Annotated in this window: 45 protein-coding genes (2 of these 45 running past the window's edge); 16 read left to right on the top strand and 29 right to left on the bottom strand. The window is 70.1% G+C overall.

What is annotated here, in order from left to right; translation table 11 throughout:
- The 17 genes from I3V78_RS11345 to I3V78_RS11265 form a co-directional block, all read right to left on the bottom strand.
- On the bottom strand, positions 1 to 772 hold the 5' end (the start) of the coding sequence (locus I3V78_RS11345; protein WP_239576390.1) for a POTRA domain-containing protein. Its footprint begins 2378 nt before the window's first position; only the first 772 of its 3150 coding nucleotides appear in the window; it begins with the start codon at positions 770 to 772; the stop codon falls past the left edge of the window.
- Between the two features lie 53 nt (positions 773 to 825).
- Positions 826 to 4728 carry a translocation/assembly module TamB domain-containing protein gene (locus I3V78_RS11340; protein ID WP_338023531.1) on the bottom strand — a complete coding sequence of 1301 codons (3903 nt, stop codon included), beginning with the start codon at positions 4726 to 4728 and terminating at the stop codon, positions 826 to 828.
- Between the two features lie 41 nt (positions 4729 to 4769).
- Entirely contained in the window at positions 4770 to 5702 is a 933-nt protein-coding gene (locus I3V78_RS11335; RefSeq protein WP_204487013.1) for an ExeA family protein, read from the bottom strand.
- Between the two features lie 24 nt (positions 5703 to 5726).
- Complete coding sequence (locus I3V78_RS11330; RefSeq protein WP_204487010.1) at positions 5727 to 8882, bottom strand: tetratricopeptide repeat protein; 3156 nt, start codon at positions 8880 to 8882, stop codon at positions 5727 to 5729.
- Positions 8883 to 9062: 180 nt separating this feature from the next.
- On the bottom strand, positions 9063 to 10448 hold the full coding sequence (gene accC / locus I3V78_RS11325; RefSeq protein ID WP_204487008.1) for an acetyl-CoA carboxylase biotin carboxylase subunit: 1386 nt from the start codon (positions 10446 to 10448) through the stop codon (positions 9063 to 9065).
- Positions 10449 to 10489: 41 nt separating this feature from the next.
- Complete coding sequence (accB, locus tag I3V78_RS11320) at positions 10490 to 11068, bottom strand: acetyl-CoA carboxylase biotin carboxyl carrier protein (RefSeq protein WP_204487005.1); 579 nt, start codon at positions 11066 to 11068, stop codon at positions 10490 to 10492.
- A gap of 34 nt (positions 11069 to 11102) precedes the next feature.
- Positions 11103 to 11684 carry an elongation factor P gene (efp, locus tag I3V78_RS11315; RefSeq protein WP_204487003.1) on the bottom strand — a complete coding sequence of 194 codons (582 nt, stop codon included), beginning with the start codon at positions 11682 to 11684 and terminating at the stop codon, positions 11103 to 11105.
- A 105-nt stretch (positions 11685 to 11789) separates the two neighbouring features.
- Positions 11790 to 12152, bottom strand: a complete 363-nt coding sequence (locus tag I3V78_RS11310) for a roadblock/LC7 domain-containing protein (RefSeq protein WP_204487001.1) — start codon at positions 12150 to 12152, stop codon at positions 11790 to 11792.
- A 48-nt stretch (positions 12153 to 12200) separates the two neighbouring features.
- Entirely contained in the window at positions 12201 to 12833 is a 633-nt protein-coding gene (locus I3V78_RS11305) for a hypothetical protein (RefSeq protein WP_204486999.1), read from the bottom strand.
- A 34-nt stretch (positions 12834 to 12867) separates the two neighbouring features.
- Entirely contained in the window at positions 12868 to 15582 is a 2715-nt protein-coding gene (locus I3V78_RS11300; protein WP_204486998.1) for a type IV pilus secretin PilQ, read from the bottom strand.
- Positions 15583 to 15649: 67 nt separating this feature from the next.
- Entirely contained in the window at positions 15650 to 16213 is a 564-nt protein-coding gene (locus I3V78_RS11295) for a pilus assembly protein PilP (protein WP_204486997.1), read from the bottom strand.
- A gap of 52 nt (positions 16214 to 16265) precedes the next feature.
- Positions 16266 to 16883, bottom strand: coding sequence for a type IV pilus inner membrane component PilO (locus I3V78_RS11290; protein ID WP_204486996.1), 618 nt, complete (start codon positions 16881 to 16883; stop codon positions 16266 to 16268).
- A 12-nt stretch (positions 16884 to 16895) separates the two neighbouring features.
- A complete protein-coding gene (locus tag I3V78_RS11285; protein ID WP_204486995.1) occupies positions 16896 to 17576 on the bottom strand; it encodes a PilN domain-containing protein in 681 nt (226 codons plus the stop codon).
- A gap of 39 nt (positions 17577 to 17615) precedes the next feature.
- A complete protein-coding gene (gene pilM / locus I3V78_RS11280; RefSeq protein WP_204486992.1) occupies positions 17616 to 18698 on the bottom strand; it encodes a type IV pilus assembly protein PilM in 1083 nt (360 codons plus the stop codon).
- 215 nt (positions 18699 to 18913) lie between these two features.
- Positions 18914 to 20341 carry a sigma-54-dependent transcriptional regulator gene (locus I3V78_RS11275; RefSeq protein ID WP_204486990.1) on the bottom strand — a complete coding sequence of 476 codons (1428 nt, stop codon included), beginning with the start codon at positions 20339 to 20341 and terminating at the stop codon, positions 18914 to 18916.
- A 60-nt stretch (positions 20342 to 20401) separates the two neighbouring features.
- Entirely contained in the window at positions 20402 to 21523 is a 1122-nt protein-coding gene (locus I3V78_RS11270; protein ID WP_204486988.1) for a sensor histidine kinase, read from the bottom strand.
- A gap of 16 nt (positions 21524 to 21539) precedes the next feature.
- Positions 21540 to 22430 carry a prepilin peptidase gene (locus I3V78_RS11265; RefSeq protein WP_204486986.1) on the bottom strand — a complete coding sequence of 297 codons (891 nt, stop codon included), beginning with the start codon at positions 22428 to 22430 and terminating at the stop codon, positions 21540 to 21542.
- A gap of 287 nt (positions 22431 to 22717) precedes the next feature.
- Here I3V78_RS11265 and I3V78_RS11260 point away from each other — a divergent pair, with 287 nt between their 5' ends.
- From I3V78_RS11260 to I3V78_RS11245, 4 genes are all read left to right on the top strand, one after another.
- The gene (locus I3V78_RS11260) at positions 22718 to 23365 is read left to right on the top strand and encodes a type IV pilin protein (protein WP_204486984.1); all 648 of its coding nucleotides are present in this window, start codon (positions 22718 to 22720) and stop codon (positions 23363 to 23365) included.
- A 116-nt stretch (positions 23366 to 23481) separates the two neighbouring features.
- Positions 23482 to 24390: a tetratricopeptide repeat protein gene (locus I3V78_RS11255; protein ID WP_204486982.1), complete on the top strand. Its 909-nt coding sequence runs from the start codon at positions 23482 to 23484 to the stop codon at positions 24388 to 24390.
- Positions 24390 to 25358, top strand: coding sequence for an ABC transporter ATP-binding protein (locus I3V78_RS11250; RefSeq protein WP_204486979.1), 969 nt, complete (start codon positions 24390 to 24392; stop codon positions 25356 to 25358). The genes I3V78_RS11255 and I3V78_RS11250 overlap by 1 nt, the downstream gene beginning before the upstream one ends.
- Positions 25358 to 26125, top strand: a complete 768-nt coding sequence (locus tag I3V78_RS11245) for an ABC transporter permease (protein WP_204486977.1) — start codon at positions 25358 to 25360, stop codon at positions 26123 to 26125. Before I3V78_RS11250 ends, I3V78_RS11245 begins: the two co-directional genes overlap by 1 nt.
- A gap of 25 nt (positions 26126 to 26150) precedes the next feature.
- On the opposite strand, the gene I3V78_RS11240 is transcribed toward I3V78_RS11245, so the two are convergent.
- The 6 genes from I3V78_RS11240 to I3V78_RS11215 form a co-directional block, all read right to left on the bottom strand.
- Positions 26151 to 27539 carry a sigma 54-interacting transcriptional regulator gene (locus I3V78_RS11240; RefSeq protein ID WP_204486975.1) on the bottom strand — a complete coding sequence of 463 codons (1389 nt, stop codon included), beginning with the start codon at positions 27537 to 27539 and terminating at the stop codon, positions 26151 to 26153.
- A gap of 21 nt (positions 27540 to 27560) precedes the next feature.
- Entirely contained in the window at positions 27561 to 29189 is a 1629-nt protein-coding gene (locus I3V78_RS11235) for a two-component system sensor histidine kinase NtrB (protein ID WP_476756487.1), read from the bottom strand.
- Positions 29176 to 30432, bottom strand: a complete 1257-nt coding sequence (pilC, locus tag I3V78_RS11230; protein ID WP_204486973.1) for a type IV pilus assembly protein PilC — start codon at positions 30430 to 30432, stop codon at positions 29176 to 29178. The genes I3V78_RS11235 and pilC overlap by 14 nt, the downstream gene beginning before the upstream one ends.
- 50 nt (positions 30433 to 30482) lie before the next feature.
- A complete protein-coding gene (locus I3V78_RS11225) occupies positions 30483 to 31592 on the bottom strand; it encodes a PilT/PilU family type 4a pilus ATPase (protein ID WP_204486971.1) in 1110 nt (369 codons plus the stop codon).
- Positions 31593 to 31641: 49 nt separating this feature from the next.
- Positions 31642 to 33345 carry a type IV-A pilus assembly ATPase PilB gene (gene pilB / locus I3V78_RS11220; protein ID WP_204486969.1) on the bottom strand — a complete coding sequence of 568 codons (1704 nt, stop codon included), beginning with the start codon at positions 33343 to 33345 and terminating at the stop codon, positions 31642 to 31644.
- 183 nt (positions 33346 to 33528) lie between these two features.
- On the bottom strand, positions 33529 to 34455 hold the full coding sequence (locus I3V78_RS11215; protein ID WP_204486967.1) for a bifunctional riboflavin kinase/FAD synthetase: 927 nt from the start codon (positions 34453 to 34455) through the stop codon (positions 33529 to 33531).
- Between the two features lie 94 nt (positions 34456 to 34549).
- Here I3V78_RS11215 and trmB point away from each other — a divergent pair, with 94 nt between their 5' ends.
- The 5 genes from trmB to I3V78_RS11190 all read left to right on the top strand — a co-directional run bounded on the left by trmB (position 34550) and on the right by I3V78_RS11190 (position 38509).
- Positions 34550 to 35170 carry a tRNA (guanine(46)-N(7))-methyltransferase TrmB gene (gene trmB, locus I3V78_RS11210; protein WP_204486965.1) on the top strand — a complete coding sequence of 207 codons (621 nt, stop codon included), beginning with the start codon at positions 34550 to 34552 and terminating at the stop codon, positions 35168 to 35170.
- A gap of 178 nt (positions 35171 to 35348) precedes the next feature.
- Entirely contained in the window at positions 35349 to 36413 is a 1065-nt protein-coding gene (locus tag I3V78_RS11205; protein ID WP_239576388.1) for a diguanylate cyclase, read from the top strand.
- 45 nt (positions 36414 to 36458) lie between these two features.
- Positions 36459 to 36875, top strand: coding sequence for a hypothetical protein (locus I3V78_RS11200; protein ID WP_204486959.1), 417 nt, complete (start codon positions 36459 to 36461; stop codon positions 36873 to 36875).
- Positions 36876 to 37199: 324 nt separating this feature from the next.
- Positions 37200 to 38111 (top strand): hypothetical protein, encoded by a 912-nt coding sequence (locus tag I3V78_RS11195; protein ID WP_338023529.1) that lies wholly within the window; start codon positions 37200 to 37202, stop codon positions 38109 to 38111.
- Positions 38108 to 38509 (top strand): cupredoxin domain-containing protein, encoded by a 402-nt coding sequence (locus I3V78_RS11190; RefSeq protein ID WP_204486957.1) that lies wholly within the window; start codon positions 38108 to 38110, stop codon positions 38507 to 38509. The genes I3V78_RS11195 and I3V78_RS11190 overlap by 4 nt, the downstream gene beginning before the upstream one ends.
- Here the strand turns inward: I3V78_RS11190 and I3V78_RS11185 are convergent.
- On the bottom strand, positions 38496 to 40064 hold the full coding sequence (locus I3V78_RS11185; protein ID WP_204486956.1) for a DUF4153 domain-containing protein: 1569 nt from the start codon (positions 40062 to 40064) through the stop codon (positions 38496 to 38498). The genes I3V78_RS11190 and I3V78_RS11185 overlap by 14 nt on opposite strands.
- 174 nt (positions 40065 to 40238) lie before the next feature.
- On the opposite strand from I3V78_RS11185, the gene I3V78_RS11180 reads away from it, so the two are divergent.
- Positions 40239 to 43190 carry a helicase C-terminal domain-containing protein gene (locus I3V78_RS11180; protein ID WP_204486955.1) on the top strand — a complete coding sequence of 984 codons (2952 nt, stop codon included), beginning with the start codon at positions 40239 to 40241 and terminating at the stop codon, positions 43188 to 43190.
- Positions 43191 to 43194: 4 nt separating this feature from the next.
- On the opposite strand, the gene I3V78_RS39145 is transcribed toward I3V78_RS11180, so the two are convergent.
- The 4 genes from I3V78_RS39145 to I3V78_RS11160 form a co-directional block, all read right to left on the bottom strand.
- Entirely contained in the window at positions 43195 to 43719 is a 525-nt protein-coding gene (locus tag I3V78_RS39145; RefSeq protein ID WP_239576387.1) for a hypothetical protein, read from the bottom strand.
- A 414-nt stretch (positions 43720 to 44133) separates the two neighbouring features.
- On the bottom strand, positions 44134 to 45081 hold the full coding sequence (locus tag I3V78_RS11170; RefSeq protein ID WP_204486953.1) for a pirin family protein: 948 nt from the start codon (positions 45079 to 45081) through the stop codon (positions 44134 to 44136).
- Positions 45082 to 45094: 13 nt separating this feature from the next.
- Entirely contained in the window at positions 45095 to 45841 is a 747-nt protein-coding gene (locus I3V78_RS11165) for a HEAT repeat domain-containing protein (protein WP_204486951.1), read from the bottom strand.
- A 67-nt stretch (positions 45842 to 45908) separates the two neighbouring features.
- Positions 45909 to 46652 carry a HEAT repeat domain-containing protein gene (locus I3V78_RS11160; RefSeq protein ID WP_204486948.1) on the bottom strand — a complete coding sequence of 248 codons (744 nt, stop codon included), beginning with the start codon at positions 46650 to 46652 and terminating at the stop codon, positions 45909 to 45911.
- 71 nt (positions 46653 to 46723) lie between these two features.
- Here I3V78_RS11160 and alaS point away from each other — a divergent pair, with 71 nt between their 5' ends.
- The 4 genes from alaS to I3V78_RS11140 all read left to right on the top strand — a co-directional run bounded on the left by alaS (position 46724) and on the right by I3V78_RS11140 (position 53047).
- Complete coding sequence (alaS, locus tag I3V78_RS11155) at positions 46724 to 49423, top strand: alanine--tRNA ligase (protein ID WP_204486946.1); 2700 nt, start codon at positions 46724 to 46726, stop codon at positions 49421 to 49423.
- The gene (locus I3V78_RS11150) at positions 49420 to 50067 is read left to right on the top strand and encodes a hypothetical protein (RefSeq protein ID WP_204486944.1); all 648 of its coding nucleotides are present in this window, start codon (positions 49420 to 49422) and stop codon (positions 50065 to 50067) included. Before alaS ends, I3V78_RS11150 begins: the two co-directional genes overlap by 4 nt.
- A gap of 53 nt (positions 50068 to 50120) precedes the next feature.
- A complete protein-coding gene (locus tag I3V78_RS11145) occupies positions 50121 to 52253 on the top strand; it encodes an Hsp70 family protein (RefSeq protein ID WP_204486942.1) in 2133 nt (710 codons plus the stop codon).
- Between the two features lie 155 nt (positions 52254 to 52408).
- Positions 52409 to 53047 carry an outer membrane beta-barrel protein gene (locus I3V78_RS11140; RefSeq protein WP_204486941.1) on the top strand — a complete coding sequence of 213 codons (639 nt, stop codon included), beginning with the start codon at positions 52409 to 52411 and terminating at the stop codon, positions 53045 to 53047.
- An 18-nt stretch (positions 53048 to 53065) separates the two neighbouring features.
- On the opposite strand, the gene I3V78_RS11135 is transcribed toward I3V78_RS11140, so the two are convergent.
- A complete protein-coding gene (locus I3V78_RS11135) occupies positions 53066 to 54403 on the bottom strand; it encodes a glutamate--cysteine ligase (protein WP_204486940.1) in 1338 nt (445 codons plus the stop codon).
- 57 nt (positions 54404 to 54460) lie between these two features.
- On the opposite strand from I3V78_RS11135, the gene I3V78_RS11130 reads away from it, so the two are divergent.
- Together I3V78_RS11130 and I3V78_RS11125 are read left to right on the top strand one after the other, a co-directional pair.
- On the top strand, positions 54461 to 55261 hold the full coding sequence (locus I3V78_RS11130; protein ID WP_204486939.1) for an EI24 domain-containing protein: 801 nt from the start codon (positions 54461 to 54463) through the stop codon (positions 55259 to 55261).
- 233 nt (positions 55262 to 55494) lie between these two features.
- Positions 55495 to 57671, top strand: the 5' portion of a protein-coding gene (locus I3V78_RS11125) for an MXAN_5808 family serine peptidase (RefSeq protein WP_204486938.1). It continues 1039 nt past the right edge of the window; only the first 2177 of its 3216 coding nucleotides appear in the window; it begins with the start codon at positions 55495 to 55497; the stop codon falls past the right edge of the window.

The following is a 57671-nucleotide window of genomic DNA, read 5'->3' as shown; positions in this document are numbered from 1 at the left end:
AGAAGCCCCGCTCGCGCAGCAGCGCCTGCAGGCGCACGAGGCCCGCGTCCAGACCGCCGCGGTCCAGCACCCCGCCCACCCGCAGGCCCAGGGTGTCGAGCAGCTCGGGAAGCGCGAGCCCTGGACTGCCCGTCACCGACACGGCGGCCACCTGGGTGGGCCGGCCCTCGAAGACGGTGAAGACGAGCGCCACGCCGCCCGGCGCGGACTCGCGCGTGAGCTGGATGCTCGCCTCGTTGTAGCCCTGCCGTCCGTAGGCGCGGGACAGGGCGGTCACGGCCGCGCCCAGCGCGTCCTCGTCGAGCCGCTGGCCCACGACGAGCCCCTCGGCGCGGAGCACCTCGAGCAGCGTGTCATCCCGGAGGATGACGTTGCCCTCCACCTCCACCTTGCGCACGACCTGGATGGGCGTGAGCTCGAACACCACGCGCACCCCGCCGGACTCGGGCACCGAGCGCACCACGATGTCGGCGAAGCGCTCGCTGGCCCACAGGCGCTCGACCGAGCGGCGCACCGCGCGCGCCGACAGGGGCTGGCCCGTGCGCACCGCCACCAGGTCCGCGAGCCCCTTGGCGTCCACGCCCTCCGGCAGGTGCAGCTCCACCGACGCCACCGTGGGGGCGTCCTCCCGCGGAAGCTCCTGCGCCGCCGCGGGCCCTGTCCCGAGCCACAGCGCGCACACGAGCACCCACCGGAGGACGAGCCGCAGGTGGGCGGGACTCCAGGAGGCGGCGGCGGGCCGGCGGCGAGGGGGTGGGCGGGGCGAGACCAAGGACGTCTTCCAATCCTAGGACGACCCATGAGGAACTTCGACACCAACTCGCGCTACTGCGATTCCCACCCCAGCTTGAGCTCGAGTCCGAGGTTGCCCAGGGTTCCCAGGGCCGTCTCGGGATGCTCGTTGTCCCACTGGAGCTGGGCGGAGAGCCGGTCGTCGAAGCGGTACTCGGCCCGGGCCCGGGTGCCGCGCCCGCTCACCGGCTGGCTCAGGCCAATCTTGAGCTGCTCGGTGAGGAACTTCGACTCCAGGCGAGCGGTGGGCTCGGCCTGCTGCGTGGCGTCGTTGTAGGTGGTGGAGATCTGCAAGGACATGTCCTTGAGGAAGGGGTTGTCGGGCAGGAAGCGCTTCACCTGCCGGTCCAACCCGGACATGTTGAAGAGCGCCTCGGCGGCCAGGCCCGCGCCGGCGGAGGCGACCGTGTCCCGGTCCGTGCTCATCACCCCCAGGGTGAGCAGCGAGACGATCTCGCCCTCGGGCAGGGCCGGCTCGGTGGAGAACACCACCTGGGGCGCGGCGGGTCGGCCGTAGGCGTGCAGCTTCACCTGGTACTCGCGCACCTGGGTCTGGGCACGCATCTCGAACACCGGATCGATGCTGTAGCGGTCCTGGAACTCCACCTGGCCGCGGCTGATGGTGAACTGGTTGTTGCGGAAGAAGACCTGGCTGTTGGCGTCGGTCTCCACGGTGCCGAGCACGCCGGGGCGGGCGTTGGTGCCCGTGAGGCGCACCGCGCCGAGCAGCCGGGCCCGGGCCAGGTTGTTGTCCACGGCGACGTCGCTCAGGTTGAGCCCCACGTCCAGGGTGAGGTACTCGCGGGGCCGCTCCGCCGTGGGCGAGGGCAGCACGATGCGGCGCGACAGGCGCTTGAGGATGTCCTCCAGCTCCAGGCCCCGGCGGTAGCGCAGGTTGCGGATGTCCAGCGAGCCCCCGAGCCGCAGCGCGTCCGGGTTGCCCGACAGGGTGAGGGAGCCGGTGGCGTTGAACGGCAGGTCCTCGTGGAAGCGCGCGGACACGTCGGACAGGTACATGTTGAGCGCCAGCTCCGCGGGCTGGAAGTCGCGCAGCCGCACGTCGCCCGAGGCCTGCATGCGGCCCTCATTGAGCACGCCGTACAGGGACTCCAGGAGCACGCGCTGCTCGGAGAACTCCACGCGGCCATCCAGGGAGCGCACGGACACGGGCAAGTCCCTCAGGGCGCCGCGCATGTCGGAGATGAGCGCCGTGCCCGCCAGCGCCGGGCGGGAGGGCTTGCCCGTGGCCACCGCGGTGAGCTCCACGCGGCCGCCGGTGCGCACGAGCTGGGGCGAGAAGGACTCGAGCAGCCGCAGGTCCAGGGCGCCGCGCAGGAAGAACTCCATCTGCTCGGTGCCGGCCCACCCCGTGGCGGACAGCTCCGTGTCCGGCCCGCGGAACACGAAGGACGGCACGCGCAGCCGGTCGTTGTCGTACTCCAGGAGGATGGGGCCATCGTTCTCGCCGGACAGCTCGCCACGCGACAGCGCGAGCCGCTCCACCCGGGTGCGCATGCGCAGGGCCTTGGTGTCGAGCAGCGCGCCGCTGGCCTCCACCACCGCCTTGACCGCGCCGGACATGCCCTGGGTAATGGCATGGGTGGGCAGGAGCGGACGGATCTCCGGCAGCTCCAGCGTCACCATGGCCTCGAAGGGATAGGGCTCCTTGAGCCGCAGGGAGAGGATGCCGCTCGTGTCGCGCGAGGGGCGGCCGGCCACCTGCAACTGCAGGCCTTCCAGCCGGGCCTCGAGCCCCATGTTGCCCAGGTTGCGCTCGGCGAACGTCACCCGGGGACCCCAGACCCGGGCCGTGGTCACCGGCAGGTCCGTGGTGCCCGACACCTTGCCCTCCAGGGCCAGCACGCCCTCCACGCCGAGCCGCTTCGCCGACTCCTGGCCCACGAGCTCCGCCAGGGAGAGGTTCTCGCCCCCGAAGCGGTAGTCCAGCTCACCCTTCGTCGGGCCGGACAGTCCGAAGGTGCCCTCCACCCAGGTGAGGCCCAGGGGCCCCTCGAGCGTCGTGCGCTCGAGCACCATGGCGCCCTCGCGGTCGAAGCGCAGCCGCGTCGAGCCGTCGCCCATGCGCCGCCCGTAGTAGAGGGTGTTCTTGAAGTCCAGGGCCACCAGGCCCTCGAACTCGTCCAGCGGGCTGTCGATCTCCACGCGGCCCGAGGCCTCGCCCACCAGCGGCCCCTGCATGAGCGAGACGTTGGGGTGCAGGGGGGCGATGACGTCGATGATGTCCTCGATGCGGCCGCGCGGCACCTGCACCTCGGTGCGCAGGTGCAGCGCGCGGCCGAAGGTGAGCGCGGCGTTGCCGAAGTACTGGGTGCGCCCCTTCTGGCCGGAGAACATGGGCAGGCCCATGACCTTGTCGTGGTACGTGACGCGCCCCTGCACCACGCCCAGGTCGAAGTTCCAGAAGTCGAAGTCGCGCAGGGACAGCTCCGCGCCGATGCGCACGTTCGCGTAGGGCCCTTCCACGGTGGTGCTCACCGTGCCCCGGCCCGCCCAGGCGAGCCCCGCGATGTGGCCGAAGTCCGACAGGTCCACGTCGCCCCCGGCGCGCACGGTCATGCCCTTGTGGGCCTCGAAGAAGAGCGTCACGTCCCCGCCGATGCGCGAGCGGCCCGTGTCGATCTGCACCTCGGAGAAGGTGACGCGGTCGGGCAGGAGCGCGAGCCGCGAGCGCACGTGGCCGCGCTCGTAGGTGAGGAAGGTGAGGCCCTTGTTCGCGGGTGCATCGAACGCGCGCGAGGCCAGCGTGAAGCGGCCATGGTGGAAGTCCAGGTCACCCGACACGCTGAACCGGGGCCACAGCGTGCCGGACAGGTGCGCCTTGGCCGTGGCGGGGAAGTCCACCCACGAGCCCGTCAGCCCGCTCTTCTCCAGGATGCGGCCGAACGACGCGTCGCGCGTCTCCAGGTTCACCGACACGGGCAGCCCCGGCCTCAGCCCGAGCGTGCCCGTGAGCCGCAGCTCGCCCTGTCCGATGGGCACGCGCATCTGCTCCACCGTCACCTGGTCGCCGCTGTACACGAGCCGCGCGGAGAGCGCGCCCGGCGTGTACTTGTCGTAGACGAGCCCGCTGCCCGACAGCTCGGCGGACACCGTGGGGGCCTCCGGCCGGCCGTTGATCGTCAACCGGGTCCAGAGGTGGCCCTGGGCGGGCGCGGGCAGCACCCCCACGCGCGAGAGCGTGCGCAGGGGCAGGAACACCTGGGCGTCGAGCGCGAGCACCGGCTCGCACAACCGCTCCACGCGGCCCGAGATGTTCACCGTCACGTCATCGAGCGTCGCCTCCGCCCGGTCCACCTCCAGCAGGGCCTCGTCGACGTCCAGGCCTCCGGAGAGCGCGAGCCGCCCGAGGACGAGCTCGCGCCCCGGCCCCAGCCGCACCAGACCCCGGCGGCCCTCCACCTCGAACTCCTCCTCGCCCCAGCGCTCGCGCAGGTTCACGTCCAGCTCGGACAGCTCCACCTGCCGGCCCTCGGGCAGCACGAGCTTCACCTCCGCGCCGGTGATGGCCAGGCGCCCGAGCCGCAGCCGCCTCAGGGGCACGAGCGGACAGGTACCCGGCGCGTCCTCGCGCGGAGGCCGGGGCCGCGACAGGTCCAACACGAGCCGGGGCCGCTGGATGCGCACCTGATCGATGGGGAACTGGCCGGAGAAGGGCGTGGGCAGACCGAGCTGGATTTCCGCCACGTCCGCCGCGAGCAGGGGCGTGTCCTGGCCCTTCTGGGTGAGGGACACGTCGCGCAGCACGAGCCGCTGACCGAGCGGATCCACCTCGCACTGCCCGATGCCCACCTCCAGGCCGATCAGCGCCGGCAGGTGGCGCCGCGCCTGGGAGCAGAGGGCGTCCCAGGCCGTGCGCGTGCGCAACAGCAGCACCGTCCCCAGCACGAGCAGGAGGACGACGAGCCATGGCGGCACACGCCGCGCGCTCTGCTGCCGGTTCCTTGGGACCAAAACCGCTACAGCTTACCCAGTCCCTCGAGGTAACGGTCGATCTCCGCGAGGTCCACCTTCGCGGTGCCTGGCCGGCTGGCTGCTGCCTGGGGGGCGCGGGCCGGGGCCTCGGCCGCCGAGGAGCCCTGCAATCCCAGGTTCTCCGCGATCTTGTGGATGAGCTTGTCGCCGAGCGAGGCCTCGCGGGCGAGGAAGCCCTCGAACAGGGCGTTGTCGCAGATGCTGTTGATGACGCGCGGGGTGCCCCCCGAGTGCTGGTGGATGGCCAGCAGGGCCTCGGGGGTGAAGGGCATGCGCGAGGAGCCCGCCAGCCGCAGGCGGTGCTTGATGTAGGCCTCGGTGGACTCGGCGGTGAAGGGCTCGAGCTTGTAGCGCAGCGCCACGCGCTGGGCGAGCGGCGGGTCCAGCTTGAGGTTCCGCTCGATCTCCGGCAGGCCGAAGAACACGAAGGAGATGAGCTTGCGCTCGGGCACTTCCAGGTTGAGCAACCCCCGGAACTCCTCCATCAGCTCGCGCGTCTCGAGCATCTGGGCCTCGTCGATGAGGACGACGGCCTTCTTGCCGGACTCGTAGATTTGCAGGAGCCGCTGGTAGAGCTGCGAGAGCAGGGCCAGCTTCTCCTGGGCGGGGTTCTCCACGCCCAGTTGCAGGGCGATGCGGCGCAGGAGCCAGTTGGCGGTGATGCCCGAGTGGATGATGACGAGCAGCGCGGCCTCGTACTCGGACTCGGGCAGCGAGTCGAGCATGCGGCGCGCCAGCGTCGTCTTGCCCGCGCCGATGTCCCCCACGAGGATGGACAGACCCTTCATGTAGCTCACGGCGTGCATGAGCCGGGTCAGGGCCTGGGAGTGCTGAGCCGAGTTGTAATAGAAACGGCTCACCGGAGCGTTGGAGAAGGGCTCCTGGGAGAGTTCGAAGTAGTCGAGGTAGGTGGTCATGGGCTCGGCGAACCTCTGACTGCGCTAGACGTAGCCGACCTTACGCGGCTTGGCGGCCGGGGTGGGGGCCGCCGCCACGGGACGTGCCCCCGACGGGGGCGCGCCACTGCCGCCCCGCCCCCCGCCCGGAGGCTTGGCCGGGGTGAGGGGATCCGCCACCGGCGACGTGGTGGCGGCCAGGCGGTCCACGTGGCCCTGGGCATCGCGGAAGCGCGGGTCCAGCTCCGCCACGCGCTGGTAGTGGTAGAGCGCCTTGCCGAGCTCGCCCACGGCCTCGTAGGCCGTGGCCAGCTCGAAGCCGAGGGCCTTGGACACCTCGGGCGTGGCGTGCTCGGAGCCGAGCGCCTGCTTGAAGGTGCCCACGGCCGCGCGGGCATCGCCCTTCTGCACCTGGAGCATGCCGGTCATCGTGAGGCAGTCCAGCTCGCGCTTCTTGCCCAGGGAGCCCTCGCGCGCCACGGCGAACTCCTGGAGCGCGTCGTCGATGAGGCCCATCTCCCGGTAGGCGATGCCCAGGTCGTAGTGCGTGTCCACGTCCTCGGGCTTGACCACCTTGGCCAGGCCCTTCTTGAACTCGGCGAACACCTCTTCCACCGAGTACTGGAAGTCCTCTTCCACGGCGGCGGGCGCCGGCGGCTCCGCGCCGCTCAGGTCCCCGAACTCCCCGGCGAGCTCCGCCGCCAGGTCGAACGCATCGCGCTCCGCCGGGGACTCGCCCAGGGCGGGCACCGCGGGCACGGCCACGGGCTCGGACGGCGTCTCGGGCTCCTCGGCCGCCGGGGACTCCCCCGACTCGAGCGCCTCGAGCTTCTCCATCAGCTCGCTGGCGCGCGCATGGCCCGGGAAGGCGATCATCACCGTCTCGAGGATCTCCCGCGCTTCATCGTAGATGCCCTGATCGATGAAGAAGCTCGCCTCGTCGCACTCCTCGCCGCCCGGCTCTTCCTCGGGCTCCTCGACCACCGGGGCCACGGGCTGGGGCGGCGCCTTGGGCGCGGCGGGCGCCGGGGCCTTGGCGGCCGGAGCGGCGGGCGCCGGGGCCTTGGCGACCGGAGCGGCGGGCGCCGGGGCCTTGGCGACCGGAGCGGCGGGCGCCGGGCGGGCCACCACCACGGGGACGGGCTCGGGCTCGGGCTCCGGGAACGTCTCGGGCTCGGGCTCCGGCTCCGGGAACGTCTCGGGCGCGGCGAAGGACTCGGGCTCGTCGAACGCGTAGGGCTCGACGACCGGCTCGTCCTCGCCGAGCACGGCCTCCCCTTCCGACGTCTGCTCGGGCTCGGAGTCCAGCTCGAGCGCGTACTCGGACCCCGAGTCCGACGTGTCCGCGTCGAAGCTCAGCCCGCCCACCTGCGTGGGCGACGGCTCGTCCTCCCCGAGGGACAGGGACAGACCGGCGTCGTCCGACACCAGGGCCTCGTCCTCGTCGGAGGAGGCCGCCAGCGCGTCGTCGTCGGACGCCTCCGGCATGTAGACGGTGGTGGCCTCCTCGGGCTCCTCGTCGGAGCCGAACAGGGGCTCGTCCCCCGCGATGACGGCGCCGGGCTCGTCCTCGAGCACCAGGCCCGCGTCGGCATCCTCCGGCGGCAGGCTGAACTCGCCGGAGACGATCTGCGCGTCCTCGTCGTGCTCGTCGCTCGCGGAGACGAGCGCCAGCTCATCGCCCATGGGCTGGGCGAGCGCATCCTCGGGCGCGTCGGCCACGACGATCTCGTCGTCGTTGGAGTCCACGAGGATGGCGTCCTCGGCCACCGACTCCACGTTGGAGCCCGTGGTGGGCATGGCCTCGTCCGACTGGAGCACGGACAGGAAGGCGGGCACCTCGGGGTGGCCAGGGTTCTGCTGGAGGATGGTGGCCAGGTACGGCTGAGCGCGCTGCACCTCGGCGCGGCGCGTGCACAAGCGCAGCACGTTGAGCAGCTGCTCGCCCGCCTGGGCCATGTTCCCGGAGGCGACGTAGATGTGGTACGCCTTCTCGTGCGCGTCGAGGTTCTCCGGGTCCACCGCGAAGATCTTCCGCAGGTGATCCAGCGCTTTGTCGTGCAGGCCGTACTTGACGTAGACCTCGGTCTCCGTGAGCAGCTTGGAGAACTGGTCCTTGCCCACCGGCGCCGTGGACACGGGCGCGGGCGCGGCCGCGAAGACACCGGACGGCGTGCCGCCCATGCCCGCGGGAGGAGACGCGGGCGCCGCGGGCGCGGCCGCCACGGGCATCGCCATGGAGGGCCGGGCGGGAGCCGGCGCGGGCGCGGGGGCCGGTGCGGGCGCCGCCGCGGCGGGAGCGCTCGTCTGCGGGCCCGAGGACTGCCACGCCAGCAGGTCGGCGTCGGAGGGGTCCAGCTCCGCGACGCGGTTCCAGATGTCGTTGGCGTCCGCGTTCCGGTCGCGCTCCTGGTAGACCTTGGCGAGTTCCTTGTAGACGGAGACGGTCTTGGCCGTCTGGCCGAGCCCCTGGAAGGCCTGGGCCAGCATGCCGAGCGTCTCGACGTCCCGACCGTCCGCCTTGAAGCACACCTGGAGCCGGGCGAGCGCGCGCTTCCAATCCGAGCGCGCGAGGTACTGCTGGGCCAGGTCCTTGGCCAGCGCGACGTTGTCGGGGTCCAGCGTGGCCAGACGCTCGGCCACGCGGAACCAGTCATCCATCCGGTTGTTGCGCTTGAGGTACTCGGCGGCCTTCTTGAACTCCTGGGCGGCCTCGCGCGCCATGTTCTCGCGTGCGTAGAGCTCGGCGAGCTTGATCTTCGACGCCACGTTCTCGGGGTCGAGATCCACCATCTTCTTGAGCGTATCCAGCGAGTTCTTGACGTCGCCCGACTTGTCGTAGTGGTTGGCGACGATCTGGAAATACGCCATGGCCTCGGACATCAGTCCGAGCTGCTGGTGGAGCTCCGCCAGCTTGAGGTTCACGTCCAGCAGGTTGGGGTTGAGCTTGAGGACCTGCTTGTAGAGCGCGACGGCCTTGAGGAAGAAGCCGTCCGTCGAGTAGCCCTCGGCCACCTTGGTGAAGTAATGGGCCGCCTGGACGTTGTCGTTCTTCTTCTGGAACAACTCCCCCATCTTCTGGAGGACGCGACCGTCCTTGGGATCTACGTCCAGGACCTTCTGATACTCCTTGATGGCCTTGTCGTAGGCACCCTTCGCGACGAGCTTGGCGGCGGCTTCGATGATCTTGTTCTTGTCCATCGAGCGTGGGCTTCCTGCCGAGCGAACCCCCTGGAAAGGCTGGGGTTTCTGCTTCCTTCAAGGAGACTGCGAGGGAGGGGGGAGGCTAGCGGAATCATCCCTCGGGGGTCAAGGAATCCACCCTCCCCCCATACCCGGGGAGCGTCATCGGTCGGGCACGGCGGACGGCGAGTCAACCCGTCAGGGCGTCTCCTCGATGGCCTTGCGCAGGCGGCGGGTGCCCGTCTCGCTCGCCAGGAGCCGCTCCACGAAGCGCGTGTCGTAGTTGCCCTCGATGAAGGACTCATCGGCGAGCGCCGCGCGGTGGAAGGGAATGTTGGTGCGGATGCCCTGCACCACGTACTCGCCCAGGGCGCGCTGCATGCGGCGGATGGCCGTGGGGCGATCCTCCGCGTACACGATCAGCTTGGCCATCAGGCTGTCGTAGTACGGCAGCACGGTATAGTTCCCGTAGGCACTGGAATCCACCCGCACGCCATAGCCACCCGGCGCGCTGTAGGCGGTGATCTTCCCCGGCCAGGGCGCGAAGGTGACAGGGTCCTCGGCGTTGACGCGGCACTCGATGGCGTGCCCCCGCATCTGGATGTCTTCCTGGGTGCGCTGCAGGGGCTCGCCCGCGGACAGCTTGATCTGCTCGCGCACCAGGTCGATGCCCGTGACGAGCTCGGTCACCGGGTGCTCCACCTGGATGCGGGTGTTCATCTCCATGAAGTAGAACCGCCCGTTCTCGTCGAGCAGGTACTCGATGGTGCCCACGTTGTTGTAGCCGAGCTTCTCCATGGCGCGCACGGAGACCTCGCCCATCTGCTGGCGCAGCTCGGGGGTGAGCGCCGGCGAGGGGCTCTCCTCGATGAGCTTCTGGTGGCGCCGCTGCACCGAGCACTCGCGCTCGCCCAGGTGGATGACGCGCCCGTGCTCGTCGGCCACGACCTGGATCTCGATGTGGCGCGGCTTCTCCACGTAGCGCTCGATGTACAGGTCGCCGTTGCTGAAGGAGGCCACCGCCTCGGCGGACGCCGTGGCGAACGCCTGGGCCAGGGCCCCCGGCTCGCGCACGATCTTCATGCCCTTGCCGCCACCGCCCGCCGCCGCCTTGAGGATGACCGGAAAGCCGATCTCCCGGGCGAAGACTTCCGCCTCACGCGCGTCCTTCACCACGTTGGGGCTGCCGGGCAGCAGGGGCAGGTTCGCCTCACGCGCCGCCTGACGGGCCCGCACCTTGTTGCCCATGAGCCGGATCATCTCCGGCCGGGGCCCGATGAAGTGGATCTTGCAGTCCTGGCAGACCTTGGCGAACTCGGCGTTCTCCGACAGGAAGCCGTAGCCCGGGTGGATGGCATCCGCGCGCGTGATCTCCGCCGCGGACAAGAGCTGCGGGATGTTGAGGTAGCTCTCCTTCGAGGCGGGCGGACCGATGCACACCGACTCGTCGGCGAAACGCACATGCAGCGCGTTGGCGTCCGCCGTGGAGTGCACCGCCACGGTGGCGATGCCCAGCTCCCGGCAGGCACGGATGACACGCAGGGCGATCTCCCCGCGGTTGGCGATCAGCACCTTCTTGAACACGATGTCGTGCCTCCGCGGGGCGCCCATGGCGCCCGCGTATGTCAAACGGGCTCGATGCGGAACAGTACCTGGCCGAACTCGACCGGCTGTCCATTCTCCACGAGGATCTCCGCCACGCGACCCGCCACGTCGGCCTCGATCTCGTTCATCAGCTTCATGGCCTCGATGATGCAAAGCACCTGGCCCTTCTTCACCACCGCGCCCACCTCCACGAAGGAGGGCTGGTCCGGGGCGGGCGTCCGGTAGAACGTCCCCACGAACGGGCTGGTGACGCCATGGCCGGGCTTCTCGGCCGGCGCCCCCGCGGCGGCGGGCGCCGACACGGGCATGGCCGGGGCCGGGGCGGCCAGGGGCGCGGCCACCACCGGAGCGGGGCTCACCGAGGGCGCGATGGGCGCCGCGTGCACGATGGTCGGCGCGGGAACGTGTCCCCGGCGGATGAACAGCCGCTCATCGCCCTTCTGCCACACGAGCCGCGTCACTTCCGAGGCCTCGAGGATTTCCACGATCTGCCGCAGCGACTCCACGTCCAACGACGTGGTGTTGCCCTCGACGCGGACACTCTCGGCCCGTGCGGCGGGCGCGGACTCGCTCCGGATGCTCTTGCGCTTGCTTGCCACTTTCCGTCCCCTCCCTGGGCCGCGATGGGCCGACTTAGCTCGCGACCGCCACGCGCGTGAGGTACTTGCCCCCCTCGCGCGTGTCGATCTTGAGGACGTCGCCCTCGTTGATGAACAGCGGCACGTTGACCTCGAAGCCCGTCTCCAGCGTCGCGGGCTTCAGGGCGCCGGACACCGTGTCACCGCGCACGCCCGGGTCGCACTTGACGACCTTCAGGTCCACCGAGTTGGGCAGCGTCACGGTGATGGCCTTGCCGTTCCAGAAGAGCACCTCGACGTCGATGTTCTCCTTCAGGAAGTTCTTCGCCTCGCCGAGCACCTTCTCGCCGATGAAGGTCTGCTCGAAGTTGCGCTTGTCCATGAAGTAGTAGTCGCCGTCCTGGAGATACAGGTACTGCATGTCCTTGCTCTCGATGTCCGGCACCCCCACCTTGTCGCCGGACTTCATCGTGGGCTCCAGCACGCGGCCGGACAACAGGCTGCGAATCTTGGTGCGCACGAAGGCCGAGCCCTTGCCGGGCTTGACGTGCTGGAAGTACTCGATCACGAACGGCTCACCGTCGATCTCGATCTTCAGGCCATTGCGGAATTCGGACGTATCGATGACACCGGCCATGGACAGCTCCTTCGGACAACTTGAAAAAGTCCGGGGTGTCTAGCCGATGGAACCGCGCGTTGCAAAGTGGAAAGGCGCGGCGCACCGCGCCGATCGCCCTCCAGGCTACAGCTCGGCGCGGATCCGGGGCGCCGTCAGTCGCAGGACATAACGACCCTTGCCGTAGTTGCCATCCGCGCGCAGCGCGAGCACCAGGAAGTACTCGGGCGACACGAGGCGCATGAGGGTCAGCACCCGATCACTGTTGATGCTGACCTCCTGCACGTCGCCCGTCTTGAGCACCTCGGCGGCCTGGCGCAGTTGACCGAGCAGGTTGGCGTACTCGATCCACGCCCCGTTGAGATCCAGCTCGACCGCCTCCTCATTCTGATGGGTGTCCACGGCGATGCCGTCGAAACCCATCACACTACAGGCCAGCGAACCGTCAACCTGATTGACCACGGACTCGAGGTGCGTACGGAAGGACATGGTGGCTGGCTTGTAGGAGGTGTGAGGAGGTGGGTCAAGTCGAAGCGGCTAGCCGCCGCACACGGGATCCTGCCCGGGGCAGGCGTAGGTGGGCGCGGCGCCCCCGCTGCACGTCGCGGAAGCGAGGACCTGCAGCGGGAAGGTGAACGCGTTGCTCTCCACCGCGAACCCCCCACTGCCCATGTGGCCTCGCAGACGGATGGTGACCATCAGGTTGACCTGGCCATTCTCCGAGTCATCCAAGGCCGCCTGCATGCCCTCGACGGCCTTGGGGCCCAGCGCCAGGACGGAGATGTAGCTGTTCTGCTCCGCGCCCACCGCGGGCCGGAAGAGCACGCGGAGGACACTCGACTCCTCCTCCACACCCAGGTCGGCCCCCTCGTACTCGTAGGTGATCTCCTCCAGGGTGATGTCCGAGTAGCCCAACCCCGACGCGACCTCCACGTTGTTGATTTCAATGGGCTGACGGGCGTTGTCGGTCTCCAGGTTGAGGAAGAGGCCGTAGTTGTTGCTCACACTCCACACGAGCCGCCCCTGGCTCAGCAGCCGGGAGAACTCCGGATCACAGGTGGAGCCGCTGGTGGCGTAGGCATTGAGGACCCGGAACGGCCCGGTGGCCTGGTCCGACAGACAGCCCAGGGAGGCCGCGCACAGCGCGGCCATCAACATCAATCGCTTCATGGAATTGCGCTCCTGTGGTGACTCGCTGGGGATTTTAGAGGGTCTGCGCGATCGTCTGCCGGTTGAGGATGCGCGGCGTGATGAAGATGAGCAGTTCCTGGCGGTTGTCCGTCTCGCGGTGGTTCTTGAAGAGCAGACCCAGGACCGGAATCTTCGACAGGAAGGGCACCGACGCGCTCTGGGAGCTGCCCCGGCGCACGTAGATGCCGCCGATGACCGTCGTGTCGCCGTCCTTCACCAGCACCTGGGTGTTGGCTTCCTTGCGCTGGATGGCGGGCTGACCGTTGGCGCCCGTGTTGGAGGGGTCCGGCTGGTTGTTCTGCGCGTTGATGGACATCAGGATGCTGCCGTCCTGGGTGATGTGGGGCGTGACCTCGAGCGACAGACGGGCCTCGATGAAGGTCGTGTTCGCACCGGACGCGGACACCTGGCTGAACGGGAGCGACACACCCTGGCTGATGCGAGCGGTGTTGTTGTCCAGCGTCGTCACCTTGGGCGCGGAGATGGTCTTGACGACACCGTCGGTCTCCGCCGCGGACAGGCGCAGGTTGAGGGCCAGCGCACCGCCCGCCGAGCCGAAGACGAAGCTCAACGCACCACCCGTACCCGGAGCCGCCGCCGCCGGCAGGTTGACGGCGAAGTTGGGCACCTGGGGCAGACCCGGCGCCGTGCCCGACACACCACCGGTCGCGATGGCGTTGCTCGGGAAGATAAGGCCCGTGCTGTTGCCCGTGGCCTGGGCGGCAAGCGCCTGACCACCCCACTGCACACCCAGTTCACGGGTGAACGAGGTGTTGGCTTCCACGATGCGGCTCTCGATGAGCACCTGGGGCGTCTGCGTGTCCAGGTTGCGCACCAGGGCACGCGCCTTCTCGATGCTGGCGCGAACATCCTTCACGATGAGGACGTTGGTGCGCGTATCCACGGTCACCGAGCCCCGCTCGCTCAGCACGTCCTTGACCCGCGCGGCCATGTCGTTGGCGATGGCGTAGTTGACCGCCACCAGGTTCACCACCAGCTCCTCCTGGACGATGGCCAGCTTCTTGGCCTCCAGACGGGCGCGGGCCTCATCCTCGAGCGTCTTGAGCGGAGCGATGCGCAGGATGTTGCCGATCTCCTCCTTGCCGAGCGACTTGCTGCGCAGCACGAGGTCCAGCGCCTGATCCCAGGGCACATTGCGCAGGCGGATGGTCACCTTGCCCTGGACGTCGTCGGCCACCACGATGTTCTTCTTGGAGATCTCCGCGATGACGCGGAGCATGTTCTGGATGTCGATGTCCTTGAACTCGAAGGACACCTTCTTGCCCCGGTAGCGCGCCTGCTGGGGAGCGCCCTCGGCGGCGTAGGTCGACGCCTCGGCGGTGAAGCCGGCGGTGCGCTGGGTGACGGCCACCTGCTCCGTCTTCACGCCCTTGACGTTCAGGCGCCAGGCCAGGCCACCAGCCAACTGGCTCACGCTCTCGTCGATGGCGCCATCGGCGGCCACCACCACCCGCACCCGGTTGCCCGCGCCGGGCACCGCGAACGCGCTCACCATCTTCACCGACGTGTTCAGGTCACTCGTGTCCAGGCTGCGCTCGAGCCGCTTGGGCAGCCGCGCGTTCTCCAGCGTCAGCACCGCGCTGCGGGGATCCGGGCGCTCGACCTTCCACGCCGCCGCGCCCGACAGCTTGATGTCCACCCGGCCACCGGCCTCGTTGTCGTCGAAGGAGAGGTCCTTCACGTCCACCAGGGCCAGCTTCGCGTCCACCGGAGCGGCGCGCAGGGGCTCGGTCTCGGCCACGGCCTTCTCGGGCGCGCTCGCCGGCGCGTCCTTCTGGGTGGCCACCGCGCCGCCGAACACCACGGCCAGGCCGCGACCCGAGCGCTTCACCTGATAGGTGGGCATGGAATCGCGCACGTCCAGCACGAGGCGGACCTTGTCGGAGTGGGCACCCACCCGCAGGTCCTTCACCGGACCGGACTGCACGCGCGGCGCCTTGGCCGACAGGCCCACGCCATACACGTCCACGGCCAGCCGCGGGGGATCCGCCAGCTCCAGCACCTCGTAGCGGGCGACCTCTCCGTCCGTGCGGATGTCCAGGGTGTCCCGCTGGAAGGCCATGCCCGTGATGCGGCGTGCCGGGTGCGCGACCTCCCGATCGTCCACCTCTGCGGCCACCACGTTCTCGGGCAGCGCGGGGGCCTTCTCCGCCACGGGGCGCGGCGAGGGCTCCTTGGTCACGGCGGGCTCGGCCTTGGCCACCACGGGGGCGGCCGGCACGGGCTTCGCCTCGGCGGGGGCCGGCGCCTCGGGCGCCTTGGGCTCCGTCACCGCGGCCACGGCCGCGGGCGCCTGGACGCCGTCCACCGAGATGATGACCCGGTTGCCGTCCGCGCGCACGTCGTACTGGGCCGTCTGCTGCAGGGCCACCAGCAATCGGCCGACGCTCGCGCGCTCGTCCGAGAACTGCATGGCCACGACACCAGCCACCGGGCCCTGTCCATTGTGGTGACCCTTGATGCCCGTGGCGTCAGCCGACGAGAGGTCCACCACCAGTCGCTCCGGACCGCTCAACCGGAAGACGGTGAAGGTGGGAGCCCGGGTGCCTGATACCACCACCTGGGCTCCCGCCGCCGTCTGGACGACCTTGAGATCCTTCAGCGTGTTGAGTTCGGCGGCCTCGGCCCCGACGCTCAAGGTGACGGCCACCAGGGCCGCCACCACGCTCATCAACTTGCCCCTCGTCACAACGCTCTCCTCGAGCATGCTTCCCCTCAACAAGTTGCACTGTGCCATGGGCGCCGAACCTGCTCGGCTCCAAGACACCGGGCCGCTACTGCTCCCAGTTCTTGCCCGTCATCAGGTTGTAGGCCGGATCCATCTTGGAATCCTGCTTGAGACCCAGCTTCACCGAGTTGTAGAGCACCCGCGAATCCGTGGTGATGGTCTCGGTCACCGTGACCTCGTCCCGGAGGATTTGCGTCACCTTTCCACCCTGGCGACCCATTCGCGTGTTGCGGCGTACCACGTGACCCCGACCGATGGGATCTTCCACCATGGCCATGGGGTTGGCATCACCCGTCACCACCGCCACCAGCTTGAGCTGGTCGATGTCCCACTGGCACAGGGGCTCGCTGCACGCGGGCCCCGAGCCGGCCACGGGCGCGCGGTCGACGATGTCTTCCAACGGGCTGCGGAACGGATCACGCTTGCCCACCGGGTTGTAGCTGTAGACGTAGCCGGTCGCGACCGTCGTCTCCACCGGCTTGGGCTTGGGCGCCTCCGCCTGAGCGGCGGGCTTGGGCGCCGGCGTCGGCTTGGGAGCCTCCGCCTCGCCGCAACCCGCGAGTGAGAGGGCCAGAGCCCCCGACAACAGCATGGAGTGGATCGTCTTCATCCTCAGGACCCTTTGTCGCCGCATTTCCAGGACCGATCAAGATTTCGTGCGGCTACTTCTTGTTCTTGGTTTGAGCTGGCTTCGCGGCCGCATTGGCCGTGTTGACGAAGCGGAACGTCGTGGCGAGGAACGAACTGGTGAGCACCACCTTCTCGTTCTTCATCTTGGCGCCATCGAGCTTGATGTTGTTGACGTTCACGATGCGCCGCATGGTCGACACCTCCTGGAGGAACATGGCGATCTCCTGGTAGTTGCCGCTCACGGACATCTTGATGGGGATGCGCGCGAAGAAGTCGCCACCGCCCACCGACTCGGGGCCCGGCTCCACGCGGGCGATCTCCAGCCCGGACTTCTTGCCAATGTCGTTGAGCTGAGCGAGCAGCTCCTCGACGTCCTTGTTCTCGGGCAGCTCGGTGAGCGCCTCGGCGAGCTTCTGCTCGAGCACGTCCATCTCGCGCCGACGCTCGTTGAGGTTCTGCGCGATCTCGCTCTTCTCGGCCAGCTCCAGGTCGAGCTTGCGCTGATCACCCCGGAGGCCCTGGCTGGTGACTTCCAGCGGCTCGATGACGAGGAAGTAGTTGGCGACGGTCATGAGGACCACCACCGCGGCCAGGCCGCCGAACTTCACCGCGGGAGGCGCCTTGACGATTCTATCGAGATGCTTGTCCATCGTGGCGAGTCCTCAGATGGCGTAGTTGGAAGAGAGGGTGATGTCGAAGTCCACCGTGGGAACCTCGCCCGGCTTGGTGGCCTGGCCCTTCTGCTGGGTGCTGCGCAGGTCCACGTTGGAGAAGAAGGGCTTGATGTCGCTCACCGGGAACTCCTCGATGGAGACCTCGGCCGCGAGCAGCTCGACGCGGGTCGTCTTGGCCTCGCGGCGCTGCTCCACCATCCGGCCGATGCCCTTGGGCGTCCACACCATGCCGTGCAGGTTGCGCATCAGCTCGGCCACGTCGTCGTGGCTCACCGCGGAGCCCGCCAGCTTCACGCTGCCCCGCTCCTCGTTGAAGCTGTTGAGCCACGCCTTCTTCGGCATGGAGCTGGAGAGCGCGTCGAGCATGCGCACCGGACCCGAGCGGCCCCGGCGCAATTCATCGAGCACCGCGAGCTTCTTCTCGACCTCGGCCTTGCGGGTGTTGATGTTCTTCACCTCGCCAATGGTCTTGTCGAGCTCGGTGATGCGGGCCTTGGTCGCGCGGATGCCCTCGCGCTGCCCCTGCACGATACCGTCCTGCTCCATGAACCAGTAGATGTTGCCACCCGCGGCAACCAGCAGCACCACCGCGAACAGCGCGAGGATCTGCCGGCCCGCCTCCTGCTGCACCTTCTTGCGGATGGGCAACAGATTGATGCGAATCATCATGTTGAATCAGTCCTTCATCAAAAAGGAGAGGAAGAGGGATCAGCCGACCTTGTCACCCGGTCGCCGAAGCGCCAGACCCACCGCCACCGCCGCCATGGGCGCCACCTCCATGATGAAGGCGGGATCGAACTTGCGGTTGTCCACGTCGATCTTGCGGAAGGGGTTGAGGATCTCCACCGGCACCCCCACGCGCGACTCGATGGTCTTGAACAGCGCGGGAATCTTCGCCGTTCCGCCCGACAGGTAGACCTTGGTGAAGTTGGCTTCCACGGCGGTGCCCGCGTAGAAGTCCAGCGAGCGCTGGATTTCTCCGGCCACCTGCTCGGCCACGCTCAACAGCACCCGCTCCACTTCCTGCGGAACGACCGCGTCCGCGTCGCTGCTGGTGCCGCCGATCTTGAGCGTCTCGGCCTCCTCGTAGGAGACGTTGAGCTGCTTCTGGATCTCCTCGGTGAACTGGTTGCCACCGATGGTGACGTCACGGGTGAACACCGTGATGCCGTTGGCGATGATGTTGATGTTCACCACCGAGGCGCCCGCGTTGATGAGCACCACGGTCTCCTTCTCGGGGACATCGTAGTTGGCGGCGAACATGTTCTGGACCGCGAAGGCGTCCACGTCCACCACCACCGGCTGCAGCCCCGACTCGGAGACCACGGTGGTGTAGTCGTTGATCATGTCCTTCTTGGCCGCCACGAGCAGCACGTCCATCTGACCGGTGGCGTCGTTGCCCCCCGCGTCGAGGATCTGCGTGTCGATGTTCACGTCCTTGACGTCGAAGGGGATGTACTGCTCCGCCTCCCACTGGATGCTCTCCTCGAGCTCGGCCTGGCTCATGCGGGGCATCTGAATCTTCTTGATGATGACCGAGTGGCCCGACACGCCGATGGCGACGTCCTTGCCCTTGATCTTCAGCTCGGTGAGCAACTCCTGCAGCGCCTGGACGATGGCGGTGGAGTTCATCAGCGCGCCGTCCACGATGGCCTCGGGCGGCAGCGGCTTCATTCCGAAGCTCTGCAGCGCGTAGTTCACCTGACCCCGCTTGCGCTGCTCCTTGAGCAGAATCATCTTCACCGAGGTCGATCCGATATCAAGACCGAGAGCCAGCTTACCCTTCGCCATACAGTCGTCGCTCCGTGGAGAGGCCGCCAGGGTAGCATCGGCTGGCAAGCCCTCCTAAAAAGTGCTTCACGACAGCCCGCTCAGCAGGCGGCCGCTCTGACCCCGGAAATCTCGCGGCGAATACCTCACCGCTCTCCAAGGGCCGATTTTCCGGCCTCCGGCGTGTTTCGTCAAATCCCCCGGCAGGCCCGCCTCCCCTGTCGTGGAGCGGGCCGTCAGCCGTGTTCTCCCTCGGCGTCCGCGTCGATTCCGTACTCCTTGAGCTTGTACAGGAGGGCGCGGTGGCTGATCTCCAGCACCTCGGCGGCACGGGTGCGGTTGCCCCGCGTGCGCCGCAGGGCCGCGCGGATGTAGGACTCCTCCAGGTCGCGGATCGCCCGCTTGAGGGACAGGTCGGCGTCCGCGGCGGACGGCGCCACCGGGGACCGGGGGACGGAGGGAACCGAGGCGCCGCCCGAGGAGAAGCCCAGGCGCTCGGGCAGGTTCTGCGGGGAAATCCACTCCCCATCCGCCAGGAGGACCGCGCGCTCCATGGCGTTCTCCAGCTCGCGCACGTTGCCCGGCCAGGCGTAGGCGCACAGCAGCGCCTCGGTGCCGGGCCCCAGGCCGAGCACGGGCGGCTCCCGGTTGAGTTCCCGGTTGAAGCGCGACAGGAAGCTATGGGCCAGTAGCGGGATGTCGCCCGAGCGCTCCCGCAGGGGAGGCACGCGCACGTTCACCACGTTGAGCCGGTAGTAGAGATCCTCCCGGAACTCCCCCCGCTCCACCAGCCGCCCCAGGTCGCGCAGCGTGGCGGCGAGCACCCGCACATTCACCTTCTCCGCCCGGTTCTCGCCCACGGGGCGGATCTCCCCTTCCTGGAGCACGCGCAACAGCTTGACCTGGGCGGGCGCGGGCAACTCCCCCACCTCGTCGAGGAAGAGCGTGCCGCCATCGGCCTCGCTGAACAGGCCCCGCCGGGCGGTGCGCGCATCCGTGAAGGCGCCTCGGGCATGGCCGAACAGCTCGCTCTCGATGAGGCCCGCGGAGATGGCGCCACAATTGACGGCCACGAAGGGCATGGCGGCCCGGGGCGAGCGCGCGTGCAGCGCCCGCGCGACGAGCTCCTTGCCCGTGCCGCTCTCGCCGGTGATGAGCACGGTGGTGCCCACGGGCGCGAGCCGATCCACCTGCCGCATCACCGCGCGCATGGGCTCGCTCTCGCCCAGGATGTTGTCGCCCGTGGCCGAGATCCCCGCGCCCTGCAGGCGCCGGTTCTCCCGGAGCAGGCGCTCGCGCTCCTCGGCCTTGCGCAGGACGAAGACGATCTCCTCGGGCTTGAAGGGCTTGCGCACGTAGTCGTACGCGCCCGCGCCCACCGCCTCGAGGGCCTGGGCCTGGGAGCCGTACGCGCTCATCACCACCACCGTCAGGGACGGATGCGCGGCGAGGGCCTGGCGCAGCAGGGACAGGCCATCGAGCCGGGGCATGCGCACGTCACACAGCAACAGGTCATAGCCCCGCGTGGCCAGCTCCCGCAGCGCCTCCTCGCCGTCGGCCACGGCGCGGACCTCGTAGCCGAGCTCCGACAACACCAGGCTCAGCACATGACGGATGGACGGCTCGTCGTCGGCGATGAGGATGCTGCGGAAGAGGGAGGCCATGGGGGGGGGCGTACCTGGAGAAGTAGCGCACCCCGGGGGGACTCGGCCAGGGGGGTCGCCTCAACTCCCGGGAAGCAACAGGGTGAAACAGGCCCCGCCCCCGGGGAGGTTCTCCGCCGTCAGTCGCCCCGCCATCGACTCCGCCAGATGCAGCGAGACCGCCAGGCCCATGCCGGTGCCCTCTCCAGGCGGCCGCGTGGTGAAGAAGGGCTCGAAGAGCCGGGTCATCGCCTCGGCCGCGATGCCCGGCCCCGTGTCCTCCACGCGCAGCACCACGCCCCTCGTCTCCGCGCGCGTGGACAACCGCACGACGCCGTGCCCTTCCATGGCCTGCACCGCGTTGAGCAACAGGTTGATCACGATCTGTGACACCGGTCCCGCGTCCGCCCACGCCAACAGGCCGGGCGCGAAGGCGCACTCCCAGCGCACGTCGGGAAAATCCCGCCCGGCCTTGACGAGCCGGACACACGTCTCCGCCACCCGCCCCACGTCCACGGGCCCCAGGTTCACCTGGGCCGGGCGGCCGATCTCCAAGAGGCCCCGCACGATGCCGTCGATGCGCTGCACCTCGTGATCGATGCGCCCGAGGTACTCGAGCACCTCGGGCTCGCGGGTCCGGGCCTGCGCCAGGGACAGGTAGCCGAGGATGCCAGCCAGGGGGTTGCCCACCTCGTGGGCCACGCCCGCCGCGAGCCGCCCCACGGTCGCCAGGCGCTCCGCGGCGACCAGTTCCGTGCGCGCCTGGCTCAAGCGCGCGTTGGCGGCCCGGAGCGCCTCCAATTGATGGCGGGTGGTCTGCTGCTCCTCCTGGAGCGCTCCCCGCAGGCGAGACAGCGCGCGCTGGACCCGCGAGAGCAACGGGCCCGGGCTCTCCGGCAGGGACACGTCCAGTTCCAGCCGCCCGAGGTGCTCCACCACCTTCTCGGTCCGCCGCAGGGGCCGCCCCACCATGAAGTCCAGGACGCCATAGGACACCGCCGTGAGCAGCACCAGGTCCAGGCCCAGCAGGAAGGGCAGCGAGCCGAGCGTGCGCGACAGCGACACGCCTCGCAGCGCGCCCTGGGCGCCACACTGCCGCACCAGATCCATCAAGGACAGCAGGGGCCGCTGCAGCGTCAGCCAGGCCAGTCCCGTCCCCACCGCGCTCAACAGGAAGGCGACACTGGCGATCCGGCCCTTCATCGCACCGCGTCCCGGCTCACCGCAGGCCCGTGAGCAGCACGTCCATGGGCACGGGCAGCACGTCGCGCAGCCAGGGTCCGAGCAGCATCACCTCGAGCGCCGCGACCGACAGCCAGGGGCCGAAGGGAATGTTGGTGGGACCCGGCACCCAGTCATCCTCCTCGTCCTCCGCCGTCCCCTCCCCCGCCCCGTCCGCGGGGGCCGGCTCGGCGGGGGTCCGCGCATCGGGCTCGGGCGACGCGTCCGGCGCGGGTCCCGCCCGCCCATAGAGGAGCAGCATCACCGAGCCCACCACGGCGCCCTGGAGGGACGACAGGAAGATGACCCCGAGCAGGGCCTTCCAGGACAAGAAGGCCCCGATGAGCGCGAGCAGATCCTTGTCCCCCGCCCCCAGCGCCTCCTTCTTGAAGATCTTCTCGCCCACCCACTCCAGGGCCCAGAAGACGAAGAAGCCGGCCAGCGCGCCGAGGACCGCGTCGATGAGCCGCGGCATGCCGAGCGGCACCGACAGGGCCACACCGGCGGCGATGCCCGGCCACGTCAGCTCCGTGGGGAGGATCCAATGCTCGAGATCAATGAAGGCGAGCGGCACGAGCAACAGGACGAAGACCAGGGCCAGGACGAGCTCGGGGGTCCACCCGAAGCGGCGCTGACACGCGAAGAAGAGCGCCGCGGTGAGCACCTCGATGAGCGGATAGCGCCAGGAGATGGGCGCCTGGCAGCCGCGGCAGCGCGCGCGCTGGACGAGCCAGGAGAGAACCGGAATGTTCTCGTACCAGGTGAGCTGACGGCCGCAGTGGGGACAGCGCGAGCGGGGCCGCACGATGCTTTCCCCCGCGGGCACCCGCGCGATCACGACATTCAGGAAACTACCGAAGAGCAGGCCCATGACGACCACCAACACCATGGCCGCGCCTTCCACCGCCTGAGGAGTCACAGTCCGCCGCGTCCCTTCTTTGTCAGTCCAATCCGCCGGCGCGCAGCATAGGGCCCGGGGAAGGCGGGCGGGCAGACCATTCCTGTCACTGGGGTGACAAAAATGGGCACTCTTTCTTCGCCTGGATGCCCCCCATCCCGGCGCAACTCCCTGGAGAAAGGACGCGGCGGGGGCCATTTGACGCTGGCACCGTTCGTGCTATTGCTTCCGTCGGCTTCGGCCGCAACCCCTCGCGTCCCGCCGTCAAGGAATCCCCCATGAACCGTCTGTTTGTTCGCAAGAACCGCGGCTTCACGCTGATCGAGCTGATGATCGTCGTGGCCATCATCGGCATCCTCGCCGCCATCGCCATCCCGAACTTCATCAAGTTCCAGGCGCGTTCCAAGCAGGGCGAGGCCAAGGCCAACCTCAAGGCCTGGTTCACCTCCCAGCGTGCGTTCCTTCAGGAGAAGGACAAGTACGTCGACGACATCAAGATCCTCGGCTTCTCGCCCGAGCGTGGCAACCGCTACGCCTACTACTTCGCCGCGACCGACGCGTGCGAGACCCGCACCGCGGACGGCCTGGGCACCGCGACCACCTACAACTGCATCTACGTGGACCAGGGCAAGTTCGCCGACACCGAGCCGAACCCCGGCAAGGGCAAGGCCCCGAACGTGACCTTCGTCACGGGCGGCGGTGACGACCCGGTGACCCCCGTCGGCATCTCCGGCGCCTGCCCCGGCTGCAACATCTCGGGTCTGGCCTCGGGCAACATCGACAACGAGAAGGAAGGCATCGACACCTGGTTCATCTCGACCAAGGACGTGAAGAGCTTCGTGCACGTCTGCGGCAACGCGGATGAGCAGGCCGCCGTCGCCGGCTCCCCGACGCTGAGCTACAACGACGTCGACTGCGACACCTGATTCACATGACTCGCCCGGGAGCCAGACGCACCGGCTCTCTTGGGTGAGCAGTGTTGACAGAACCAGGACACCCGGAATCATCTCCGGGTGTCCTTTTCCTTTTTATCGGTCCCGCTATGAAGGTGCGTTCGTCCTGGCCTCCCCTGGTGACCTTGCTGGGCGGCCTCGTGCTGCTCGTGCTGCTCGCCGCGCCCCCGGCCAAGCGGGCCCGCGGTCCACATGAAGAGCCCCTCCTGCCGCGGCAGGACGTCCTGAGGCTCGTGGGTCGGGGCTACCTGCAGTTGATGGCGGACTACTTCTGGATCCAGCTCGCGCAGACCACGGGCCGGGCCAACAGCGCGGCCGAATACCGGGATGTCTTTCCCTACGCCAACCTCATCACGGATCTGGATCCGATGTTCCAGATCGTCTACGGGTTCGCCGCCGGAGTGATTCCCACGAACCTGGGTCGCGAGACGTGGGTGAACACCGAAGAGTCCACGCGGCTGCTGCGCAAGGGGCTCGCGCTGTTTCCCGACGATCTCAAGCTGAACATGCTGCTCGCCTATAACCTGAGCACCTACGAGCGGGACTACACGCAGGCCGCCGCGGTGGCGGAGAAGGCCTCGAAGCTGCCCGGCGCCCCGGCCTACCTGTCCGCGCTCGCCACGCGCCTGTATGCCCAATCCGGGCAGGTGGACGCGGGACTCGCCCTGGCGCAGTCGCTGGTGGACTCGGCCGAGGACGACGCCACGCGCGAGACCTTCAAGCAGCGCGTGCAGGACTTGAAGATGGAGCGCGAGTTGCGGCGGGTGGATGCCGCGGTCGACCGCTTCCGTCAGACCTTCGGCACGGCGCCGCCCAACGTGCGCACCCTGACGTGGCTGGGCTATCTGCGCGTGCCGCCGCGGGATCCCAAGGGCGGAGGCTTCTTCATCGGGAGCGATGGACGAACGTACTCGGTCACCCAGCAGCGCCGCCTGGAGCTCTTCACCCCTGACCAACGGGGCATGAACTTCGTCATGCCCCCGCCCGAGGAGCAGTGATGTCCAAGGATGTTCCGCTCCCGATCGAGATCCGGGACCTGTCCAAGACCTACCGGCTCGGCTTCCTCATGAACCGGCGGGTGCGCGCGCTGCAGTCGCTGGACCTGGCCCTGCAGCCGGGCCAGGTCTACGGCCTGTTGGGGCCCAATGGCGCGGGCAAGTCCACGACCATCAAGATCCTCCTCAACCTGGTGCAGCCCTCGGGGGGCACGGCGCGGCTGTTCGGCCTGTCGCCCGCGGACCGGGAGGCGCGCCGCCGGGTGGGTTACGTGCCGGAGAATCCCGCGCCCTACGAGTACCTGACGGGCCGCGAGTTCGTGACGCTCGCGGGTCGGCTCATGGGCATGAGCGGCAAGGAGCTGGATGCGCGGGTGTCCGAGGTGCTGGGCATGGTGCAGATGACACGCGCGGCCCACCTGCAGATTCGCCGCTACAGCAAGGGCATGGTGCAGCGCGTGGCGCTCGCCCAGGCGCTGGTGTCCAAGCCGGAGCTGCTCATCCTGGACGAGCCCACCTCGGGCCTGGATCCCGTGGGCCGGCGGCAGATCCGCGACCTCATCCTCGAGGAGCGGCAGCGGGGCACCACCATCCTCTTCTGCACGCACATCATCCCGGACGTGGAGGCGCTGTGTGACCGGGCGGTGGTGCTCGTGGGCGGTCGCCGGGTGCGCGAGGGCAGCGTGGCGGAGCTCGTGAGCGCCCAGGCCACGCACGTGGAGCTGACGGTGGAGGGCCTGGGCGTGGAGCAGCTCGAGGCCCTGGGCTTCGCGCTGGAGCAGGTGCGGGCCCTGGAGAACCGGGTGCTCGTCCGGGTGCGGGACGCGGAAGCCCAACCCCTGCTCAAGCAGGTGCTGGAGCGAGGCGGACGCGTCACCCAGCTGCAGCCCGCCCGGTTCTCGTTGGAAGACCTGTTCCTGCGCGCGCTCGAGGAGGCCCGCCAGGGACCCGTGGGAGGAGAGATTTCGTGATGGGTCCGTTCATCGCCCTGGCGCTCAACGGCTTCCGGGAAGCCCGGCGCAACCGCGTCACCCTGCTGGTGGGCCTCTTCGCCCTCGCCATGCTCCTGTCCACCTCGCTCGTGTTGGAGGTCACCGTCGGCACGTTCGACCGGGTTCTCACCGACGTGGGCCTGGGCGCCATGAGCCTCATGCTCGTGCTGCTCAGCATCTTCCTGTCCAGCGGGCTCATCTCGCGGGAGATCGAACGGCGCACCATCTTCCTCATGGTGTCCAAGCCCCTGTCCCGGGGCGCGTTCCTGGTGGGCCGGCTGTTTGGCAACATGCTCACCGTGACGGTGCTGCAGTTGGCCATGGCGGCGCTCTTCTGCGGACTGCTCGCCTTCTACGGCGCGCCCCTCACGTCCGCGCACCTGGCGGCCATGGGCATGCTGTGGTTCGAGCTGTGGGTGCTCAGCGGCGTGGGCTTCCTGATGTCCAGCTTCTCCAGCCAGATGGTGTCCGCCTTCGTGAGCGTCAGCGTCTACGTGGCGGGCAGTCTGTCCTCGGACATCTACAAGCTGGCGACCCGATCCCAGAGCAACGCGCTCGAGGGGTTGGGCAAGGCCGTCTATTACGTGCTGCCGGACCTGTCGCGCTTCAACTACCGGCCCCAGGCCGCCTATGCCACGCCCGTGTCCTTCGCGGAGCTGTTGCCGGGCATGGGCTACGGGGTGGCCTACACCTGCGTGCTGGTGGCGCTGGCCATCCTGCTCTTCAACCGGCGCGACTTCCGCTGAGGCCCGCGCGCGGGAGGCGGGGCCCTCAGGCCTCGTCCTCGCGCTCGGACAGGCCGTGCTTGGCCAGGCGGTAGCGGAACGAGCGGAACGTGAGCCCGAGCAGCTCCGCCGCCCGCGTCTTCACCCCACCCGCCTGGGTCAGCGCCGCCACCAGGTAGCGCCGCTCGGCCTCGTCCATGTGCCGCTCCAGGGAGAAGCCCCCTCCGAGCATGATGTCCGCGGCGGTCGCGGCCGCGCCGGGCATGGCCTCGCCCCGGAGCGAGGGCGGCAGGGACGCGGGCGTCAGGATGTCGCCGTCGGCGAGCGTGGCCGCGCGCTCGACGACGTTCTCCAGTTGCCGCACGTTGCCCGGAAAGGAATAGGACGAGAGGATCGCCAGCGCCTCGGGCGAGAAGCGCAGGCCGGGGCGCTCGAGCGCCTTGCGCTGCAGGGACAGGAAGTGCTCGGCCAGGGGCGCGATGTCCTCCGCCCGCTCGCGCAGGGGCGGCAGCTCGATGAGGATGACGTTGAGCCGGTAGAAGAGGTCCTCCCGGAAGCGTCCCGCCTTCACCTCGGCCTCCAGGCCGCGGTGGGTGGCCGCCAGGATACGGGCCTGGAAGGGCACCTCCGCCGAGCTGCCCACGGGCTTCACCTTGCGCTCCTGCAGCACGCGCAGGAGCTTCACCTGGGTCGCCAGCGGCACGTCGCCAATCTCGTCGAGGAACACCGTCCCCTCGCCCGCGTGCACCAGCAGGCCCGCGCGATCGTGCGTGGCCCCGGTGAACGAGCCCTTCACGTGGCCGAACAGCTCGCTCTCCAGCACCCCCTCGTTGACCGCGGCGCAGTTGATGGGGAGGAAGGGGTGGCTGGCGCGGGGGCTCTTGAAGTGGATTTCCTTGGCGATGACCTCCTTGCCCGTGCCGCTCTCGCCGTGGATGAGCACCGTGGAGCGCGTGGGCGCCACCTTGTCCACGAGCGTGCGCACCGCGCGCATCCGCTCGCCCCGGCCCACCGCCATCAGCCCCGCGCCCGGCAGCAGGTGCGCGCGCAGCGACAGGTTCTCCCGGCGCAGCGCGCGCTTCTCCAGCGCCTTGTGCACGAGCAGGAGCAGCTCCTCGGTGTCGAAGGGCTTGCCGATGTAGTCGTACGCCCCCTCGCGCATGGCCTCCATCGCCGAGACGGCCGTGCCGAAGGCGGTGACGACGATGACCTCGGGAGGCTCGGCCAGGGAGCGCGCCGTGCGCAGCACGTCCATGCCGCTCTGGGACGCGCCCAGCTTCATGTCCGTGATGACCAGGTCCACCGGCGTCGCGCCCAGCACCTCGTTCGCCTTGCGCACGCCCTCCGCGCATGTCACCTGGTGACCCGCGCGGCTGAGCATGATCTCCAGGACGTCGCGCATCGAGCGCTCGTCGTCCACCACCAGGATGTGCACGGCTCTCGCTCTCCTTCTTCCTCATCCCCGCGGGGGCAGATGGATGAGGAACTCCGTCCCGTCCCGCGGCGAGGACGAGACCCGAAGGGTTCCGCCATGCGCGCGCACGAGGGAATGCGCCGTGGACAACCCTAACCCGGTCCCTCCCTCGCGCGTGCTGAAGAACGGCTCGAAGATGCGCGACAAATGAGCCTCGGGGATGCTCCCCGCCGAGTCCCAGACGCTCAGCCGCCCCTGCCCGTCCGCCTCGCGCAGCTCCACCCGCACGCGCCCCCCGGGCCCCGCGGCCTGGAAGGCATTGCGCAAGAGGTTGATGAGCACCTGGCGGATCTGATCCGCGTCCACGCTCACCCGCAGGGGCGTCAGGGCCTGCTCCAGGCGGACCTGGCCGGCGAGCGGATCCGCCCGCAGCATCTCCACCGTCTCCCGCGCGAGGACCGCCAGGTCCAGCTCCCGCTTGAGCGGCGGGGGCGGACGGGCGAAGCGCAGGAAGTCGTCCACCAGCTTGGAGAGCCGATCCGACTCGCGCAGCAGGATGTCCACGAGCCGCGCCGAGGTGGGGTCCACGTCCGGCGCCTGGACGAGCAGTTGCGCCGAGCCCCGCATGGCGGCCAGGGGGTTGCGGATTTCATGCGCGAGCTGCGCGGACAGCGTCCCGAGCGAGGCGAGCTGGTCCGCGCGCCGCAGGTCATTCTCGATGCGGCGCAGCTCGGTCAGGTCCTGGAAGACGACGAGCGTGCCGCCCCCGGTGCCCTCCAGGCCCGTCACCGTCAGCCCGAGCGTGCGGGGGCCCGCGCGCGTCTGCACGGACAGCTCGCGGCGGCGCTGGTGGACATCCGTGCCCAGGGCCCCGGGCAGCAGGGACTCCACGGGGGTGTCGAGGAAGGGCGCCGCGCCCTCCAGGCCGAGGATGGCGTGGGCGGCGCGGTTGACGAAGGTGACGCGGCCCCGGGCATCGCAGGTGATGAGCCCCGAGGGCATGCAGGCGAGGATCTGCCGCTGCAACAGGTCCAGGTTCTTGAGGTCCGCCTCGCGCTCGGACAGCCGGCCGCCCGTGTCCGAGAGCTGCCGGGTCAGGTAGCCCGCCAGCACCGCGATGAGCACGAGCGCCAAGAGGTTGCTGCCCACCAGGAAGAGCAGCCGCTGCTGGCTGAGGTTGCCCATGCCCGAGGGGGCCTCGAGCCAACGCGCCCGCACGGCCACCAGCAGGAGGGAATAGGCGAGCGCGCTCGCGCCGGCGGCCACCAGGGCACCGCGGCCATCGAGCACGATGCTCGCGCCGATGACGGCCAGCAGGTAGAGGAAGGTCAGGGGACTGTCGCCCACGCCCGTGAGCAGGACGAGCACCGAGGCGACGAGCAGGTCGCCCACCACCTGCACCACCGCCGCGAGGCGCACCGCCCAGCCGCCGCGCAGCATCAGGCCGCAGACGAGCGTGAAGAGGTAGACGAGCCCGATGACGGTGAAGGTCAGCTTGTCCGCGCCGCTGGGCTCCGCCAGCGGCTGCAGGAACAGGCGCACCGCGACGGCGACCAGCGACAGGCTGACGGCCACCGTGCGGAACACGGCGAGCCACACCAGGCGCTTCCGCAGCGTGTGAGGCTGCGGAGGCGCGGCGAGGAAACGACCGACGTTGCTACTTAACGGCACCGGCGATCTGGAAGATGGGCAGGTACATGGAGATGAGGAAGCCACCGACCACGCCGCCGAGGAACACCATCATCAACGGTTCGATCATCGCCGTGAGACCCGCCACGGCCGTGTCGACCTCGTCGTCGTAGAAGTCGGCGATCTTGTTGAGCATGGTGTCCATGGCGCCCGTGGCCTCACCCACGCCGATCATCTGCACCACCATGGGGGGGAACACCTTGGTCTCCAAGAGCGGACCCGCGATGTTCTTGCCCTCGGCGATCTTCCCACGCACGTAGTAGATGGCCTCTTCCACCGAGCGGTTGCCGGCCGTCTTCGCCGTCACGTCCAGGGCGTCCAGGATGGGCACGCCCGAGGAGATCATCGTGCCGAGCGTGCGGGTGAAGCGCGCCACGGCCACCTTGCGGATGACGGGCCCGAAGATGGGCGCCAGCAGGAAGGCCTTGTCGAGGAAGCGCCGGCCCTGGGGCTGGTTGTAGGTCCAGGAGAACAGACCCACGAAGATGCCCACGCCGATGAAGACGTAGAGGGCATAGGCCTGGGCCCACGCCGACATGTCCACCACGAACTGGGTGGGCGCCGGCAGCGCCTGACCGAAGTCCGAGAACATCTTGGCGAACACCGGCGTCACCTTGAGGAGCAGCAGCGCCGTCACGCCGAAGGCCACGCACAGAACGATGACCGGGTAGGTCATGGCGCTCTTGACCTTGCGCTTGAGCTTCTCGTTCTTCTCGCGGTAGGCCGCGAGCCGGTTGAGGATGTTGTCGAGAATACCGCCGACCTCACCCGCCGCGCACAGCTGCACGAAGAGCTCGTCGAACACCTTGGGATGGTCTCCCAGGGCGTCGGCGAAGGTGGAGCCCTGCTCCACCTTGTTCTTGATGGCGAACACGACCTTGCGGAAGGCCGGGTTGTCCATCTGGCTGCCGAGGATGTCGAGGCACTGCACCAGCGGCAGGCCGGCGTCGATCATCGTGGCGAACTGCCGGGTGAAGATGAGGATGTCCTTGCCCGTCACGCCCGTGCCGAGCGAGAGGTTCAGGTCGGAGTCGAGCAGGCCCTTGCGGCGGACCTTGACCGGATTGAGACCGAGCGACTTGAGCCGGGCGTTGACGGCCTCGAGATCCGAGGCCTCCATTTCGCCCTTCTTGGTCTCGCCAGACTTGGTCTTGGCCTCCCAGAGAAACTGGGCCGTGTTCTTCGACTTCTGAGCAGTGGATTTCGTGGTTGCCGTTGCAGCCATCAGGCCTCCGAGAGGGACCGCATTCTATCGCCGCGGTTGAAATTCGCGAATTAGCGCCCGGGGGGACCGGCGGGCCGCTGGCCGGGCAAGCCGCCAGGCCCGCTTCCGGCGAGGAGGTTGCGCAGCTCATCCGGGTCGTTCGAGCGACCGAAGGCCTCGTCCTGGGTGATGAGCCGGCGCATGAGCAGCGCCGCCAGGGCCTGGTTGAAGGTCTGCATGCCGAACTTCGCCTGGCCCACCTGCATGGACGAGTACACCTGGTGCACCTTGTCCTCGCGGATGAGGTTGCGGATGGCGGGGTTGGGGATCATCACCTCGAGCGCCAGCACGCGGCCCGGCGAGCCCGCCTTGGCGATGAGCGACTGGCTCATCACGCCCTCGAGCACGAAGGACAGCTGGGCGCGCACCTGGGGCTGCTGGTAGGGCGGGAACACGTCCAGCACCCGGTTGATGGTCTGCACCGCGCTGTTGGTGTGCAGCGTGGCGTAGCAGGTGTGGCCCGTCTCGGCGATGACGAGCGCGGCCTCGATCGTCTCCAGGTCGCGCAACTCACCCACCAGCACCACGTCCGGGTCCTGGCGCAGGATGTACTTGAGCGCCGTCTTGAAGCTGCGCGTGTCCGCGCCCACCTCGCGCTGGTTGACGAGGCAGTTCTTGTGCGGGTGCAGGTACTCGATCGGATCCTCGATCGTCATGATGTGCTCGTGACGATCCGTGTTGATCTTGTCCACCATGGACGCGAGCGTGGTGCTCTTGCCCGAGCCCGTGGGACCCGTCACCAGGATGAGGCCGCGCGGGCGCTTGACCAGCTCGGCCACCACCGGGGGCAGACCCAGCTCCTGGAAGGTGAGGATCTTGAAGGGAATGGTGCGAAAGGCGCCCGCCACCGCGCCGCGCTGCATGTAGACGTTGGCGCGAAAGCGCGACAGGCCCTTGACGCCGAAGGACAGGTCGAGCTCGTTCTCCTCCTCGAACTTGTGCTTCTGCACGTCCGTGAGGATGGAGTAGCAGAGCTGCTTGGTCTCCGCGGGAGACAGCTGGGCCGTCTTGAGCGGCACCAGTTCGCCGTCCACGCGCAGCTGGGGCGGGGAGCCGGTGGTGATGTGGAGGTCGGAAGCACCCTTCTCGACCATCGCCTTGAGCAGCTGATGCAGGTTCACGAAAACCGTCCTTCGGGGAGTTGGGGGGAGGCGGACTGCGCGGGGGGCGTCAGAAGTTGTCGGGGGCCGTGTTGGCCACCACTTCGTCCAGCGTGGTGACGCCGTCCATCATCTTGGCCAGGGCCGACATGCGCAGCGAGCTCATGCCCAGGCGGATGGCCTCGGCCTTGAGCTCGGCGGCGGACGCGCCGTTGATGACCAGCTCCTTGAGGCCATCCCAGAAGGGCATGACCTCGTAGATGGCCACGCGGCCGCGGTAGCCACGGTCATTGCACTCGCGGCAGCCGACCTTCTCGTACAGGGTGAAGGCGCCGAGCTTCTCGGCCGGCACGCCGGCGTCGAGCAGGGCCTGCTCGTCCACCTTCTCCGCGGGCCGCTTGCACGCGGGGCACAGGCGGCGCGCCAGACGCTGGGCGAGGATGAGGTTGAGCGAGGCCGTCACGAGGAAGGGCTCGATGCCCATGTTGAGCAGACGGCTCACCGTGCCCGGCGCGTCGTTGGTGTGCAGCGTGGAGAGCACCAGGTGGCCCGTGAGCGCCGCCTTCACCGCGATTTCGCCCGTCTCGAAGTCGCGGATCTCACCGATCATGATGATGTCCGGGTCCTGGCGCAGGAAGGAGCGCAGGGCGGCGGCGAAGTTCAGGCCGATGTCCTCGTGCATCTGCACCTGGTTGATGCCGCCGAAGTTGAACTCCACCGGGTCCTCGGCGGTGGCGATGTTGGTGTCCACCTGGTTGAGCGAGGAGAGCGCCGAGTAGAGCGTCGTCGTCTTGCCCGAGCCCGTGGGACCCGTCACCAGCACCATGCCGTAGGGCCGGTCGATGGCCTCCTTGAACCAGGCGAGCGGCTGCGCGTCGAAGCCGAGCTTGGTCATGTCCAGCTGGAGGTTGGACTTGTCCAGGAGGCGGAGCACCACCTTCTCGCCGAAGAGCGTGGGGCACACGCTCACGCGGAAGTCCATCTCCTTGCCACCGCCGAGCTTGATCTTGATGCGGCCGTCCTGGGGCAGACGGCGCTCGGAGATGTCCAGGTTCGCCATGATCTTCAGACGGCTGGTGATGGCGTTCTTGAGCTTCATCGGCGGACGCATCACGTCGTAGAGCGAGCCGTCGATCCGGAAGCGCACCCGGAAGTCCTTCTCGTAGGGCTCCACGTGGATGTCCGAGGCGCGCTTCTTGATGGAGTCCTGGAGGATGAGGTTCACGAGCTTCACCACGGGCGCGTCGTCCGCGGCGCGGGCCATCTCCTCGACGTTGCCCTCCTCCTCCTCCTTGGCCACCTCGATGTCGTCGGCCATGTCCGCCACGAGCGCGTCCATGTCCGGGCCCTTCTCGGCGTAGTAGCGCTCGATGGCCTCGCGGATGGAGATCTCCGAGGCCACCACCGGCTCCACGTTGTAGCCGGTGAGGAACTTCAGGTCGTCCACCGCGTAGATGTTGGACGGATCGCACATGGCCACGATGAGCGAGGGGCCCGCGCGGTTGACCGGGATCACCAGGTGCTTCTCGGCCACTTCCTTGGGCACGAGCTTGATGATCTCCGCGTCGATGTCGAAGTCCTTCAGGTTGATCGCGGGCACACCGTACTGCTTGGAGAGGAAGTCGGTGAGCTTGGACTCCTCGATGGCGCCCGTCTTGATCAGGGCCGTGCCAATGCGCGTGCCCGTCTTCTGCTGCTCTTCCTGGGCCTTGCGCAACTGCTGGACCGAAATGAGGTTCTCACGAACCAGCAGTTCACCAAGTCGACCGGACATTCAGAAGCCTCGAAGCGTGGGGATGAAGTGACCGCGCCCGTGGGATGTCACGGAGCACGGCCACGGATGCGCGAAGACATCAGCGCATGAGCACCGGGATTAAAGAGAGGGAGACGCGGGCCTGTCAAGGCGTCCAGGCGGCCCCCTCCTCCCAGCAAGCCATTGAATCCACTCGGGAAAAGTTCACCCGGACGCCCGGGCGATGACCGCCCGGGCGGCCTCGACGTCCCGCTTGATTTGTCCCACGAGTTCGGCCACCGAGCCAAAACGCCGCTCGGGACGCAGCCGGTCCAGGAACTGCACGCGCAAGTCCCTCCCGTACAGGTCCGCGTTGAAGTCCAGGAGGTGCGCCTCGATGGTGACCTCGTTGACCCCGAAGGTGGGTTTGACACCGATATTGGCCACGCCTGGCAGCCAGGTGCCCGGGGGAGTGTCCCCCAGCCGGACACGGATGGCGTACACGCCCGGCGCGGGCCGCAGCTCGTTCTGGGTGTCCACGTTGGCGGTGGGAAAGCCGATGCCCCGCCCGCGGCCATGGCCGGTGACGACGGTGCCGTCCAGATCGAAGGGCCGCCCGAGCAGCCGCTCCGCCGCGCCCACCCGGCCCTCGAGGATGTACTCGCGCACCTTGGAGGAGGAGGCGATGAGCCCGTCCACGGTGACGGGCGCCACGCGGTGGACCTGGGCGCCGCGGGCCGCCGCGGCCTCGCGCAGGGTGTCCACGCTGCCCGCGCGCGCGGCGCCGTAGGTGAAGTCGTAGCCCACCACGAGGTGGCGCGCGCCCAGGGCGTCCAGGAGCGACGCCTCGAAGGCCTCCGGGGTGAGCCGGGCGTAGTCGCGGGTGAAGGGCTGCACCACGGCGGCGTCCAGGCCCTGCTCGGCGAGGAGCTCCAGCTTGCGCGGCAAGAGCGTGATGAGCTTGGGCGCCAGGTCCGGCTGCAGCACCTTGCCCGGGTGGGGCTGGAAGGTGAGCACGGCCACGGGCACGCCGTGCCGCCGCGCCTCGGCGAAGAGCGCCTGGTGGCCCAGGTGGACACCATCGAAGTTGCCCAGCGCGAGCGCGCACCCGGCGAGCTGCCGGGCCTCGGCCAGTCCGTGAAAGAGCTTCATGCGCCCCGGTATAGCGCCAATGGCGTCGCTTTGCCCTGGCCAGAGCGCCTCGCCCCGTGAGAAGAGGCCCCCCGTTCCCCGTTCCTTGAGCGACATGCCCCGTCCTCCCCTGCTCCCCGACCCCGTGGGCCTGCACCTGGCCAACCTGGACACCCCGCCCGACTGGGACGCCGAGTTCGGCTTCTCCGGACCCCTGGAGCTGGAGATCGGCTCGGGCGCCGGAGGCCATGCCCTGGAGTACTGCCGCCGCAACCCCGGCGTGCGCTTCGTGGCCTTCGAGTGGCGCAAGAAGTACGCGCGCGACACCCAGGACCGCGCCCAGAAGCAGGGCCTGCGCAACCTGCGCGTGCTGGAGGCCGATGCGCGCTCGGTGGTGCCGCGCCTCTTCGCCGCGGGCTCGCTCGACGCCATCCACCTGCAGTTTCCCGACCCCTGGTGGAAGCGCGCCCACTTCAAGCGCGCCGTGGTGCAGCCGGACTTCGCGCGGCTCATGCTCGAGAAGATGAAGCCCGGGGGCCTGTTCGACATGCGCACCGACGTGCAGGACCGCGCCGTCAACATGCTCTCCATCCTCGAGGGGGCCGGCTTCGTCAACCCGCTGGGCGCGGGCGTCTTCCACCCGTACGATCCCGAGGAGGCCCCCTCCACGCGCGAGCGGCGCTACCTCGTGAGCGGCGAGCCCGTCTACCGGGCCCGCCTGCGCAAGCCGTCCTGACACGTGCCAGTTCCGCCCGGGGTCCGTCCGGGGAGACCCTGGAGAGACTCCGGGTGGGGCCCGTCCGGCGGGAAGCCGGGGCGGCGACTTGGCAGCACGCCGGGATCAGGGAAGAATCCAGCCACCACGCGGTTCGCTCGGACTTCGGGGGACAGGTGGCTGCGACATGGCGGAAGCAATGACGACAAAGAGGGCGGAGGACACACGCCGGGCCCCGGTCCCGCATCCCCTCGCCGATCGCACCATCCTGCTCGTCGACGATGATCCGGCCAACATCCAGCACGTGCGCGAGGGGCTCACGGGCCCCGGCTACCGCTTCCGCGAGGCGCACGACGGCACCGAGGCCCTGCGCTCGCTGCGCGAGTCGCGGCCGGACCTCATCATCATGGACGTGGAGATGCCCCGGCTGGGCGGCGTGGAGGTGTGCCGCATCATCAAGGCCAACAGCGGCGAGGGCGGCTTCGGCTTCATCCCCATCATCCTCGTGACGGCGCGCCAGGCGGCCGGCAAGGTGGAGGGCCTGGAGCTGGGCGCGGACGACTACCTGGTCAAGCCCTTCGACATGCTGGAGCTGTCCGCGCGCGTGAAGTCCATGCTGCGGCTCAAGGTGCTCCAGGACGCCCTGGTGGAGAAGAACCGGGAGCTGGACTTCAAGAACCGGGAGCTGGACCGGGCCAACAAGGAGCTGGCCCAGAAGCGCGAGGAGCTGCTCAACCTCACGCGCATCGACGCGCTCACCGGGCTCTACAACCGGCGCTACTTCGAGGAGCGCCTGGGCGAGGAGTTCGCCCGCTCCTCGCGCTACCGCTCGCCCCTGTCGCTGGTGATGATGGACATCGATCACTTCAAGCGGCTCAACGACACCTACGGCCACCCCTTCGGCGACGAGGTGCTGCGCCGGGTGGCCAAGGCGGTGCGCGGTCGGCTGCGCGAGGTGGACTTCGTGGCGCGCTACGGCGGCGAGGAGTTCATCGCCCTCCTGCCGGAGACAGGCCCCCGCGAGGCGCTCGGGGCGTGCGAGCGCATCCGCGACGCCATCGCCTCGGTGGTCCTGGAGCACCGCACCTCGGACGGCACGCGCCAGGACGTGCGCTGCACCGCCTCGTTGGGCGTGGCCAGTGTGCCCGACCGGACGCTGCTGGCCACCGAGGACCTGCTGCGCGAGGCCGACAACTGCCTCTACGCCGCCAAGGCCGCCGGCCGCAATTGCGTCCGTCAGTACACCGGGGATGCCCCCGAGTGAGGAGCCTCTTGGCGAGCGCGGCGCTTTGGCCTACATCAGAGGATCATGCGCCTGAAGCTCGCCTCCCTGCTGCTCCTGCTGACCATGCCGACCCTCGCGGGCTGCAACCGGCCCAGCTACGAGACCCCGGTGCGGGCCTACCAGACCTTCCTGCGCTCGGTGCAGCGCGGCGATGAGAAGACCGCCTACGCCACCCTCTCCCAGGCCTCCCAGGACGCCCTGCTCGCCCGGGCCCAGGCCGTGGCCCAGGCCTCCTCGGGCGCCGTGAAGGCCGACCCCCTGGCGTTCTTTCTATCGAATATTCCACCCCCGGCGGATGTTGCGGAGGTCACGCTGGCGGGCGAGAGTGGGGACACGGCCAAGGTGAGCGTGGTTTCCTCGGGTGTCACAAGACAGGTCCAGATGGTCCGTGAGCCATCCGGATGGAAGATTGACCTTACGCAGTCCCTCCAGCAGCCGTGAGCATGGACCTCCCCCAGGCCGCTCGCGCACAGGTAGCCTACGAACGTGAATGATCGGAAGACACGGCGGGTCCTGCCCACGGTCGAAGTCATCCGGCGCCCGGCGTCCGCCCCCGGGACGGCCGCGCCCACGCCAGCCCCCGCGGTGAGCCCGAGGCCCACGCCCCGGCCCACCCCCACGCCCAGCGCGGCGGCCCCGGCGCCCGCGCCCCGGCCCGCGCCAACGCCCACACCCGCGCCCGCGCCCAGCGCGGTGGCCCCGGCGCCTCGGCCTGCCGTGGCGCCCGCCTCCGCAGAGCCTCCGCGTCCCGTCGTCGAGGCCGCCGTGCCCCGTCCCGCGACCGCGGTGCCGGTGGCGCCCCGGTCGGTGTCCCCGGGTCCGCGGCCCTCCGCGCCGGGTGGCATGGGCGCGCGTCCCGGAGGCGCCTTCAGCCGTCCCCGCACGCCCCGGCCCCCGCCCACCGCCGAGCAGATCCTCGCGCTGGCGACCAAGGAGCACGTGCCCGCGCGCATCGCCAAGGGCGAGCTCGAGGGGAAGATGAAGTGCCGCATCTGGCGCAAGCTGCACGCCGAGGAGGCCAAGCGCTTCGACCAGGTGTACGCGCTGATGACCCAGAACCCCGGCCTGTCCCTGCCGGACGGCTTCGGCGTGCTGCAGAGCGGCCTGACGGTGGCCGAGTTCCTCGCGCGCAAGGAGCGCACCCAGCGCAAGGCGGCCGTGAAGACGGCGCGCGGCGAGGTGGATGACACCGCGGTGAGCGCCTTCATCCAGGAGCGCATGGAAGGCAAGACGGAGCTGTCCGTGGTGCTCGGCGAGCGCACCGTGCTCGACACCCTGGCCAGCGTGGAGCCCATCTCCTTCGTGCTCGGACGCAGCGGCCGGCAGGAGAAGCTCCAGGTGGTGCTGCTCACGCGCCGCTCGGACTGGGAGCAGCTCATGCCCCACCTGGAGCGCGACCCCAAGCTCACCCAGAAGCCCGCCAGCGTCGCGCGTCAGCCCGACAAGCGGCCCTTCTCCGACCCCCGCCCGTTCCTCGTCCACCAGGGCAAGCTCGTGCGGCTCACGCTGCGCAACGGCATCCAGCTCGTCATGCGTCTGCGCGTGGTGGGCCGCTTCGACCTCATCGTCGGCGAGGACGGCCACGAGGTGTTCGTGCCCCTGCACGCCCTGGTGCGCTTCGCCGCCGAGGAAGGGACGGACTCCGAGCTGGACAGCCCCATGGAGGAGGACGCGTGAGGACCTACTTCGCCCGGCTCATCAAGCCCCTGCTCGCGCTCACCCTGGCCGCGGCGATGCTCGCCGCCGAGCAGGGCTGCACCCAGGGGACGCCCACCGCCCCGGCCGTGCCCGAGGGCAAGCCCGGCGAGCCGCGCACGATCGCGCTCAGCATCACGGAGAAGGGCTACGAGCCGAGCCCCGTCACCCTGCGCCAGGGTCAGCCCGTCAAGCTCGTGCTCACGCGGACCACGGAGCACACGTGCGCCACGGAGATCGTGCTCGACGAGCACAACATCAACACCCCGCTGCCCCTCAACCAGCCGGTGGAGGTGAGCTTCACCCCCACCCAGACGGGAAAGCTCGTCTACGGCTGCGCCATGGGGAAGATGATCAGCGGCGTGTTCATGGTCGAGTGACGTCCCCCTCCGCGCGCGCCTCCCCCACCGGGAGCGCCCGCGCGGACATCGGCGGCATGTAGACGGTCTGGAACACGCACGTGCGCGGCAGGGCCGCCGCCCGGTGACGGGCCAGGTGGAAGGCGGGCCAGCCGCCCCGCATCGGCTCGCCCCGAGCGCACAGCACGCGGTCGAGCGGCGTGAGGTCGGTGCGGTCCGCGTCCCCCGGCCCCAGCCGCGCGGCGAGCACCGGCGCGGCATCCTCGGACAACTCCTGGAAATAGGCCGCGTCCCACGGCAGGCCCGCCTCCGCGCGCTCCAGGTTTCCGCGCGCGATGAAGGCATCGGGGTTGAGCACGTCCAGCACCGCGACGAAGGCCAGGCCCCCCACGAACGCGCCGAGGGCGAAGCGCTCGGGCCGCCACCACAGCGTCACCCCGCGCCAGACGAGCACCCCGGCCAGCACCGCCATGAAGACCTGCGTGTAGACGCGCAGGTGCGTGTAGCCATAGGCCGCCTCGTACAGCGCCATGCGCTTCATGGCCGACGCGAGCAGCACCAGCACCAGCCCCACCATCACCGAGCACGCCACCCGGAAGGCTCGCAGCTGCGCGCCCTCGCGCGGCCGCGTCCAGCGCGTCAGCGCCAGGCTCAGCCCCAGCGTCAGCACCGACACCTCGAGCAGCTCGAAGAAGCCCCGCCGGGCATACGCCGAGTAGGTGAACTCCGCGGGCAGCCGCGCCGCGCCCGACAGGAAGGCGAACTGGATGGAGGCGAAGCCCAGGAAGAGCACGTCCACCAGGCCCACCACGGTGAGGCTCTCGGCGAAGCCCAGACGGGGCGGCACGGGCGCCACCTCCGTCTCCCCCGCCTCCTCGGCCCGCCGCCGCCGCAGCGCGCTCACGAGCAGGCCCAGCAGTCCCAGGGCGCTCACGCCCGTGAACCCCGCGCCCCAGAGCGTGCCTGGCGACAGCGCCTCGCCCAGCCCGAGCCACACCCCATCCACCACCGACGCGAACACGGCGTCCGCCGACACCAGCAGCGCGGTGAACACGAGCAGGATGGGCAGCGCGAGCAGCACGCCCCGAAGCACGGGCACCCCGCGCGACACCTGCTCCCGCACGGGCCAGCGCGCCGCCTCCGCGCGCACCACCCCGCCGGGCGTGGACAAGGCCAGCCACAGGCTGCCCAGCGCCGTGGAGGCATAGCCCCACAATCCCAGCCGCTCCACGCGCCCCGCCGCCCAGAAGTGCGTGAGCAGCAGGCAGCAGCCCAGCGCGCAGGCCAGGTTGAGCAGCGTGAGCAGGGGGCTGGCGCGCACGAACACCATGCCCGAGAAGAACAGCAGCGGACCCAGCAGCCAGGCGTTGGGGCGCGCCCGCTGCCAGCCCTCGCGGCCGCCCAGCGCGAGCAGGGCCCCCACGAACAGCCCACAGAAGAGCGGCACGGAGATGCCCAGGTCGGGCCCGTCGAACAGCACCTCGGCGCACAGGCCCAGGGCGAGCGCCGCCCCCAGGGTGGCCCTCGGGTGGTTGGGACGGAACGGCGAGGGGAGAGCAGGGGAAGGAGGGGTCATGGCTGCCCGGGAACATGGACCCGCCTGGCCGCTCGGAGGGCGCCGTGCGGGCGAACGGTCGAAACCCCCGGGCGAGCGGTCGCGCGGGAAGTCCCGGCAATTCCCGTCCCGGATCCCACACGGCCGGTTTCTCGGCATGACGCCCGAAGGCGGGTAGGCTGTGCATTCCTTCCCATGGGCGGCGCGGCGGAGCTCTTCACCCGGCACGTGTTCCTCGACCTCGAGACAACGGGGTTGGATCCGCGCGTCGACGAGGTCATCGAACTCGGGGCCCTGTTCATCGAGAACGGCCGCGTCACCGAGCGCTACGCCCGCTTCTTCTCCGCCTCGCGTCCCCTGCCCCTCACCATCCGCCGGCTCACGGGCATCGAGGACGCGCAGCTCGTCGGCCAGCCCCGGCTCGCGCAGAAGGCGGCCGAGCTGCGCGACAAGCTCGCGGGCTGGACGGTGGTGGCCCACAACGCGTCCTTCGAGAAGGGCTTCCTCCCGGACATCCTCGGCCCCCTGCGCGCGCCGGTGCTCGATTCGTGCGAGGTGATGCACTACCTGCACCCGGAGCTGCCCAGCCACTCCCTGGAGTCGCTGCTGCGCTGGGCCGGCAAGGGCCCCCGCGAGCGCCACCGCGCCATGACGGACTGCGAGGCCACCCACGCCGTGCTGCTGCACGCGCTGGAGGGCTGCATCGCCGAGGGGCGCGCCGAGGATCTCGCGGACCTGCTGGAGACGCTCGATCCGCGCGCCGGGCTCAGGCTCGCGCAGATCGAGGCGGGCGAGGAAGGCGTGGAGCTGGAGGGCGCGCTGGAGTCGGACGCGGCGCCCCTGGTGACGCTGCTCACGGGCGCGTGGAAGATATGCCGCGCGCGCCCGAGTCCCCTGAAACTCTCGGCCTCGGGCTTCCTCCCCGGCCGCCCCGAGCGCCAGCGCGCCAACGGCACCCGGCCCCCGGACGAGCCCCCGGGCGAGGACGTGCCCATCGTGCCCGTGCGCCCCGAGGAGGTCTCCGCCCTGCTCGGCGCGGGCGGCGCCCTGGCCGGGGCCCACGAGTCCTTCGCCGTGCGCCCCGCCCAGCTCGAGATGGCCCAGGCCGTGGCGCGCTCCCTGTCCGACGGAGGCCAGCTCGCGGTGGAGGCCGGCACCGGCACGGGCAAGTCGCTCGCGTACCTCACGCCCGCCGCCCTCTTCACCGTGCGCAACGGCCGCAAGGTGGGCGTGGCGCCGCACACCAAGACGCTCCAGGATCAGCTCATCGAGAAGGATCTGCCCCGGCTGCACCGCGCCACCCAGGGGGCCTTCTCCTACGCGCTGCTCAAGGGCCAGACGAACTACCTGTGCCGCCGCCGCGCCCTGGACGTCACGCGCGTGGAGCCCGGCATGAGCCACGCCGCGCGCGCCCCCCGCGCCTACCTGCGCGCGCTCATGCGCCGGGGCCCGGACGGCGACCTGGACCGGCTCAGCCACTGGTTCCGCGACCGCTTCCCCGTGCTGCACGCGCTCGCGCCGGCCGTGCGCTCCGAGGCGGCCACCACGCTCGGCGAGCGCTGCCCGCACTACCACCGCTGCTACTACCACTCGGCCGTCGCCCAGGCGCGCGAGGCCGACGTGCTCGTCATCAACCAGTCGCTCGCCTTCGCCTGGCCCGCGCGCTACCCGAAGCTGGATCACCTGGTGCTCGACGAGGCGCACGAGGTGGAGGACGTGGCCACCACCGCCCTGTCCTCGGAGCTGTCGGACCATGCCTTCTCGCGGCTGTCCGAGCGGCTGCACGGGCGCGATGGCCGCCGGGGCCTGTTCGCCGAGCTGCGCCGGGCCCTGTTCGCCTCGCGGCGCGCCGAGGCCCGCGTGCTCATGAGCGAGATCGAGGGCGCGCTGCACGACGTGGGCACGAGCGTCTCGGACCTGGGCGAGCGCGTGATGGCCCTGTGCGAGCCCGCCGCGGCGAGCGCCTCCGAGTCCGACGACGAGGCCGCCTACGCCCCCGAGCTGCGCATCACCCCCGAGGTGCGGCGCTCGGCCCCGTGGAGCCCCGTGCGCGAGGGCCTGCTGGACGTGCGCGAGTGCCTGCAGACCCTGCACAAGCGGCTCACCGTGGGCGTGGCCGAGGTGCTGCCGGACCTGGCGGTGCGCATGCCGCCCCTGGAGCGGGAGCTGGCGGGCGGCGTGGCCGAGGTGCAGGAGTTGGCGGTGCTCGCCACGGAGCTGTCCGACGACCCGTCCGAGGGGCGGTGCTACGCGGCCACGGCGGTGCCGCGCAAGCAGCGCTGGACGCTCATCGCCCAGCCGGTGAACGTGGCGGCGTACGTGTCGCGCGACTTCGCCCAGAACAAGCGCTCGCTCGTGCTGGCCTCGGCCACGCTGAGCACCGGCACCGAGCGCATGCCCTACGTGCTCAACCGGCTCGGACTGGACGGGCGCAACGAGGGCATCCCCCCGCCCCGGCTGTTGCGCGCGCCCACGCCCTTCGACTTGAAGCAGCAGGCGCTCGTGGTGCTGGTGACGGACGCGCCTCGCGCGCACGAGCCGGCGTTCATCGACTGGGCGGCGCAGCGCATGTCGGGCCTGGCGCAGGTGATGGGCGGACGGCTCCTGGGCTTGTTCGCCTCCACGCGGCGCATGGAGCGCGTGGCGGATCAGCTCCGCACGAAGCTGGAGCCCCAGGGCATCGAGGTGATGCGGCAGTCGCGGGGCCATGGCCGCTCGCTGGCGGCCCGGCAGGAGAAGGACACTGGCACGGTGCTCATGGGCACCAAGAGCTTCTGGCAGGGCGTGGACATCCCCGGCCGGGGCGTGGGGTGCGTGTTCATCGACAAGCTGCCCCTGGAACCCGCGAGCCGCCCGCTCGTGGCCTCGCGCGAGGAGGCGCTCGCCCGGGGCGTGCACGCGCACCTGGGCTTCCTCCAGTACCGGCTGCCGCGCTCGCTGCTCATGCTGCGCCAGGGCGTGGGCCGGCTCATCCGCTCGACCGAGGACCGGGGCGTGGTCATCATCGCCGACCCGGGCCACCCGAGCTACCGCCAGGCCCTGCTCGACGCGCTCGCGGGCTACCGCGTGGTGCTCATGCCCTGGAGCGAGGCGCGCGTGCGCCTGTTCTCCACGCTCGACGAGATGGGCCTCATCCGCCGGGCGTGAGCCGTCAGGCCGAGTCCGCAGGCGCCGTTGGATCCCAGAGGTACTCCTCGCTGGGCGTCAGGCGCAGGTTCGTGAAGCCATGCCGCGCGACGAAGCGCGCGAAGCGCTCGGAGACGGTCAGCCAACCGTGCAGGCCCCTCGGCCGGAAGATGTCCTCCCTCCGCCAGGTGCCGGGCTCCAGCGAGAAGCCGTGAATGGTATCCAGATGGACGGACAGGCACTCCGGACACGTGGGAGGCGCCGGGAAGCGGAGGCGACCGCGCGTCAGGTCCAAGGCCCCTCGGCCGAAGCAGGCCTTGGTGAACAGGTACGGAGGTGGCGTAGAGAGCGTGGAGTTCCGGCGCTTGCCACGTACCCGGCGGACCTCGACGGGATGGAAGCCCTCGAGCCCCGTGAGCCCTTCCTCTTGGAAGGCCCGCGCGAAGCGCTCGGACACCAGGAGGTCATCCCCCGACCCCTGGAGGAAATCGCCCCACGCCTCCCCATGCAGGACCAGGTCACATCGGTAGGGCGGCAGCCACGTCCGCATGCCCACCCCGACACCACAACGCGGACAACGCGCCCCGTCCTCTCGATTGATGGGCTCGACGGTATCGACCTCCGTGTCGTACCGGGAGCCGGACTCGCCTTCCTCTAGAACGAAGAAGCGCTCGGACACGTCAGAACCCACGGGGAAAGCGCATGCGCATCACGGGCCGATTGTAGACCTCGCGCAGGAAAGCCTCGAACTGACCCGGTGTCGCCTGACGGTAGCGCCTCAGCCAGGTGATGATCTCCTTGTCCAGTTCCCGGTTTTGGATCGGTCTCTCGCAGCACCGCGCAGGCGCTCACCCTCCCCTGCTTGCCATGACACACGACCGTCAGGTCGTTCGGCGCGCACGGCACCTGGGTCAGGAGCACCCACAAGAGCGAAAGCACGATGACCTCCGGATGAGTTCCGCGCTCACGCCTTGTCCAGCACGCCGTTCTGGTAGTCCTGGATCGCCTGGCGGATCTCCGCCTCCGTGTTCATCACGAAGGGGCCGCGCTGGACGATGGGCTCGCGCAGGGGCCTGCCCGCCGCCACCAGCACCGCGCTGCGCTGGTTCGTCGCCCGGATGCGCAGCCGCTTGCCCGGCCCCAACAGCGCGAGGCTCCCCGCCCGCACCGTCCTCGGCGTGTCCTCGGGCCCGATGTGCACCTCGCCCTCGTGCACGAACGCGAACGCCGTGTGGCCCTCGGGCACCTCCCACCGGGCCGGCGTGTCGTCCTCCAGCCGCAACGTGAAGAGCACGGGCTCGGTCGGGCGCTCGCGCACGGGGCCCTGGAGGCCCTCCAGACCGCCCGCGATGAGCCGCACGTGGCTGCCCGCCGCCGACAGCTTCGCCTCGCTCAGGCGGTCGGGTTGCAGGTCCTGGTAGTGCGGCGCGCACAGCTTCTCGCGCGCGGGCAGGTTGACCCACAACTGGAAGCCCGACATCAGCCCCCGCTCCTGCTCGGGCATCTCCGAGTGGATGATGCCCCGCCCCGCCGTCATCCACTGCGAGCCCGCCCCCAGGATGAGCCCCGAGTTGCCCTGGCTGTCGCGGTGGCGCATGTGCCCGTCCAGCATCACCGTCACCGTCTCGAAGCCCCGGTGCGGGTGGTCGGGAAAGCCCGCCAGGTACGCGCCCGGATCGTCCGAGTGGAAGTGGTCCAGCATCAGGAACGGATCCAGGTGGCGCAGCGCCGACTGGCCGATGACACGCGTGAGCCGCACGCCCGCGCCGTCGCTCGTGGGCACGCCGCTCAAGGTGTCGAGCACCTTGCGGTCCGACGTGGCGTGGTACGCGGGAGCGCGCGAGCACCCCGCCGCCAGGGCCGCCGTGATCAGCAGGGAGTCGAGGAGGAAGCGCCGGCGCGTCGTCGTCATGCGGCCGAGTCTGTCACAGCTCCCACTCGAACGTGTCCGCGGCCTCGTCGATGATGCGCGGCGCGAGCGCCTTGAGCAGCTCCTCCGGCTTCGCCCCCGACGCCTGGAGCTCCACGTCGCCGAGCAGCGCCTGGTCCGGGTAGCCGATGCACACCATCGTCACGCGCAGGCCCCCGGACTCGGTCTCGTGGATCTCCCCCTGCAACCGGTAGCCCCGCACGCCGAGCTTGCGCAAGACGCCCTGCGCCGCGGCCTTGCTCTCGCGCGCCGGGGCCAGCGCCGCGCCCAGCTTCGTGAGCTTGCGCCGCATGCGCGCCTCGGTGACCCGCAGGACCTCGGCCTTCACCTGCCCCGACTTGTCCTTGAGCTCCAGCAGCGACACGTAGACCTTGGGCGTCTGATCCTTGAGCCCCTGCAGCGTCTTGAGCGAGGCCTGGATGGCCGTCTTCGTCGCGGCGTCCGTCTCGCCCTTGCGCCCCTTGAGGCACTCCAGGCCCGCCAGTTCCTGGAGCGTGCCCAGCGCCCGCGCCGACGCGGCCCGCACCGCCTCGCTGGGGTCCTTCAGGGCCTCGCACAGGGGCGGCAGGGCCTCGGGGTCATCCGAGGCGCCCAGGGTCGACGCCGCCTTGGAGCGCGCCTGGGGATCCTCCCCCTGCCCGAGCTGTCGGCTCAGCGCGGCGATCCGCACGTCCACCTGGGCCGCGGCGGGGGAAACAACGACACACATCGAGACGAGGAGCAGGAAAGACGAACACCGCATGTCAGGTCATTCCATCCTAGCGCGCGTACCCGGCGAAACCCATTCGCCCCCCACACCGGCCCGCCCCCTACTTCTTCATCGAGGCCAGTGCGTCCTCGACGGCCCGAGGCGCCAGCGCCGCGAGCAGCTCGCCCGGCTCCTCGTCGGACCCTTGGACCTCCACGTTCCCGAGGAGCTGGTGCTTGCCAGGATAGCGCAGACACATCACCGAGAGCTTGAGTCCTCCCGCGCTCCCCGGACGAATTTCAGAGAGCAGCCGGTAGCCAGGCAGCTTGCCCTGGGCGAGCTGGGCCTTGGCCTCGGCCTCGCTCTGGCCCGCGGGCGCCAGGTCCGCGCCGAGCTGGAAGAGCTTGCGCCGCATGCGGGCCTCGGTGAGCTTCACCATCTCCGGGGACAGCGTGCCCGTGGTGTCCTTGAGCGCGCCGAGCATCACGACCATGCGGGGGGGCCGCGCCCGGAGCGCCTGGGTGGCCTTCACCGCCGAGGCCAACGCCTGTTGCACGGTGGCGTCCGGCTCGTCCTTGCGCGCCTCCAGACACTCCAGGGCCCCGGGCTCGGCCAGCGCCTCCAGGGCCTTGGCCGCCGCCGCGCGCACCTCGGGCGCCTCGTCCGCGAGCCCGGCGCACAGGGGCGCCAGGGCCTCGGGGTCCTCCGATTCTCCCAGGACCCGCGCGGCCTGGACCTTCTGGGTCGCGAGCGCGCCCTGTTTGAGCGTCCGGGCCAGCGACGCGGTCCGGGCATCCGCCTGGGCCAGGGCGAGGGTGGGACAGGCGAGCAGCAGGGCGGCGACAAGGTGGGTGGGAGAGCGCATGTCAGGTGGAGAGCCTAGCCCGGTCTACAAGAAAGGCAGCATCCCCCTCTCTTGTGGCATATACCCTCACCATGTCCTCTGCCCTGTCCGCCTCCCAGATCCGCGAGGCGTTCCTCCAGTTCTTCGAAGGGCGCGGTCATCGCCGCGTCGCGTCGTCCTCCCTCGTCCCCCAGAACGACCCCACCCTGCTGTTCACCAACGCGGGCATGGTGCAGTTCAAGGACGTCTTCACCGGCCGGGAGAAGCGCGACTACGCGCGCGCCACCACGTCGCAGAAGTGCGTGCGCGCCGGCGGCAAGCACAACGACCTCGACAACGTGGGCTACACCGCGCGCCACCACACGTTCTTCGAGATGCTCGGCAACTTCTCCTTCGGCGACTACTTCAAGGCGGACGCCATCGCGTACGGCTGGGAGTTCGTGACCAAGACGCTGGGCATCGACACGACGCGCCTGGCCGTCACGGTGTTCAACGGCGAGGGCGGTGTCCCCTGGGACGAGGAGGCCCACACGCTGTGGCTCAAGCAGGGCGTGCCCGCCGAGCGCATCTACAAGCTCGGGCTCAAGGACAACTTCTGGGCCATGGGCGACACGGGCCCCTGCGGCCCCTGCTCGGAAATCCACTACCACCAGGGCGACGACATCCCGTGCGCCGAGGTGGCCGCGGGCCGCGCGTGTCAGGGCGTGGCGTGTGACTGCGACCGGTGGCTGGAGATCTGGAACCTCGTGTTCATGCAGTTCGAGCGCAAGGAGAAGGACGCGCCGCTCATCCCCCTGCCCAAGCCGTCCATCGACACGGGCGCGGGCCTGGAGCGCGTGGCGTCCGTCGTCCAGGGCAAGCGCTCCAACTACGACACGGACCTGTTCCAGAACATCCTGGGGCGCGTGAGCGAGCTGTCCGGCAAGGCCTACACCCAGGAGGGCGGGGCCTCCATGCGCGTGGTGGCGGACCACAGCCGCGCGGCCGCCTTCCTCATCGCCGATGGCGTGCAGCCCTCCAACGAGGGCCGCGGCTACGTGCTCCGGCGCATCATGCGCCGCGCCATCCGTCACGGCTCGCAGCAGCTGGAGCTCGACAAGGTCTTCTTCTTCGAGGTGGTGGACCGCGTCATCCAGCTCATGGGCGACGCCTACCCCGAGCTGCGCGAGGGCCGCACGTTCATCCTCGAGGTGTGCAAGTTCGAGGAGGAGAGCTTCCGCAAGACGCTGCACCGCGGGCTCAAGCTCATCGACGAGGAAGTGGCCCGGATGAAGGCCGCGGGCGAGACCCAGCTCAAGGGCGACAAGGTGTGGGACCTGCACAGCACCTATGGCTTCCCGTGGGACCTGACGGAGATCATCCTCAAGGAGCGCGGCTTCGGCACGGACCTGGAGGGCTTCAACCAGAAGAAGAAGGAAGAGGCCGAGCAGGGTGAGGGCTCCACGCTCAACAAGGACAAGGCGGTGGGCGCGGTGTACCACCAGCTGCTCGAGCGGCTGGGCACCACCGAGTTCCTCGGCTACGAGGGCCTGGGCCACGAGGGCGAGGGCTCCGTGCGCGCCATCCTCAAGGGCGGGGCCGAGGTGCTGGAGGCGCACGCGGGCGACGAGGTGGAGTTCGTGCTGGACCGCACGCCCTTCTACGGCGAGTCCGGTGGCCAGACGGGTGACACGGGCCGCGTGGTGGGCCATGGCGGCAAGGCGGTGGCCGAGGTGTCCGACGCCCAGCGTCCGGTGTCCGGCCTCGTGGTGCACCACGTGAAGGTGTCCGAGGGCACGTTCAAGGTGGGCGACATGGTGCAGGCGAGCGTGAACGGCGAGCGCCGCGCGTCCATCCGCGCCAACCACTCGGCCACGCACCTGTTGCACCGCGCGCTCAAGATGGTGCTCGGCGAGCACGTGAAGCAGGCGGGCTCCGTGGTGGCCGCGGACTACCTGCGCTTCGACTTCTCGCACTTCTCGCCCATGACGCACGATCAGCTCGATCAGGTCGAGGACCTGGTCAACGGCTGGGTGCGCGAGAACACCGAGGCCCAGACGCGCATCATGAGCCTGGAGGAGGCGCGCAAGTCGGGCGCCGTGGCCATGTTCGGCGAGAAGTACGGCGAGACGGTGCGCGTCGTCACCGTGCATCCGCAGACGACGGAGCTGTGCGGCGGCACCCACGTGCGCCGCAGCGGCGACATCGGCCTGTTCAAGGTCGTCTCCGAGAGCGGCGTGGCCTCGGGCGTGCGGCGCATCAACGCCGTCACCGGCCTGGGCGCGCTGCAGTACGTGCGCGAGGCCGAGCGCGAGCTCAAGAAGGCCGCCGAGCTGCTCAAGACGAGCCCCAAGGATCTGGTCAAGCGCGTGGAGGCCACGCAGAAGCGCGTGAAGGACCTGGAGCGCAAGGTCGAGGAAGTGACCGTGAAGGCGCAGTCGGGCTCCAGCAAGGACCTGCTCGAGCAGGCGCGCGACATCAACGGCATCAAGGTGCTCGCCACGCGCATGGATCCGGCGGACCCGAACGTGTTCCGGGGCCTGGCCGATCAGCTGCGCGACCGGCTCAAGTCCGGCGTGGTGCTCATCGGCGGCGAGAAGGACGGCAAGGCGGTGCTCATGGTGGCCGCCACCCAGGACGTGGTGAAGCGCGGCATCAACGCGGGCGCGCTGCTGCGCGAGCTGGCCAAGGAGGTCAACGGCCGGGGCGGTGGCAAGCCCGACTTGGCCCAGGGCGGTGGCGAGGATCCCTCGCGCATCCCCGCCGCCTTCGACAAGCTCTACGAGCTGGTGAAGGGGACGACCCTCGCATGAGCCGCCACTTCCGGGTGCTCGCCTCGCTCCTGTGCGTGTCGGCCCTCGTGGGCGGCTGCAAGGACAAGTCCGAGCCCGAACCGACCACGGACCGCACGCTGGAGCAGCTGCGCCTGGAAGTGGAGCGGATGAACAAGGGAGGCGCCCCCAGCGGGCCTCCCGCCGCGCCCACCGCGCCCGAGTCGCCTCACGATCGGCTGGCCCAGCTGGCCGCCGGAAGCGAGGACGACGCGCCCCTTCGCCTGCGCCCCGTGTCGCGCAAGGCCGTGCCCGTGCACGACGGCTTCGAGGTGCGCGCCGTCAGCCTGGAGGCGATGCACACGGTGAGCGGCACGGGCCGCCTGTCGCTCACCACCGACGAGTACTTCGTGCGCCTGACGCTCGAGACCCTCAACAAGGGCCAGGTGCCCGCCACCCAGTCGGTGGAGGGCGCGGTGCTCGAGGACGCCACGGGCCAGCGCCATCCCATCGCCCGGGATGCCCAGACCGTGGCCGGCACCCGGCAGCTGGGCTTCACCGCGCCCCCCGGCGAGCCGCAGGCGCTCGTGTTGCTCTTCGAGGTGCCCGCCACCGCCCTGGAGCCGGGACTGAGCCTCGTGCTCCCCCATGCTGGCGACGCGGACGCCCGCGTGCCGCTGCAATGACGGACCCCCGGAGGCGGTGACGCGCGGTGACGGCCGAGTCCAAACTGCTCCCGATGCGCATCCGCCTCCCGTACGCCACGGAGGAGGAGTTCATCGCGAAGTACGGCCCCCACGTCGCGCGGGGAGGCCTCTTCCTGGCCACCCGCGCGCCCAAGCCCGAGGGCACGGGCCTGGCCTTCGAGCTCGTGCTGGCCGAGGGCGGCCGCCTGCTGCGCGGTGAGGGCGTGGTGGTGAAGGCCGTCACCGAGGGCGCCCGCGCCGGGATGACCGTGCGCTTCACCCGCCTGGACGCGCACAGCAAGGCCCTCATCGACCGCATCCTGGAGCTGCGCGCGCCCGCCCCCGCGCCGCCCGCCCCCGCGCCCGTGGCGGAGGTGGCCCCCCCGCCCGAGCCGCCCCGGCGCGCCCGGCCCGTCATCACCGCGGAGGCCCTGCGCAAGCAGGCCGAGCGGGTGCCCATCCCCGGCGGGGGCGCCCCCAAGCCCGCGCCGCCGCCCGCCCCCGAACCGCCCCCGCCCCCGACTCCCCAACCCCCACCTCCCGAGCCACCCCCGCCCGCTCCGGCGCCCGCGCCCGTGACCGAGCCCCTCGAGCCCCGGGGGCGCCGCCGCTCCATCCTCGACGTGCCCGTCACGCCCACCGTGGTCGCCGCGCCCCGGGACGTGGTGCTCGGCATCGATCTGGGCAGCACGTGGACGCGCGCCGCCGTGCACCACCAGGGCTCGCTGCGGCGCATTCCGGTGGGGCCCGGGGACACCTTGTCCTCGCTGCTCGCCGTGGACGAGGCGGGCGAGGTGCTCGTGGGCGAGCGGGCCCGCGAGGCGGCGGAGCTCCGGCCGGCCCAGGCCGTGCTCGAGTGGCAGCGACTGCTCGGACGGCGGACGCGCTCGCTCCCGTCGCGCGCGCCCACCGCGCCGCCCCCTCTTCCCCGCGAGGGGCCCGAGGGCGAGGCGCGCCTCGCGGCCCGGCTCCTGCGCGAGCTGCGCACCGCCGCCACCACCTTCCTCGGCCATGACGTGGCGCGCGCCGTGCTGTGCGTGCCCGCCCACTTCGACGACCGCCAGCGCGCCGCCCTGCGCGAGGCGGCCGGACTCGCGGGGCTCGAGGTCCTGCGCATCCTCAACGCCTCCTCGGCCGCGGCGCTCGCCTTCGGCCATGAGCGGGGACTGGCCCGCAAGCGCCTGCTCGTGGTGGACATCGGCGGCGGCGGCCTGGACGTGTCCGTGGTGCAGCTCACCGGGGACGACCTGGAGGTCATCTCCACCGGGAGCGAGCCGGGCCTGGGCGGCCAGGACTTCGATGCGCGCCTCGCCGAGGCGCTCGCCAGCGCCCTGCAGGAGCAGGGGCTGCCCCGGCCCCAGACGCCCGCCGAGTGGGTGCCCCTGCGGCTCGCCGCCGAGTCCGCCAAGCTCGCCCTGAGCGAGCGCGACGAGGTCACCCTGCCCTTGCCCGGAGGCGCCGCGCCCCTCGTGCTGCGGCGCGAGCGGCTGGAGGCGCTCACCGCGGATCTCGTGCAGCGCGTCACCCTCGGCGTGCGGCAGGTGCTGGAGTCCAGCGCGCTCACGCCCCAGGGGCTCGACGCGGTGCTGCTGCTCGGGGGCCAGGGCCGCATGCCGCTCGTGCGTCGCCGGCTGGAGGAGAGCCTCGGCGTGCCCGTGCGCCTGGAGCCGGACACCTCGCACTGGGCGGCGCTCGGCGCGGCGCTGCTGGGCCAGGGGCTCCTGGACGCCGCCACGGGCAAGCCCGGCGCCACCGTGTCCGATGTGCTGTCCGTGCCCCTGGGCGTGGCCGAGCGCGGCGGCACGCTGCGGCGCGTGCTCGAGCGCAACACCCGGCTGCCCGCGGAGAAGACGCTCGTGATTCCCGTGACGCCTGGGCCGCTCTCGCTCGCGCTCTTCCAGGGGCCCTCCGCCCTGGCCCTGGACAACGAGTACCTCGGCGCGCTCACCTTCGAGATCGACCGCCCCGGCGAGGCCGAGGTGCACCTGAGCCTGTCCCAGGACGGCACGCTCTCGCTCGCCGCGACCCTGCCCTCCGCGCGCCGCCATGCCGTCACCCTCGCCACCGCCCTGCCCGAGGAGGCCGACCTGGAGGCGCTCCTCGCGCGCTCGCCGCTGGAAGGCGACGCGGGCGCGAAGCCCGGCGGACTGTTCAAGGGGTTGAAGAAACTCTTCGGGCGCCGCTAGGGGAACAGGCGGCCAGGCGAGCCCCACCCATCCCGACGGTGCAGGGCCCGACCTCGGGAGGGCAGGCGGCCCGTGTCCGTGTTCCCGCCGCACGCATGGCCAGATTCCGTCCGTACACACGAAGTCGGTCAAGGCCGACATGACGGGAGAACGAAATGAAGGCTCGTTCCTGGATGGGTGGGCTCGCGCTGGTGTCTCTGTGCACGGCGGGGGCGGCGACGGCCGCGATCGACGCATCGCGGATGGCGGGACGGCTCAACTACGACGCGGACCGCACCAAGGTGGGCGTGGACGTGCGCCTGGGCGTGGGCGGTCTGACGGGCAGCGCGGGTGATCGGACCAAGGTGGGCCCCCTGGTGGGCGTCACCGCTGGAGCCCAGCCGTGGCGCAACTTCGGCGTGGAGGCGGGGGTGGAAGGCCAGCGCCTGGCGATTGACGACGTGCGCATCGGCTCGGGCGAGGCCCTGTACCGCTACAACGCCGGCCTGATGGCCAAGGCGGGACCGCTCATCGCCCAGGAGAAGATGCGGCCCTACGTGGGCGTGGGCGCGGGCATGAGCTACTACAACATCACCAACGGCGCCACGGGCCTCTACAGCAACGACTTCGTCGCCGAGGTCCCCCTCGCCGCCGGCCTGGACTACCGCTTCACCCCGAGCATCTTCGCGGGAGCGCGGGCCTCCTACCGCGTGCTCGTCGGCCAGGAGTTCGCCGATGGCGCCAACGCCTTCACCACGGGCGACACCAGCGGCGGCCTGCTCAACTTCGCCGCGACGCTGGGTGGCCGTTTCTAGCCACCCGGTCGGCGCGCGTCACAGCGCGCAGCGCGCCAGCAGGGTCTCGGGGTTGGGGTTCTTCTCCCACGCCTCGAGCACCCGCTGCGCCGGAGACTTGCCGGACGCGGCCACCTCGGCGAGCACGTCGAGCAGGGGCGCGTCGGCGGGATCCAGCCGCTCCAGGCCCCGGCGGGCGATGGCCACCATCTCCCCGGCGAGCCGGTGCAACTCCTGCCCCTCCAACCGCCCGGCCAGACCCTCGCGGCGGCCGGTGTCGTGGAAGGCGCGCTGCTGCTCCAGCGTCAGCCGCGGCAGCAGCCGCTCGGCCTCGTCCAGGGCGGTGCGGTCATACAAGAGGCCCCGCCACAGCGCCGCGAGCGCCCCCGTCATGTCGGCGGGCACGCAGTCCGCGCCCCGCACCTCGACGATCTTCTTGAGCCGCGCCTCGGGGAAGAGCGTGGACAGGTGGTCCGTCCAGTCCGACAGGTCCGCCGGGCTGCCCTCGTAGCCCTCCTGCATGAAGCGCCGGAAGGTCATCTTCGGCCGCAGGTACTGGCCGTTGCGGCGCAGGAAGAGGATGGGGGCGTCCAGGGCCCACTCCACATAGGCGCGGTAGGAGAAGGAGCCGTCGAAGAAGGCCGGCAGGTAGCCACAGCGCGTGGGGTCCACCTCGTCCCAGACGCGGCTGCGGAAGGACAAGTAGCCCGAGGGCTTGCCGTCGCGCAGCGGGCTGTTGGCGTAGAGGGCCACGAGCAGCGGGGTGAGCCGGGCGATGAGCACGGTCTTGCGCACACAGTCCGCCTCGTCCTCCCAGTCCATCGACACCTGCACGGTGGACGTCATCAGCATCATGTGGTGGGCCAGCGCGCCGCGCTCGGGCAGGGACTGACGCATGGCGACATAGCGCGTCTTGGGCATCCACGACACGGCGTCGGTCGTGCCGAAGGGCCGGTAGCCCATGGCCACCAGTTGGAGCCCCAGCGGGGCGGCGGCGGCCTTCACCTCGGCCAGGTGGGCCAGGTTCTCCGCGTGGGCCTCGCGGGCGGTGACGAAGGGCGAGCCGGACAGTTCGAACTGGCCCCCGGGCTCCAGGGAGATGGTGAGCATGCCCTTCTGCAGGGCGATGATGGGCGAGTCGGGCGTCTCCCGGAAGGGCGTGTAGCCGCCCGGCGCGAGCCGTTCCAGCAGGGCGCCGATGCCCGAGGAGCCCTCGTAGGGCACGGACCGTGCACCCCCAACGGGGTAGACGAATTTCTCGTGCTCGAGACCCAGGCGGTGTTGGGCTCGGGGTTTTTCCGCGGACCGGAAGCCCTCCAGGAGCATGTCGACGGAGGTGATGGGCGCGGAGTCGGTCCGCTTGAGGTCGAGGGACATGGCGGCCCTATATAACGGTCGTTGACCCGGCCGCTGCCATTTGCGCATCGTCCCGGCATGACGCCCTCCTCGCCGGTGCCGCCCTTCTCCGCGCGCTCCTCGATCTCGGACTTCTTCCAGGGGGTGGGGCTCATCTTCCGGGCCTGGGGCCTCATCTTCCGCACCCCCCGGCTGCTCCGCCTGTCGGCCCTGTGCGCCCTCGTCACCCTGGTGGCCCTGGCGGCGCTGCTCGTGCTGCTCTGGACCCAGGCGCCCGGCTGGCTCGGGGCGGTGTGGCCCCGGCCGGACCCCTGGTGGGCACGCGCCCTCTGGACCGGGGTGCTGCTCGTGCTCGGCGTGCTGGGCTTCGTGGTGGGCGCCAATGTCGGCCTGCCGATCGTGCTGGCGCCGCTGCAGGATCCCCTGTCGGAGATCACCGAGGAATTGTGCGGGGACTACGTCTCCCCGCCCTTCCGGCCCGGGGCGTTCCTCACGGGCCTGGGCGTGAGCGTGGCGCACACCCTGGCCCGCGTGCTGCTCCTGCTCTTGGGCCTGGCGCTCCTCCTGCCCCTGAACCTGCTGCCGGGCGTGGGCAGCGTGGCCTGGGCGGTGCTCGCGACGTCGTGGACCATGCTCTGGCTCGCCGGGGAGCACTTGGCGGCCCCCATGACGCGCCACCTCTACCCCTTCGCGCAAATCCGCCGCACGTTGCGCGCGCGCTGGCCCCTGTGCCTGGGCTTCGGCGCGGGCGTCTACGTGCTGTTGTGGATCCCGATTCTCAACAGTCTCTTCCTCCCGGTGGCCGTGGTGGGGGGCACCCTGCTCTACCGGGGCCTGCGCGCCGTGGGCGGCGTGCCGCCTCCGCCCGACGGGAAATAATCGTCCCCGCCGACTGTCTGGGGTTCATTCGGACCCCGGCGCGGGAACGCAGCACGCCGCCGTGGTGTTGTCCAACACTGCGCGAGGACGTGCGCTTGAAGCACCGGGGGTCCGTGATTAGGCTTGCCCGGCTGCTTCCGGCATCTTTGTCGTTTCTTCCAACTCCTCGATTTGACTCGGGTTTTCACGCATCACCCCCCCTCGGAGCCCGCGGGCTCCGACCTGGATGGACCATGCCGCGAATCTTTCGCCGGATCACCGCCGTCGCCGTCCTGCTGGGCGCCTGGGCCCTCGTGGGCAACAACCGGGCACCCATGCCCCTGACGCTTGGAGCCGCGGAGGCCGGTCAGACGGCCCCGGACTCCGCCAGCCCGGGGGACAAGAAGAACGACCTGTCCTCCCTGCGCGTCTTCACCAAGGTCATCCTCTACGTGAAGGAGAACTACGTCGACCCCAAGCGCGTGCGGCCCAAGGAGATGATGATCGCCGCGCTGGAGTACGTGGAGAAGAGCGTGCCGGACGTGCTCGTGGACGGCAACGCCGAGTCGGGCAAGCTCAACGTCAACGTGAACGGCAAGCCGCGCGAGTTCGACATCTCCCACGTGGACTCGCTCTGGAAGATGTCCTTCACGCTCAAGGACGTGTTCGACTTCATCGGCAAGAACATGCGGCCCATGGATGACACGCGGGACATCGAGTACGCGGCCGTCAACGGCATGCTCTCCACGCTGGACCCGCACTCGGTGCTCTTGCGCCCCGAGGTCTACCGGGAGATGAAGCTGTCCACCAAGGGCGAGTTCGGCGGCCTGGGCTTCGTCATCCAGATGCGCGAGGGCAACCTCACCGTCATGAAGGTGCTGCCCAAGACGCCGGCGCACCGCGCGGGCATCCTCAAGGACGATCAGATCAAGAAGATCGGCGAGGAGTCCACCGTCAGCATGGACCTCAACGAGGCGGTGTCCAAGCTGCGCGGCCCCGTGGACAGCCGCATCACCATCACCGTGGAGCGCAAGGGCTGGGACAAGCCGCGCGCCCTGACGCTCGCGCGTGGGATGATCTCCATCGACAGCGTGCAGTCCAAGCTCCTGGCCGGCAACGTGGGCTACGTGCGGCTCAAGAACTTCCAGGGCAACACCACGCGTGACCTGCAGGCGTCGCTCGCGGAGATGCGCAAGCAGGCCGAGGGCAAGGGCGGCTTCAAGGGCCTGGTGCTCGACATGCGCGGCAACCCGGGCGGTCTGCTCGAGCAGGCCATCCAGGTGTCCGACACCTTCGTGTCCGAGGGCACCATCGTCTCCACCGTGGGCCTGTCGGACAAGCTGCGCGAGGAGAAGCGCGCCCACGCCGATCCGGGCGAGGAGTCCTACCCGGTGGCGGTGCTGGTGAACGCGGGCAGCGCCTCGGCCTCGGAGATCGTCGCCGGCGCGCTCAAGAACCTCAACCGCGCGGTCATCATCGGCCGGCAGACGTTCGGCAAGGGCAGCGTGCAGGTGCTCTACGACTTCCCGGACGACAGCGCGCTCAAGCTCACCATCGCCAAGTACCTCACCCCCGGTGACGTCTCCATCCAGGAGGTGGGCATCGTGCCGGACATCGAGCTCGTGCCGTCCGCCGTCACCGACGAGCGCGTGGTGGTGTTCGCCCCCCGCAAGACCATTGGCGAGGCGGACCTGGATCAGCACTTCGGCAACCCCAACTCGGACTCGGTGGCCAAGAAGCGCGAGGACGTGCTCGGCCGCGAGAAGCCCCTGGAGACGGTGCGCTACCTCAAGGTGGACCAGAAGGACCTGCAGGCCGTCGCCAAGAAGCAGGAGGAGGCCAGCAAGGGCACCGCCGTCAAGGAGGACCCCAAGCAGCACGCGGGCAGCCACCTGTTGGACGTGAACTCGGTGGGCTCCAGCGAGGAGCTGGACGACCAGCTGGACGCGGAGAGCCAGGACGACGTGAAGGAGGACTTCGAGGTGCAGTTCGCCCGCGACTACGTCCTCCAGGTGCCCTTCACCACGCGCAAGCAGATGCTCGACAAGGGCAAGGACTTCGTGGAGAAGAAGATGGCCGAGGAGCAGCAGCGCATCGACGCGGCCATCACCGCCCTGGGCGTGGACTGGAGCCCGGGCGCGACCCCCAAGGACGTGAAGCTCGCCGCCACGTTCTCGCCGACCCAGGATCAGAAGATCGCCGCGGGCGAGACCTTCGACATGGCCGTCACGGTGGAGAACAAGGGGGCCGAGGCCCTCAAGCGCGTGCGCGCCTGGACCGAGAGCGACAACTACTACCTGGATCGCCGCGAGTTCCTCATCGGCAGCCTGGCGCCGGGCGAGAAGAAGACCTGGAAGGTGAAGGTGCGCCTGCCCAAGGACTTGGTGTCGCGCCGCGACGACGTGACGGTGAAGGTGCTGGACGACAATGG

Origin of the sequence: Archangium primigenium, from assembly GCF_016904885.1 — a bacterium.
GTDB classification, from domain to species: domain Bacteria; phylum Myxococcota; class Myxococcia; order Myxococcales; family Myxococcaceae; genus Cystobacter; species Cystobacter primigenius.
The sequence above is the reverse complement of the archived record's forward strand: the minus strand, read 5'-3'. Positions and strand labels throughout refer to the sequence as shown.

What these genes read in the sequence shown, in the direction of transcription:
- I3V78_RS11205 (WP_239576388.1), top strand. Translation starts at nt 35,349, where the DNA reads ATGACGACAAAGAGGGCGGAGGACACACGCCGGGCCCCGGTCCCGCAT.
- I3V78_RS11255 (WP_204486982.1), top strand. Translation starts at nt 23,482, where the DNA reads ATGAAGGTGCGTTCGTCCTGGCCTCCCCTGGTGACCTTGCTGGGCGGC.
- I3V78_RS11300 (WP_204486998.1), bottom strand. Translation starts at nt 15,582, where the DNA reads ATGCTCGAGGAGAGCGTTGTGACGAGGGGCAAGTTGATGAGCGTGGTG.
- I3V78_RS11185 (WP_204486956.1), bottom strand. Translation starts at nt 40,064, where the DNA reads ATGACCCCTCCTTCCCCTGCTCTCCCCTCGCCGTTCCGTCCCAACCAC.
- I3V78_RS11290 (WP_204486996.1), bottom strand. Translation starts at nt 16,883, where the DNA reads ATGGACAAGCATCTCGATAGAATCGTCAAGGCGCCTCCCGCGGTGAAG.
- I3V78_RS11170 (WP_204486953.1), bottom strand. Translation starts at nt 45,081, where the DNA reads ATGACGACGACGCGCCGGCGCTTCCTCCTCGACTCCCTGCTGATCACG.
- efp (WP_204487003.1), bottom strand. Translation starts at nt 11,684, where the DNA reads ATGGCCGGTGTCATCGATACGTCCGAATTCCGCAATGGCCTGAAGATC.
- I3V78_RS11130 (WP_204486939.1), top strand. Translation starts at nt 54,461, where the DNA reads ATGACGCCCTCCTCGCCGGTGCCGCCCTTCTCCGCGCGCTCCTCGATC.
- I3V78_RS11270 (WP_204486988.1), bottom strand. Translation starts at nt 21,523, where the DNA reads ATGAAGGGCCGGATCGCCAGTGTCGCCTTCCTGTTGAGCGCGGTGGGG.
- I3V78_RS11275 (WP_204486990.1), bottom strand. Translation starts at nt 20,341, where the DNA reads ATGGCCTCCCTCTTCCGCAGCATCCTCATCGCCGACGACGAGCCGTCC.
- I3V78_RS11135 (WP_204486940.1), bottom strand. Translation starts at nt 54,403, where the DNA reads ATGTCCCTCGACCTCAAGCGGACCGACTCCGCGCCCATCACCTCCGTC.
- I3V78_RS11215 (WP_204486967.1), bottom strand. Translation starts at nt 34,455, where the DNA reads ATGAAGCTCTTTCACGGACTGGCCGAGGCCCGGCAGCTCGCCGGGTGC.
- I3V78_RS11180 (WP_204486955.1), top strand. Translation starts at nt 40,239, where the DNA reads ATGGGCGGCGCGGCGGAGCTCTTCACCCGGCACGTGTTCCTCGACCTC.
- alaS (WP_204486946.1), top strand. Translation starts at nt 46,724, where the DNA reads ATGTCCTCTGCCCTGTCCGCCTCCCAGATCCGCGAGGCGTTCCTCCAG.
- I3V78_RS11200 (WP_204486959.1), top strand. Translation starts at nt 36,459, where the DNA reads ATGCGCCTGAAGCTCGCCTCCCTGCTGCTCCTGCTGACCATGCCGACC.
- I3V78_RS11140 (WP_204486941.1), top strand. Translation starts at nt 52,409, where the DNA reads ATGAAGGCTCGTTCCTGGATGGGTGGGCTCGCGCTGGTGTCTCTGTGC.
- I3V78_RS11250 (WP_204486979.1), top strand. Translation starts at nt 24,390, where the DNA reads ATGTCCAAGGATGTTCCGCTCCCGATCGAGATCCGGGACCTGTCCAAG.
- I3V78_RS11335 (WP_204487013.1), bottom strand. Translation starts at nt 5,702, where the DNA reads ATGACCACCTACCTCGACTACTTCGAACTCTCCCAGGAGCCCTTCTCC.
- pilM (WP_204486992.1), bottom strand. Translation starts at nt 18,698, where the DNA reads ATGGCGAAGGGTAAGCTGGCTCTCGGTCTTGATATCGGATCGACCTCG.
- I3V78_RS11295 (WP_204486997.1), bottom strand. Translation starts at nt 16,213, where the DNA reads ATGAAGACGATCCACTCCATGCTGTTGTCGGGGGCTCTGGCCCTCTCA.
- I3V78_RS11260 (WP_204486984.1), top strand. Translation starts at nt 22,718, where the DNA reads ATGAACCGTCTGTTTGTTCGCAAGAACCGCGGCTTCACGCTGATCGAG.
- trmB (WP_204486965.1), top strand. Translation starts at nt 34,550, where the DNA reads ATGCCCCGTCCTCCCCTGCTCCCCGACCCCGTGGGCCTGCACCTGGCC.
- I3V78_RS11285 (WP_204486995.1), bottom strand. Translation starts at nt 17,576, where the DNA reads ATGATGATTCGCATCAATCTGTTGCCCATCCGCAAGAAGGTGCAGCAG.
- pilC (WP_204486973.1), bottom strand. Translation starts at nt 30,432, where the DNA reads ATGGCTGCAACGGCAACCACGAAATCCACTGCTCAGAAGTCGAAGAAC.
- I3V78_RS11160 (WP_204486948.1), bottom strand. Translation starts at nt 46,652, where the DNA reads ATGCGCTCTCCCACCCACCTTGTCGCCGCCCTGCTGCTCGCCTGTCCC.
- I3V78_RS11150 (WP_204486944.1), top strand. Translation starts at nt 49,420, where the DNA reads ATGAGCCGCCACTTCCGGGTGCTCGCCTCGCTCCTGTGCGTGTCGGCC.
- I3V78_RS39145 (WP_239576387.1), bottom strand. Translation starts at nt 43,719, where the DNA reads ATGCGGACGTGGCTGCCGCCCTACCGATGTGACCTGGTCCTGCATGGG.
- pilB (WP_204486969.1), bottom strand. Translation starts at nt 33,345, where the DNA reads ATGTCCGGTCGACTTGGTGAACTGCTGGTTCGTGAGAACCTCATTTCG.
- I3V78_RS11245 (WP_204486977.1), top strand. Translation starts at nt 25,358, where the DNA reads ATGGGTCCGTTCATCGCCCTGGCGCTCAACGGCTTCCGGGAAGCCCGG.
- I3V78_RS11145 (WP_204486942.1), top strand. Translation starts at nt 50,121, where the DNA reads ATGCGCATCCGCCTCCCGTACGCCACGGAGGAGGAGTTCATCGCGAAG.
- I3V78_RS11165 (WP_204486951.1), bottom strand. Translation starts at nt 45,841, where the DNA reads ATGCGGTGTTCGTCTTTCCTGCTCCTCGTCTCGATGTGTGTCGTTGTT.
- I3V78_RS11265 (WP_204486986.1), bottom strand. Translation starts at nt 22,430, where the DNA reads ATGGTGTTGGTGGTCGTCATGGGCCTGCTCTTCGGTAGTTTCCTGAAT.
- I3V78_RS11310 (WP_204487001.1), bottom strand. Translation starts at nt 12,152, where the DNA reads ATGTCCTTCCGTACGCACCTCGAGTCCGTGGTCAATCAGGTTGACGGT.
- I3V78_RS11305 (WP_204486999.1), bottom strand. Translation starts at nt 12,833, where the DNA reads ATGAAGCGATTGATGTTGATGGCCGCGCTGTGCGCGGCCTCCCTGGGC.
- I3V78_RS11330 (WP_204487010.1), bottom strand. Translation starts at nt 8,882, where the DNA reads ATGGACAAGAACAAGATCATCGAAGCCGCCGCCAAGCTCGTCGCGAAG.